The organism is Pseudomonas sp. FA117, assembly GCF_057370475.1.
This window is the reverse complement of sequence record NZ_CM170675.1, coordinates 1,301,018-1,358,469: the sequence shown is the minus strand read 5'-3', so window position 1 is coordinate 1,358,469 and position 57,452 is coordinate 1,301,018. Positions and strand designations below refer to the sequence as shown.

51 protein-coding genes and 1 tRNA gene (2 of these 52 running past the window's edge) are annotated in these 57,452 nt (G+C 63.7%); 25 read left to right on the top strand and 27 right to left on the bottom strand.

Features of this window, described 5'->3' with window-relative positions; genetic code table 11:
• The 21 genes from eno to rpsB form a co-directional block, all read right to left on the bottom strand.
• On the bottom strand, positions 1-92 hold the beginning of the coding sequence (eno, locus tag AC1TXO_RS06330) for a phosphopyruvate hydratase (protein WP_486405525.1). It extends 1,198 nt beyond the left edge of the window; 92 of the gene's 1,290 nt are visible here — the first part of the coding sequence; its start codon is at positions 90-92; its stop codon lies off the left edge, out of view.
• 153 nt (positions 93-245) lie between these two features.
• Positions 246-1,091, bottom strand: a complete 846-nt coding sequence (gene kdsA, locus AC1TXO_RS06325) for a 3-deoxy-8-phosphooctulonate synthase (RefSeq protein ID WP_486405524.1) — start codon at positions 1,089-1,091, stop codon at positions 246-248.
• A 3-nt stretch (positions 1,092-1,094) separates the two neighbouring features.
• Complete coding sequence (pyrG, locus tag AC1TXO_RS06320) at positions 1,095-2,723, bottom strand: CTP synthase (RefSeq protein ID WP_486405523.1); 1,629 nt, start codon at positions 2,721-2,723, stop codon at positions 1,095-1,097.
• A gap of 269 nt (positions 2,724-2,992) precedes the next feature.
• Entirely contained in the window at positions 2,993-4,288 is a 1,296-nt protein-coding gene (tilS, locus tag AC1TXO_RS06315; RefSeq protein WP_486405522.1) for a tRNA lysidine(34) synthetase TilS, read from the bottom strand.
• Between the two features lie 113 nt (positions 4,289-4,401).
• The gene (accA, locus tag AC1TXO_RS06310; protein WP_486405521.1) at positions 4,402-5,349 is read right to left on the bottom strand and encodes an acetyl-CoA carboxylase carboxyl transferase subunit alpha; all 948 of its coding nucleotides are present in this window, start codon (positions 5,347-5,349) and stop codon (positions 4,402-4,404) included.
• 105 nt (positions 5,350-5,454) lie between these two features.
• Positions 5,455-8,979 carry a DNA polymerase III subunit alpha gene (dnaE, locus tag AC1TXO_RS06305; RefSeq protein WP_486405520.1) on the bottom strand — a complete coding sequence of 1,175 codons (3,525 nt, stop codon included), beginning with the start codon at positions 8,977-8,979 and terminating at the stop codon, positions 5,455-5,457.
• 89 nt (positions 8,980-9,068) lie between these two features.
• A complete protein-coding gene (gene rnhB / locus AC1TXO_RS06300) occupies positions 9,069-9,692 on the bottom strand; it encodes a ribonuclease HII (RefSeq protein ID WP_486405519.1) in 624 nt (207 codons plus the stop codon).
• A gap of 1 nt (position 9,693) precedes the next feature.
• The gene (gene lpxB / locus AC1TXO_RS06295) at positions 9,694-10,821 is read right to left on the bottom strand and encodes a lipid-A-disaccharide synthase (protein ID WP_486405518.1); all 1,128 of its coding nucleotides are present in this window, start codon (positions 10,819-10,821) and stop codon (positions 9,694-9,696) included.
• 1 nt (position 10,822) lies between these two features.
• Positions 10,823-11,599: an acyl-ACP--UDP-N-acetylglucosamine O-acyltransferase gene (gene lpxA / locus AC1TXO_RS06290; protein WP_486405517.1), complete on the bottom strand. Its 777-nt coding sequence runs from the start codon at positions 11,597-11,599 to the stop codon at positions 10,823-10,825.
• On the bottom strand, positions 11,596-12,036 hold the full coding sequence (gene fabZ, locus AC1TXO_RS06285; RefSeq protein WP_486405516.1) for a 3-hydroxyacyl-ACP dehydratase FabZ: 441 nt from the start codon (positions 12,034-12,036) through the stop codon (positions 11,596-11,598). Before fabZ ends, lpxA begins: the two co-directional genes overlap by 4 nt.
• A 113-nt stretch (positions 12,037-12,149) precedes the next feature.
• Positions 12,150-13,205, bottom strand: a complete 1,056-nt coding sequence (lpxD, locus tag AC1TXO_RS06280; protein WP_486405515.1) for a UDP-3-O-(3-hydroxymyristoyl)glucosamine N-acyltransferase — start codon at positions 13,203-13,205, stop codon at positions 12,150-12,152.
• A 1-nt stretch (position 13,206) separates the two neighbouring features.
• Positions 13,207-13,710 carry an OmpH family outer membrane protein gene (locus AC1TXO_RS06275; RefSeq protein WP_486405514.1) on the bottom strand — a complete coding sequence of 168 codons (504 nt, stop codon included), beginning with the start codon at positions 13,708-13,710 and terminating at the stop codon, positions 13,207-13,209.
• Positions 13,711-13,753: 43 nt separating this feature from the next.
• Entirely contained in the window at positions 13,754-16,117 is a 2,364-nt protein-coding gene (gene bamA / locus AC1TXO_RS06270) for an outer membrane protein assembly factor BamA (RefSeq protein ID WP_486405513.1), read from the bottom strand.
• A 76-nt stretch (positions 16,118-16,193) separates the two neighbouring features.
• A complete protein-coding gene (gene rseP, locus AC1TXO_RS06265; protein WP_486405512.1) occupies positions 16,194-17,546 on the bottom strand; it encodes a sigma E protease regulator RseP in 1,353 nt (450 codons plus the stop codon).
• A gap of 46 nt (positions 17,547-17,592) precedes the next feature.
• Entirely contained in the window at positions 17,593-18,783 is a 1,191-nt protein-coding gene (gene ispC, locus AC1TXO_RS06260) for a 1-deoxy-D-xylulose-5-phosphate reductoisomerase (RefSeq protein ID WP_486405511.1), read from the bottom strand.
• Positions 18,780-19,595 (bottom strand): phosphatidate cytidylyltransferase, encoded by an 816-nt coding sequence (locus tag AC1TXO_RS06255; RefSeq protein WP_486405510.1) that lies wholly within the window; start codon positions 19,593-19,595, stop codon positions 18,780-18,782. The genes ispC and AC1TXO_RS06255 overlap by 4 nt, the downstream gene beginning before the upstream one ends.
• Positions 19,595-20,350, bottom strand: a complete 756-nt coding sequence (gene uppS, locus AC1TXO_RS06250) for a polyprenyl diphosphate synthase (RefSeq protein WP_486405509.1) — start codon at positions 20,348-20,350, stop codon at positions 19,595-19,597. The genes AC1TXO_RS06255 and uppS overlap by 1 nt, the downstream gene beginning before the upstream one ends.
• Positions 20,351-20,365: 15 nt before the next feature.
• Complete coding sequence (gene frr / locus AC1TXO_RS06245; RefSeq protein WP_486405508.1) at positions 20,366-20,923, bottom strand: ribosome recycling factor; 558 nt, start codon at positions 20,921-20,923, stop codon at positions 20,366-20,368.
• Positions 20,920-21,663 carry a UMP kinase gene (gene pyrH, locus AC1TXO_RS06240; RefSeq protein ID WP_023381972.1) on the bottom strand — a complete coding sequence of 248 codons (744 nt, stop codon included), beginning with the start codon at positions 21,661-21,663 and terminating at the stop codon, positions 20,920-20,922. The genes frr and pyrH overlap by 4 nt, the downstream gene beginning before the upstream one ends.
• Positions 21,664-21,844: 181 nt before the next feature.
• Entirely contained in the window at positions 21,845-22,708 is an 864-nt protein-coding gene (gene tsf / locus AC1TXO_RS06235) for a translation elongation factor Ts (protein WP_054891080.1), read from the bottom strand.
• A gap of 185 nt (positions 22,709-22,893) precedes the next feature.
• Positions 22,894-23,631 (bottom strand): 30S ribosomal protein S2, encoded by a 738-nt coding sequence (gene rpsB, locus AC1TXO_RS06230; RefSeq protein ID WP_054891081.1) that lies wholly within the window; start codon positions 23,629-23,631, stop codon positions 22,894-22,896.
• Between the two features lie 344 nt (positions 23,632-23,975).
• Here rpsB and map point away from each other — a divergent pair, with 344 nt between their 5' ends.
• The 4 genes from map (at position 23,976) to AC1TXO_RS06210 (ending at position 29,612) form a co-directional block, all read left to right on the top strand.
• Positions 23,976-24,758 carry a type I methionyl aminopeptidase gene (gene map, locus AC1TXO_RS06225; protein WP_486405507.1) on the top strand — a complete coding sequence of 261 codons (783 nt, stop codon included), beginning with the start codon at positions 23,976-23,978 and terminating at the stop codon, positions 24,756-24,758.
• Between the two features lie 22 nt (positions 24,759-24,780).
• Positions 24,781-27,480 carry a [protein-PII] uridylyltransferase gene (locus AC1TXO_RS06220; RefSeq protein WP_486405506.1) on the top strand — a complete coding sequence of 900 codons (2,700 nt, stop codon included), beginning with the start codon at positions 24,781-24,783 and terminating at the stop codon, positions 27,478-27,480.
• Between the two features lie 21 nt (positions 27,481-27,501).
• A complete protein-coding gene (gene dapC / locus AC1TXO_RS06215; RefSeq protein WP_486405505.1) occupies positions 27,502-28,698 on the top strand; it encodes a succinyldiaminopimelate transaminase in 1,197 nt (398 codons plus the stop codon).
• A gap of 179 nt (positions 28,699-28,877) precedes the next feature.
• Entirely contained in the window at positions 28,878-29,612 is a 735-nt protein-coding gene (locus AC1TXO_RS06210) for a M12 family metallopeptidase (RefSeq protein ID WP_486405504.1), read from the top strand.
• Between the two features lie 2 nt (positions 29,613-29,614).
• Here the strand turns inward: AC1TXO_RS06210 and AC1TXO_RS06205 are convergent, their stop codons facing one another.
• Positions 29,615-31,261 (bottom strand): Na+/H+ antiporter, encoded by a 1,647-nt coding sequence (locus AC1TXO_RS06205; protein ID WP_486405503.1) that lies wholly within the window; start codon positions 31,259-31,261, stop codon positions 29,615-29,617.
• 180 nt (positions 31,262-31,441) lie between these two features.
• Here AC1TXO_RS06205 and pncA point away from each other — a divergent pair, with 180 nt between their 5' ends.
• The 5 genes from pncA to AC1TXO_RS06180 all read left to right on the top strand — a co-directional run bounded on the left by pncA (position 31,442) and on the right by AC1TXO_RS06180 (position 35,394).
• Complete coding sequence (gene pncA, locus AC1TXO_RS06200) at positions 31,442-32,107, top strand: bifunctional nicotinamidase/pyrazinamidase (RefSeq protein ID WP_486405502.1); 666 nt, start codon at positions 31,442-31,444, stop codon at positions 32,105-32,107.
• 130 nt (positions 32,108-32,237) lie between these two features.
• On the top strand, positions 32,238-32,585 hold the full coding sequence (locus tag AC1TXO_RS06195) for an ArsC family reductase (RefSeq protein ID WP_330076248.1): 348 nt from the start codon (positions 32,238-32,240) through the stop codon (positions 32,583-32,585).
• Between the two features lie 39 nt (positions 32,586-32,624).
• Positions 32,625-33,659 (top strand): 2,3,4,5-tetrahydropyridine-2,6-dicarboxylate N-succinyltransferase, encoded by a 1,035-nt coding sequence (dapD, locus tag AC1TXO_RS06190; protein WP_486405501.1) that lies wholly within the window; start codon positions 32,625-32,627, stop codon positions 33,657-33,659.
• Positions 33,660-33,781: 122 nt separating this feature from the next.
• Positions 33,782-34,987: an aminotransferase class V-fold PLP-dependent enzyme gene (locus AC1TXO_RS06185; protein WP_486405500.1), complete on the top strand. Its 1,206-nt coding sequence runs from the start codon at positions 33,782-33,784 to the stop codon at positions 34,985-34,987.
• Complete coding sequence (locus AC1TXO_RS06180; protein ID WP_486405499.1) at positions 34,984-35,394, top strand: SufE family protein; 411 nt, start codon at positions 34,984-34,986, stop codon at positions 35,392-35,394. The genes AC1TXO_RS06185 and AC1TXO_RS06180 overlap by 4 nt, the downstream gene beginning before the upstream one ends.
• A 73-nt stretch (positions 35,395-35,467) precedes the next feature.
• Here AC1TXO_RS06180 and tcdA read toward each other — a convergent pair whose 3' ends face one another.
• Positions 35,468-36,277: a tRNA cyclic N6-threonylcarbamoyladenosine(37) synthase TcdA gene (gene tcdA / locus AC1TXO_RS06175; protein ID WP_065862293.1), complete on the bottom strand. Its 810-nt coding sequence runs from the start codon at positions 36,275-36,277 to the stop codon at positions 35,468-35,470.
• A 213-nt stretch (positions 36,278-36,490) separates the two neighbouring features.
• On the opposite strand from tcdA, the gene AC1TXO_RS06170 reads away from it, so the two are divergent.
• From AC1TXO_RS06170 to AC1TXO_RS06155, 4 genes are all read left to right on the top strand, one after another.
• Positions 36,491-39,082 carry a glycosyltransferase gene (locus AC1TXO_RS06170; RefSeq protein ID WP_486405498.1) on the top strand — a complete coding sequence of 864 codons (2,592 nt, stop codon included), beginning with the start codon at positions 36,491-36,493 and terminating at the stop codon, positions 39,080-39,082.
• 192 nt (positions 39,083-39,274) lie between these two features.
• A complete protein-coding gene (dapE, locus tag AC1TXO_RS06165; RefSeq protein ID WP_486405497.1) occupies positions 39,275-40,426 on the top strand; it encodes a succinyl-diaminopimelate desuccinylase in 1,152 nt (383 codons plus the stop codon).
• Positions 40,426-41,238 (top strand): putative RNA methyltransferase, encoded by an 813-nt coding sequence (locus AC1TXO_RS06160; RefSeq protein ID WP_486405496.1) that lies wholly within the window; start codon positions 40,426-40,428, stop codon positions 41,236-41,238. Before dapE ends, AC1TXO_RS06160 begins: the two co-directional genes overlap by 1 nt.
• Positions 41,239-41,257: 19 nt before the next feature.
• Entirely contained in the window at positions 41,258-41,635 is a 378-nt protein-coding gene (locus tag AC1TXO_RS06155; protein ID WP_486405495.1) for a hypothetical protein, read from the top strand.
• Between the two features lie 64 nt (positions 41,636-41,699).
• Here the strand turns inward: AC1TXO_RS06155 and AC1TXO_RS06150 are convergent, their stop codons facing one another.
• Positions 41,700-41,909: a cold-shock protein gene (locus tag AC1TXO_RS06150; RefSeq protein ID WP_486405494.1), complete on the bottom strand. Its 210-nt coding sequence runs from the start codon at positions 41,907-41,909 to the stop codon at positions 41,700-41,702.
• Positions 41,910-42,140: 231 nt separating this feature from the next.
• Between AC1TXO_RS06150 and plsB the strand changes: the two genes are divergently transcribed.
• The 5 genes from plsB (at position 42,141) to AC1TXO_RS06125 (ending at position 47,602) form a co-directional block, all read left to right on the top strand.
• A complete protein-coding gene (plsB, locus tag AC1TXO_RS06145) occupies positions 42,141-44,627 on the top strand; it encodes a glycerol-3-phosphate 1-O-acyltransferase PlsB (RefSeq protein WP_486405493.1) in 2,487 nt (828 codons plus the stop codon).
• Positions 44,628-44,822: 195 nt separating this feature from the next.
• Positions 44,823-45,221, top strand: coding sequence for a YbaY family lipoprotein (locus AC1TXO_RS06140; protein ID WP_486405492.1), 399 nt, complete (start codon positions 44,823-44,825; stop codon positions 45,219-45,221).
• Between the two features lie 33 nt (positions 45,222-45,254).
• Positions 45,255-45,941, top strand: coding sequence for a DUF4197 domain-containing protein (locus AC1TXO_RS06135; RefSeq protein ID WP_486405491.1), 687 nt, complete (start codon positions 45,255-45,257; stop codon positions 45,939-45,941).
• Positions 45,942-46,534: 593 nt separating this feature from the next.
• On the top strand, positions 46,535-47,416 hold the full coding sequence (locus AC1TXO_RS06130; protein ID WP_486405490.1) for an alpha/beta fold hydrolase: 882 nt from the start codon (positions 46,535-46,537) through the stop codon (positions 47,414-47,416).
• A gap of 112 nt (positions 47,417-47,528) precedes the next feature.
• A tRNA-Gly gene (locus tag AC1TXO_RS06125) sits at positions 47,529-47,602 on the top strand.
• 171 nt (positions 47,603-47,773) lie between these two features.
• Here the strand turns inward: AC1TXO_RS06125 and AC1TXO_RS06120 are convergent.
• Together AC1TXO_RS06120 and AC1TXO_RS06115 are read right to left on the bottom strand one after the other, a co-directional pair.
• Complete coding sequence (locus tag AC1TXO_RS06120; RefSeq protein WP_486405489.1) at positions 47,774-49,042, bottom strand: type II toxin-antitoxin system HipA family toxin; 1,269 nt, start codon at positions 49,040-49,042, stop codon at positions 47,774-47,776.
• The gene (locus tag AC1TXO_RS06115) at positions 49,039-49,572 is read right to left on the bottom strand and encodes a helix-turn-helix domain-containing protein (protein WP_486405488.1); all 534 of its coding nucleotides are present in this window, start codon (positions 49,570-49,572) and stop codon (positions 49,039-49,041) included. The genes AC1TXO_RS06120 and AC1TXO_RS06115 overlap by 4 nt, the downstream gene beginning before the upstream one ends.
• A gap of 361 nt (positions 49,573-49,933) precedes the next feature.
• Here AC1TXO_RS06115 and AC1TXO_RS06110 point away from each other — a divergent pair, with 361 nt between their 5' ends.
• The 3 genes from AC1TXO_RS06110 (at position 49,934) to nadS (ending at position 52,390) form a co-directional block, all read left to right on the top strand.
• A complete protein-coding gene (locus AC1TXO_RS06110; RefSeq protein ID WP_486405487.1) occupies positions 49,934-51,634 on the top strand; it encodes a SulP family inorganic anion transporter in 1,701 nt (566 codons plus the stop codon).
• Between the two features lie 196 nt (positions 51,635-51,830).
• A complete protein-coding gene (locus AC1TXO_RS06105) occupies positions 51,831-52,106 on the top strand; it encodes a type II toxin-antitoxin system RelE/ParE family toxin (RefSeq protein WP_486406799.1) in 276 nt (91 codons plus the stop codon).
• Complete coding sequence (gene nadS / locus AC1TXO_RS06100; protein ID WP_065862304.1) at positions 52,103-52,390, top strand: NadS family protein; 288 nt, start codon at positions 52,103-52,105, stop codon at positions 52,388-52,390. Before AC1TXO_RS06105 ends, nadS begins: the two co-directional genes overlap by 4 nt.
• Positions 52,391-52,669: 279 nt before the next feature.
• On the opposite strand, the gene AC1TXO_RS06095 is transcribed toward nadS, so the two are convergent.
• A complete protein-coding gene (locus tag AC1TXO_RS06095; RefSeq protein WP_486405486.1) occupies positions 52,670-53,740 on the bottom strand; it encodes a glycerophosphodiester phosphodiesterase family protein in 1,071 nt (356 codons plus the stop codon).
• 128 nt (positions 53,741-53,868) lie between these two features.
• Here AC1TXO_RS06095 and AC1TXO_RS06090 point away from each other — a divergent pair, with 128 nt between their 5' ends.
• From AC1TXO_RS06090 to AC1TXO_RS06075, 4 genes are all read left to right on the top strand, one after another.
• Positions 53,869-54,888 carry a DUF4917 family protein gene (locus tag AC1TXO_RS06090; RefSeq protein ID WP_486405485.1) on the top strand — a complete coding sequence of 340 codons (1,020 nt, stop codon included), beginning with the start codon at positions 53,869-53,871 and terminating at the stop codon, positions 54,886-54,888.
• An 87-nt stretch (positions 54,889-54,975) separates the two neighbouring features.
• Positions 54,976-55,500, top strand: coding sequence for an RNA polymerase sigma factor (locus tag AC1TXO_RS06085; protein WP_486405484.1), 525 nt, complete (start codon positions 54,976-54,978; stop codon positions 55,498-55,500).
• Positions 55,500-56,453, top strand: coding sequence for a FecR family protein (locus AC1TXO_RS06080; protein WP_486405483.1), 954 nt, complete (start codon positions 55,500-55,502; stop codon positions 56,451-56,453). The genes AC1TXO_RS06085 and AC1TXO_RS06080 overlap by 1 nt, the downstream gene beginning before the upstream one ends.
• Before the next feature lie 115 nt (positions 56,454-56,568).
• Positions 56,569-57,452: the 5' end (the start) of a TonB-dependent receptor gene (locus AC1TXO_RS06075; protein WP_486405482.1), read on the top strand. It continues 1,669 nt past the right edge of the window; the window shows 884 of its 2,553 coding nt (coding positions 1-884); the start codon lies at positions 56,569-56,571; its stop codon lies beyond the right edge, outside the window.

Here is a 57,452-nt window from a genome sequence, read left to right as displayed (position 1 = left end):
ATGCCGTTGTCGAGCAGCACATCGGCTTCCACGGTGGGGTTGCCACGCGAGTCGAGAACTTCACGACCCTTGATGTCGACGATCTTTGCCATTGTTGTAAGCACTCCAGAATTGACGAAAACAACGCAGCTTTTGGGAATTCTTGCCGTTCACCAGGCGACATGGCACGGGCAGGCCTGGCGAAGGGAGCCCCTGACCGACAGGTCAGGGGTGGAACGGGCGGTACTTTACCCGAGAAACGAGCTTTACGCGGTTTCTACCGTCGGAAAACTTTTCACCAGGTCGTCCAGTTGCTTGAGTTGCGACAGGAACGGCTCGAGCTTGTCCAGGCGCAGGGCGCACGGACCGTCGCACTTGGCGTTGTCCGGGTCCGGGTGGGCTTCGAGGAACAGGCCGGCCAGGCCCTGGCTCATGCCGGCCTTGGCCAGGTCGGTGACCTGGGCACGACGGCCACCGGCGGAGTCGGCACGACCACCCGGCGTCTGCAGCGAGTGGGTGACGTCGAAGAACACCGGGTACTCGAACTGCTTCATGATGCCGAAGCCGAGCATGTCGACCACCAGGTTGTTGTAGCCGAAGCTCGAACCGCGCTCGCAGAGGATGAGCTGGTCGTTGCCGGCCTCGACGCACTTGGCGAGGATGTGCTTCATCTCGTGCGGCGCGAGGAACTGCGCCTTCTTGATGTTGATCACCGCACCGGTCTTGGCCATGGCCACCACCAGGTCGGTCTGGCGCGAGAGAAACGCTGGCAGCTGGATGATGTCGCAGACCTTGGCCACCGGTTCGCACTGGTAGGGCTCGTGCACATCGGTGATCACCGGCACGTTGAAGGTGCGCTTGATCTCCTCGAAGATCTTCAGCCCCTCCTCCATGCCAGGCCCTCGGTACGAGGCCACCGACGAACGGTTGGCCTTGTCGAAGCTGGCCTTGAACACGTACGGGATGCCGAGCTTCTCGGTCACCCGCACGTACTCTTCGCAGACCTTCAGGGCCAGGTCACGGGACTCCAGGACGTTCATGCCGCCGAACAGGACGAACGGCTTGTCGTTGGCGATCTCGATGTTACCGACGCGAATGATCTTCTGGGTCATGGATCAGGCCTTGTTCTTCTGTGCCAGGGCTGCCTTGACGAAGCCACTGAACAGCGGGTGGCCGTCACGCGGGGTCGAGGTGAACTCGGGGTGGAACTGGCAGGCGACGAACCATGGGTGATCCTTCGACTCGACCACTTCGACCAGCGCGCCGTCTTCGGAACGACCCGAAACCACCAGACCGGCGTCGATCAGTTGCGGCAGCAGGTTGTTGTTCACTTCGTAGCGGTGACGGTGACGCTCGGTGATCACGTCGCTGCCGTAGCAGTCGTGGACCTTGGAGCCGGCAACCAGCTGGCAGTCCTGCGCGCCCAGGCGCATGGTGCCGCCCAGGTCGGATGCTTCGGTGCGGGTCTCGACGGCACCGGTGGCATCGGCCCACTCGGTGATCAGGCCGACCACCGGATGCGCGCCATTGCGATCGAACTCGGTGGAGTTGGCGTCTTTCCAGCCCACCACGTTACGGGCGAACTCGATGACGGCCACCTGCATGCCCAGGCAGATGCCCAGGTACGGAACCTTGTTCTCACGGGCGAACTGCACCGCCTTGATCTTGCCTTCCACGCCGCGCAGACCGAAGCCGCCCGGCACCAGGATGGCGTCGGCGCCCTCGAGCAGGCCGGTGCCCTGGTTCTCGATGTCTTCGGAATCGATGTAGCGCAGGTTGACCTTGGTGCGGTTGGTGATGCCGGCGTGGCTCATCGCCTCGATCAGCGACTTGTACGCATCGAGCAGCTCCATGTACTTGCCGACCATGGCGATGGTGACTTCCTGCTCGGGGTTGAGCTTGGCATCGACGACCTTGTCCCACTCGGACAGGTCGGCGCCATTGCACTGCAGGCCGAAGCGCTCGACGACGAAGTCGTCCAGGCCCTGCGCGTGCAGCACGCCCGGGATCTTGTAGATGGTGTCGACGTCTTCCAGCGAGATGACCGCACGCTCCTCGACGTTGGTGAACAACGCGATCTTGCGACGCGACGAGGCATCGACCGGGTGATCGGAGCGGCAGATCAGCACGTCAGGCTGCAGGCCGATGGAGCGCAGCTCCTTGACCGAGTGCTGAGTGGGCTTGGTCTTGGTCTCGCCGGCGGTGGCGATGTACGGCACCAGCGTCAGGTGCATCAGCATGGCGCGCTTGGAGCCGACTTCGACGCGCAGCTGGCGGATGGCTTCGAGGAACGGCTGCGACTCGATGTCGCCGACGGTGCCGCCGATTTCCACCAGGGCCACGTCGGCATCGCCGGCGCCCTTGATGATGCGACGCTTGATCTCGTCGGTGATGTGCGGAATGACCTGGATGGTCGCGCCCAGGTAGTCACCACGACGCTCCTTGCGCAGCACGTGCTCGTAGATGCGGCCGGTGGTGAAGTTGTTGTTCTGGGTCATCGTGGTGCGGATGAACCGCTCGTAGTGGCCCAGGTCGAGGTCGGTCTCGGCGCCGTCGTGGGTGACGAACACTTCACCGTGCTGGAACGGGCTCATGGTGCCCGGGTCGACGTTGATGTACGGGTCCAGCTTGAGCATGGTGACCTTGAGCCCCCGCGCTTCCAGGATGGCCGCCAGGGAAGCCGAGGCAATGCCTTTCCCCAATGAAGAAACAACACCGCCCGTGACGAATATGTAGCGCGTCATGAAAAACCCTAGAAGTCTGCGTTAAGGCGGTCAGCGCCGCCGGAGAAAGCGAAGGAAGGCCGAAGCCCCCGATCACCTGCGTCAATCACAGTGCATCTCGAACAACTGCCGCGTCTGTACAGACCGGGGGTATCCCCAGTGTGGAGCTCGCTCGTCATTTTAAGAATCAGCCCAGCAAAAAACTGCTTGGTAATCGGCAACTCCTGTGTTTTCGCGGAACCCACAGAAGCTGTATCAAGAAGGGAGGGTAGTCTACCTGAATGTACCCTTCAGCTCAAACCTTGCACGTTGGTCGGTGGCTGCCAGTGCAACTGCCAATCGCCCTGCCCCGGTTCCGCCAGGTTGGCCACCGCCAGCAGGCGCTCGCCCTGCCACAGCAGCGGCAGGCGCTGGCGCACGAAGTGCGGCACGCGGTGCTCGTTGAGCAGGCGCTTGAGGTCACGGTGGCCGCGCGCTGGAATGTCGAGCACTTCGCCGCCCTGGCGATAGGCGATATGCAGGCCAGGCCCGGGAAGGCCACCCGCCAGCCGCACGCGGCCATTGCCAGGCAGCGCGAGGGGCTGGCTTGGGTCTGGCCAAGGTGCTCCACCCTGCGGCGCCTGCAGCCAATCGCCGCTCAACCACCAGAGCCGCCCCTGGCTGCGCTGCAACTGGCCATCGGTCAAACGCCAGAGCGGCTGGGCATCGGCGGCCGCATCGCGCAGGTTTTCCCAGCCGGCCCAATGGCGGCTGTCGGGCAGACGTGTCCTGCTACTGAGCCAGTACTGCAGGGCGTTACGCTGGCGCGCCGGCGAAAGCGCCGCCAGTATCCCCATGTCCAGTGAGTCCAGGCATTGCCAGGGCGCTTGCGCTCCAGGGCTTGCAGCCGCGATGTCGGTGGCGGCGAGCTCGTCCAGAAGTGCCAGTGCCTCGCCCAGGTGGGCTGCACTGCGCGCCAGGTTCTGGCTCGCTTGCGGCCAGCGCTGGCGCAGCAGCGGGAGCACTTCGGCGCGCAGGAAATTGCGGGCGAAGCGGGTGTCGGTGTTGGACGGGTCCTCGATCCACTTCAGCCCCGATGCCTGGGCATACGCCTGCAACTGGTCCCGCGACTGCTCGAGCAACGGCCTGACCAGCCGCCCCTGCCCCAGCGAACGCGAGGCGGGCATCGCTGCCAGGCCGCGCAGACCGGCGCCGCGCAACAGGCGAAACAGCAGGGTCTCTGCCTGGTCTTCGCGATGCTGACCGGTGAACAGCACTTCGCCAGGGCCCAGAAGCGCAGTGAACGCCCGATAGCGGGCCTCGCGGGCGGCTTGCTCGAGGCTGGCGGCAGGATCGACCTGGACGCGGATCACGTGCAGTTCTACACCCAGCGCATCACACACCTGCTGGCAATGTGCGGGCCAGGCGTCGGCGGCCGCTTGCAGACCGTGATGGATATGCACGGCACACAGCGGCGGTGCGTCATGATGGCGCACATGGTCGGCGAGCAGGTGTAGCAGGACGGTGGAATCGAGGCCGCCGGAGAAGGCGACATGCCAGGCGCGGGCTTTGAGCCAGGGGGACAGGGATTGGGTGAGGTCGGGCATGGTTGCCTCACTGAGCGTCGTATCGCGGGGCAAGCCCGCTCCCACAGAAGACGCATGACGACTTTCGTGGGAGCGGGCTTGCCCGCGAATGGGGCGCCAGGCGCCCCCGCCGATCAGAGACCGTAGCTCATCAGGCGGTCGTAGCGACGCTTGAGCAGGGTGTCGTTGTCGAGCTTGCCGAGCATGTCCAACTGCTCGAGCAGGTCGGCACGGATGCCGGCGGCCATCTTGACCGGGTCACGATGGGCGCCGCCCAGTGGCTCGCCAATGACCTTGTCGACGATGTTCAGGCTCTTCAGGCGCTCGGCAGTGATGCCCATGGCTTCGGCCGCATCCGGCGCCTTGTCGGCGGTCTTCCACAGGATCGAGGCGCAGCCTTCCGGCGAGATCACCGAATAGGTGGAGTACTGCAGCATGTTCAGCTGGTCGCACACGCCAATGGCCAGTGCACCGCCCGAACCGCCCTCACCGATAACGGTGGCGATGATCGGGGTTTTCAGGCGCGCCATGACCCGCAGGTTCCAGGCGATGGCTTCGCTCTGGTTGCGCTCTTCGGCGTCGATGCCTGGGTAGGCGCCCGGGGTGTCGATGAAGGTCAGGATCGGCATCTTGAAGCGCTCGGCCATTTCCATCAGGCGGCAGGCCTTGCGGTAGCCTTCAGGACGCGGCATGCCGAAGTTGCGGCGCACCTTCTCGCGCACTTCGCGGCCCTTCTGGTGACCGATGACCATCACCGGCTTGCCGTCCAGACGCGCAGTACCGCCCACGATCGCGGCGTCGTCGGAGAAGTGACGGTCGCCGTGCAGCTCTTCGAACTCGGTGAAGATGTGATCGATGTAGTCCAGGGTGTACGGACGACGCGGGTGACGTGCCAGGCGGGCGATCTGCCAGCTGGTCAGGTTGCCGAAGATGCTTTCGGTCAGGGTGCTGCTCTTGTCTTGCAGACGGGCAATTTCATCGCTGATGTTCAGCGAGTTGTCGTTACCGACCAGGCGCAGCTCTTCGATCTTGGCTTGCAGGTCGGCAATCGGCTGTTCGAAATCGAGAAAATTCGGGTTCATAGGCATCCGTCTTGGGTCTACGGCCAGGCGGCCGGCCGGTTGATCCGTTTGGCGCCATACCTTACGGGATCTGGCGCATTCAGGTCGAGATTAAAATTCGTCGTTTCAACGGTATTGCAGGAAGACGTTCTCACGTCCGAACTGGTCACGCAGCGCCTGAATCAGGCCATCGGCGGGGTCGATGGACCACTCGTCGCCGAACTGCAGCATGGCCTTGGCGTCGCTGCCGGTGTACTCGAGGGTGATCGGGCAGCCGCCGCGATGACGGGTGATCAGCTCGCCCAGCCAGGCCAGGCGATCGCCCTTGAGCGCATCATGGGCGATCTTCAGGCGCAGGCTCTCGGCCAGCTTGGTGCGGGCATCCTCCATGGTCATCACCTGCTTCACACGCAGGCGCAGGCCGCCGGAGAAGTCGTCGTTGCTGACTTCTCCCTCGACCACCACCATCGCATCGGTCTGCAGCAACGCCTGGGCCGCCATGAAGGCATCGGCGAACAGCGAGGCCTCGATGCGACCGGAGCGGTCGTCAAGGGTGACGAAGCCCATCTTGTCACCCTTCTTGTTCTTCATCACCCGCAGGGCAATGATCATCCCGGCGATGGTCTGGGTATCGCGCGCCGGCTTGAGGTCGACGATGCGCTGGCGGGCGAACCGGCGAATTTCGGTTTCGTACTCGTCGATCGGGTGGCCGGTGAGGTACAGCCCGAGGGTATCCTTCTCGCCCTTCAGGCGCTCCTTGAGCGTCAGCTCGCGGACCTTGTGGTGGTTGGCGTAGACGTCGGAGTCTTCCTCGACGAACAGGCCACCGAACAGGTCGATGTGGCCGCTGTCGGCGGTGCGCGCGGTCTGCTCGGCGGACTTGATCGCCTCCTCGAGCGCCGACAGCAGCACTGCACGGTTGCGGTCGATGTTGGCCTGGTAGGCCTTGATCTCGTCGTGGAAGTGCGGACCGAGCCGGTCCAGCGCACCGCTGCGGATCAGCGCGTCGAGGGTGCGCTTGTTGATGCGCTTGAGGTCGACGCGATCGCAGAAGTCGAACAGGTCCTTGAACGGACCACCTTCGGCACGTGCCTCGACGATCGCCTCCACCGGGCCCTCGCCCACGCCCTTGATCGCGCCAAGGCCGTAGACGATGCGGCCATCGTTGTTGACGGTGAACTTGAAGTCGGAGAAGTTCACGTCCGGCGCATCCAGGCGCAGCTTCATGCTGCGGACTTCCTCGACCAGCACCACCACCTTGTCGGTGTTGTGCATGTCCGCCGACAGCACTGCGGCCATGAACGGCGCCGGATGGTGGGTCTTGAGCCAGGCGGTCTGGTACGACACCAGGCCGTAGGCGGCGGAGTGGGATTTGTTGAAGCCGTAACCGGCGAACTTCTCTACCAGGTCGAAGATGTTACCTGCAAGATCCGCATCGATATTGTTGGCCACGCAGCCTTCGATGAAACCGCCGCGCTGCTTGGCCATCTCCTCGGGCTTCTTCTTGCCCATGGCCCGGCGCAGCATGTCGGCGCCGCCGAGGGTGTAGCCGGCCATCACCTGGGCGATCTGCATCACCTGTTCCTGGTACAGGATGATGCCGTAGGTGGGCGCCAGCACCGGCTTGAGGCCTTCGTACTGGTAGTCCGAGTGCGGGTAGGCCAGCTCTGCGCGGCCGTGCTTGCGGTTGATGAAGTCATCCACCATGCCCGATTGCAGCGGACCGGGGCGGAACAACGCCACCAGTGCGATGAGGTCTTCCAGGCAGTCGGGCTTGAGCTTCTTGATCAGCTCCTTCATGCCGCGCGATTCGAGCTGGAACACCGCCGTGGTCTCGGCCTTCTGCAGCAGCTCGTAGGTCTTGCGGTCGTCCAGCGGGATGAAGTCGATGTTGACGTCGGGCAGGTCTTTCTTTTTCTGCTCGCGGTTGATGATCTCCATCGCCCACTTGATGATCGTCAGGGTGCGCAGGCCGAGGAAGTCGAACTTCACCAGGCCCGCCGCCTCGACGTCGTCCTTGTCGAACTGGGTCACCAGGCCGCCGCCCTCTTCGTCACAGGCGATCGGCGAGAAATCGGTGAGCTTGGTGGGCGCGATCACCACGCCACCGGCGTGCTTGCCGGTACCACGCGTGACCCCCTCGAGCTTGAGCGCCATGTCCCAGATCTCGCGAGCGTCTTCGTCGCCCTTGAGGAAGTCGCGCAGGATCTCCTCCTGCTCGTAGGCCTTCTCCAGGGTCATGCCCACTTCGAACGGGATCATCTTCGACAGGCGGTCGGCCAGGCCGTAGGACTTGCCCTGCACCCGCGCCACGTCGCGCACCACCGCCTTGGCAGCCATGGTGCCGAAGGTGATGATCTGGCTGACCGCGTTGCGCCCGTAGGCCTCGGCCACGTAGTCGATCACCCGGTCGCGGCCATCCATGCAGAAGTCGACGTCGAAGTCGGGCATGGAAACACGTTCAGGGTTGAGGAAGCGCTCGAACAGCAGGTCGTAGGCCAGCGGGTCGAGGTCGGTGATCTTCAACACGTAGGCCACCAGCGAACCGGCACCCGAACCCCGACCCGGCCCCACCGGCACGTCGTTGTTCTTGGCCCACTTGATGAAGTCCATGACGATCAGGAAGTAACCGGGGAAGCCCATCTGGATGATGATATCCAGCTCGAACTTCAGGCGGTCCAGGTAGACCTGGCGCTTCTCTTCGTAATCGGGCGTGGTCTCTTTCGGCCAGAGCACGGCCAGACGTTCTTCCAGGCCCTCGTGGGAGACGTGGCGCAGGTAATCGTCGATGCCCATGCCGTTGGGCGTCGGGAAATCGGGAAGGAAGTACTTGCCCAGCTGCACGGTGATGTTGCAGCGCTTGGCGATCTCGACGGTGTTCGCGATCGCATCCGGCAGGTCGCTGAACAGCTCGGCCATCTCCTCGGGCGACTTGAGATACTGCTGGTCGCTGTAGCCGCGTGGACGCCGCGGGTCGTCAAGGGTCCAGCCCTCGCCGATGCAGACGCGGGTCTCGTGGGCGTCGAAATCGGACTGCTTGATGAAGCGCACGTCGTTGGTCGCGACCAGCGGCGCGCCGAGCTTGTCGGCCAGGGCCACGGCGGCGTGCAGGTAGTCTTCGTCACCCGCGCGATTGGTGCGCTGCACCTCGACGTAGAAGCGCTCCGGCAGCATCTGCATCCAGTCGCGCAGCAGGGCCTCGGCCTCCTCGCTGCGCCCGGAAAGCAGCGCCATGCCGATATCGCCCTCGCGCGCCGCCGACAGGCCGATCAGGCCCTCGCTGGCGGGCGCGATCCAGTCGCGCTGGATGATCACCAGGCCGTTGCGCTGGCCGTCGGTCCAGCCCTTGGAGATCAGCTCGGTGAGATTGCGATAACCCTGGGGATTCATGGCCAGGAAGCAGATGCGCGACAGCGGTGCCTCCGGGTCGGCACCGGCCAGCCACAGGTCGGCGCCGCAGATCGGCTTGATGCCTGCGCCCATGGCGGTTTTGTAGAACTTCACCAGCGAGCACATGTTGCTCTGGTCGGTGATCGCCACCGCCGGCATGTTCATCCCCGCCAATGCCTTGGCCAGCGGCTTGATCCGCACCAGGCCATCGACCAGGGAGAATTCGGAATGCACGCGAAGGTGAACGAAGGAAACCGACATGGAAGATCCTGTAGCAGCGCTGAACGACAAGGGCGGGATTGTAGCGTAATTAGCCGGAAGGTTTGGGGCCGCATAGCGGCCCCAGGAGATCAGATCAAGGTGCTGGCAAGCCCTTCACGGGCGTCCCAGGCCGCCCGCACCGGGGCGAAGGAGCGCCGGTGGATGGGCGTCGGCCCCAGGCGCACCAGGGCTTCGAGGTGGACCGGCGTCGGATAGCCCTTGTGCCCGCCGATACCGTAGCCCGGGTAGATCAGCTCGAACGCGCTCATTTCCCGGTCACGGGTCACTTTCGCCAGGATCGATGCGGCGGCAATGGCCGGCACCTGGGAATCACCCTTGACCACCGGCGCCGCCGGCACCGACAGTTTCGGACAGCGGTTGCCGTCGATCAGGGCCAGCTTCGGCAGGACGCTCAAGCCTTCCACCGCACGCTGCATCGCCAGCATCGTCGCCTGGAGGATGTTCAGGCGGTCGATCTCCTCGACCGAAGCGCGGGCGATGCAAAAGGCCAGCGCCTTTTCGCAGATCTCGTCGAACAACGCCTCGCGACGCGCCTCGGTGAGCTTCTTCGAGTCGTTCAGGCCAAGGATCGGCCGTTGCGGATCAAGGATCACTGCCGCGGTGACCACATCACCGCACAGCGGGCCACGCCCCACTTCGTCGACACCGGCGACCAGCTCCTCAACCAGGGTGAAATCCAGTCCCATCTGCATGTCATCGATCCTTCAGCAAGGCCAGTACCGCCTCGGCGGCCTGGTTGGAGGCGTCGCGGCGCAAGGTGCGGTGAATCTGGTCGAAGTTGCGGGTCTGCTCGTCGCCACCTGCCAGCAAGGGAGCCAGCGTGCCCGCCAGTGCTTCGGGTGTTGCGTCGTCCTGCAGCAACTCCGGAACCAGCAGGCGCTGGGCCAGCAGGTTCGGCAGCGACACGTAGGGGCTTTTGACCATGCGCTTGAGGATCCAGAAGGTCAGCGGCGCCAGGCGATAGGCAACCACCATCGGACGCTTGTACAGCAAGGCTTCCAGCGTGGCAGTGCCGGAGGCGATGAGTACCGCGTCGCAGGCTGCAAGCGCCTGGTGCGACTGGCCGTCGAGCAAGGTCAGCGGCAGATCGCGCCCCTGCAGCATCTGCTCGAGCTGGGCGCGCCGCGCCGCATTGGCGCAAGGCGACACGAAGCGCACCCCCGGCACCAGCGCCTGCAGGCGCTTGGCGGTATCGAGGAACAGCTCGCCGAGCCGTCCCACTTCGCCACCACGGCTACCGGGCATCAAGGCCACCAGAGGACCGTCAGGCAGCCCCAACGCGGCGCGTGCAGCACTGCGATCAGCTTCCAGCGGGATGGTATCGGCCAGCGGGTGCCCGACGAAACGCACCGGCACGCCCTTCTCTTCGTAGAACTTCGCCTCGAAGGGCAACAGCGTCAGCATCAGGTCGCAGCCTTCGCGGATCTTCAACACCCGCTTCTGCCGCCAGGCCCAGACCGACGGGCTGACGTAATGCACGGTCTTGATCCCGGCCTGACGCAGCTTCAATTCGATGTTGAGGGTGAAGTCCGGGGCGTCGATGCCGATGAACACATCTGGCTTTTCGCCGATCAACGTCTGGATCAGGTCCTTGCGGCGCTTGAGCAGCTCACGCAGGCGCCCCAGCACCTCGACCAGCCCCATGACCGCAAGCCGCTCCATGGGGAAGTACGACTGCATGCCCTCGGCCTCCATCAGCGGGCCACCGACACCGATGAAGCGGATATCGGGGTGCCGCGCCTTGAGCGCACGCATCAGGCCGGAGCCGAGAATATCGCCGCTGGCCTCACCTGCGACCAGCGCCACGCAAAGCGACGCCATGTCAGCGGGTGATGCCGCGGGCGGAGTCGATGATCGACTTGCGGAACAGCTCGACTTCCGGATGCTGTCCGGCCAGCTCGCCCAGCTCGTTGATCGCTTCTTCGACGGTCAATCCCTGGCGGTAGACGATCTTGTAGGCGCGGCGCAGGTCGTGAATGACTTCATCGCTGAAACCGCGACGGCGCATGCCTTCGAAGTTCATGCTGCGCGCTTCGGCCGGGCTGCCGAACACCGTGACGAACGCCGGCACGTCCTTGCCGATGGCAGTACCCATGCCGGAAAACGCGTGGGCACCGATATGGCAGTACTGATGCACCAAGGTATAGCCGGACAGGATCGCCCAGTCCCCCACATGCACATGTCCGGCCAGCGCGGTGTTGTTGACCAGGATGCAATGGTTGCCGATCACGCTGTCATGGCCGATATGGGCATAGGCCATGATCAGGTTGTGATCGCCAAGCGTGGTTTCCGAGCGGTCCTGGATGGTGCCGCGATGAATGGTGACACCTTCGCGGATCACGTTGTGATCGCCGATCACCAGGCGCGTCGGCTCACCCTTGTACTTCAGGTCAGGGGTGTCTTCGCCGATCGAGCTGAACTGGTAGATGCGATTGTGCCTGCCGATCCGGGTCGGCCCCTTGAGCACCACGTGCGGACCGATGACGGTGCCCTCCCCGATTTCGACATCGGGGCCTACGATCGACCATGGGCCAACCTCGACGCCCTCGGCCAACCTGGCCGAAGGGTCGATGATCGCCCGTGGATCAATCGAACTCATAGGGAGCGTTCCGCGCAGGTGATCTCGGCCGAGCAGACCGGCTTGCCGTCGACCAGGGCACGGCACTCGAACTTCCAGATCATACTCTTGCGGCTGAGGAACCTGGCTTCAAGCACGAGTTGATCGCCCGGCAGCACCGGCTGGCGGAAGCGCAGTTTGTCGGAACCTACGAAGTAGTACAGGGTGCCATCGGCAGGCTTCGCATCGAGCATCTTGAAGCCGAGAATCCCGGCCGCCTGGGCCATCGCCTCGATGATCAGCACGCCCGGCATGATCGGATGCGCCGGGAAATGGCCATTGAAGAATGGCTCGTTGATGCTGACATTCTTGTAGGCACGAATGCTCTGGGCCTCGAAGTCCAGCTCCGTGACCCGGTCGACCAGCAGGAACGGGTAACGGTGAGGCAGGTATTCGCGAATCTCGTTGATGTCCATCATTTCGGGGGGAAGCCTGTAATAAGAATAGGGAGCGCAGGTGCTGACCACACGCTCCTTTTGCAGTCCAAAGAGGAGCCAGCTAGCGACTGTTCACTCTTGCTCAGGAAATGGTATCAGCCTTCTGATGCCGGCTGGCCACCTGAGGTCACGGTATCGACACGTTTTTCCAGTTGCTGCAGACGCTTGGACATCTCGTCGAGCTGGCGGATACGCGCTGCGCTCTTGCGCCACTCGGCCAACGGCTGCATGGCAGTACCGGAAGAATAGCCGCCCGGCTCGGTAATCGAGCGGGTAACCATGGTCATGCCGGAAACGAATACGTTGTCGCAGACGTCGATGTGACCGACCATCCCGACGCCGCCCGCGATCATGCAATGCTTGCCGATTCGCGTGCTGCCGGAGATACCGACACAGGCCGCCATGGCGGTGTGGTCACCGACCTGAACGTTGTGGGCAATCTGGATCTGGTTGTCGAGCTTCACGCCATTGCCGATACAGGTATCGGACAGGGCGCCACGGTCCACGGCGGTATTGACGCCGATTTCCACGTCGTCACCCAGCGTCACGCCGCCGATCTGGGCGATCTTCTGCCAGATACCCTTCTCGTTGGCGAAACCGAAGCCTTCGCCGCCAATCACTGCGCCAGACTGGATTACCACACGCTTGCCGATCGTCACGTCGTGGTACAGCGTCACGCGTGGCGCAAGCCAGCCGCCCTCACCGATGACGCAGCGGGCACCGACGAAGCAGTGCGCACCGACGGTCACGTTGGCATCGATGCGTGCGCCACTTTCGACGACCGCAAATGGCCCGATACTGGCACTGGCATCCACCTGGGCGTCATCAGCCACCACGGCGCTGGGATGGATTCCCGCTACAGCCTTGGGCTTTGGATCGAACAGGTGGGAAATGCGCGCGTAGGCCAGGTAAGGATCAGGAACGATCAGTGCGTTGCCGGTGAAGCCTTCTGCGTCCTCGGCCTTGAGCAGCACCGCCGACGCCTGGCTTTCGTCCAGGAACTTGCGGTACTGGCGATTGGCCAGGAAGCTCAACTGCCCCGGGCCGGCTTCCTGCAAGGTAGCCAGCCCGGTGATTTCAAGCGACTCCGGGCCACTGAGCGTGGCCCCGAGGGTCTCGGCCAGCTGGCCGAGGGTCATGGTCACGGTCATATCAACGCGCTTGATTCATGCGCTCGATGACCTGGCGGGTGATGTCGTACTGAGGCTTGACATCGATTACCGCACCACGCTCGAGGACCAGGTCGAAACCGCCCTTCTTGATCACTTCCTCGACGGCACCATCGAGCTTGGGCTTGAGCTGCTTGAGCATGTCGCGGTCAGCAACGGCCTTGGCTTCGTTCAGTTCCTTGGACTGGAACTGGAAGTCACGGGCCTTTTGCTTGAACTCGAGCTCCAGGCGCTCACGCTCCTGCTGCTGCATCTTGTCGCCGCCCTTGATCAGGCGATCCTGGATGCCCTTGGCGCTGCTTTCGAGGGTCTTGAGCTGAGTGAGCTGCGGACCGAATTTCTTTTCGGCGTCGACGGCGTACTTCTTCGCGGCGTCGGATTCGAGCAGCGCCATCTGGTAGTTCAGAACGGCAATCTTCATTTCGGCGAAAGCCGGGGTGGCGACCAGCGCCGCGGCCACTACGGCCAGTTGAGTCAACTTACGCACGATGCACTCCTGGATAAACCGTTGTCGTTATGCGAGGGCCGACTCAGAAAGTCTGGCCCAGAGAGAATTGGAACACCTGGGTGTCGGCGTCGTCCGGCTTCTTGATCGGCATCGCGAGGCTGAAGCTCAGCGGGCCCAGCGCGGTGATCCAGGTCACACCCAGACCGACGGAGCTGGCCATGTCGGAGAAACCGACCTTCGCGCAATCGGGCTTGCTGCCGCAATTGGTGTCGAACACGTTACCCACGTCCCAGAAGACCGAGGTGCGCAGCGAGCGCTGGTCCTTGACGAACGGCAGCGGGAACAACAGCTCGACGCCACCCTGCACGAGGACGTTACCACCGAACGGCAGCGGGTCCTGGTCCGGGTCACGAATGGTGCCCGGCTTGCCACCCAGGTTACCTTCACCGCGGCTTGGAGTACTGCGTGGGCCCAGGCTGCTGTCCTTGAAGCCACGAACGGAGTTGAAACCACCCGCGTAGTAGTTCTCGTAGAACGGCAGGCCCGAAGTACCGCCGAAGCCATCACCATAGCCCAACTCGGTATGCAGGCGCAGGGTGTAGTCGTTGCTCAGTGGCTTGAACAGCTGGCCACGGTAATCGAGCTTGTAGAACGACAGGTCGCTGCCCGGCACGGTGGTTTCCAGGGTCAGGCTTTGCGAGTGACCACGGGTTGCCAGCACACCCTTGTTCAGGGTCGACTCGGACCAGCCGATCGACGCCTTGAAGTTCAGGAAGTTGTCGCCTTCCTTGTCAAGGAAATCGAAGATCTCGTCGACGGTGTAGCGGCCGGTCTTGATCTTGTCCTGCTGTACGGTCAGGCCGTAGGTCAGGCGCGAAGTCTCGCTGATCGGGTAGCCGAGGCTGACGCCGGCGCCGAGGCTGTCTACCGCATAGCTCGCCACGTCGACGTCGAGGTCGTCGTAGTTGGTGCTGCGGTAGAAGGCGTTGTAGCCCAGGCTCACGCCATCGGCAGTGAAGTAGGGGTCGACGAAGCCGAAGTTGTAGCGGGTCTGGTATTCGCTTCGGGTCAGGCCGATGGATACCTTGTTGCCGCTACCGAGGAAGTTGCTCTGGCTGATCGAGCCACCGAGGATCAGGCCCGCGCTCTGGGCGAAGCCGACGCTGGCGGTGATCGAGCCGGACGCCTGCTCCTCGACCGCGTAGTTGACGTCGACCTGGTCGTCGGTACCCGGTACCGGCGGCGTTTCGACGTTGACTTCCTTGAAGAAGCCCAGGCGCTCCAGACGGGTCTTGGACTGGTCGATCAGGTAGGTGGAAGCCCAACCGCCTTCCATCTGGCGCATCTCGCGACGCAGCACTTCGTCTTCGGTCTTGGTGTTGCCGCGGTAGTTGATGCGGTTGACGTAGGCACGCTTGCCCGGATCGACGACGAACATGATGTCGACGGTGTGATCCTGGTCGTTCGGCTGCGGTACGCCGTTGACGTTGGCGAAGGTGTAGCCTTCGTTACCCAGGCGACGGGTGATCAGGTCGGAAGTGGTGGTCATCACCTTGCGCGAGAACACCTGGCCCGGTTGTACCAGCAGCAGCGACTTGACCTGGTCTTCCGGCACCTTGAGGTCGCCGGACAGCTTCACGTCACGAACGGTGTACTTCTCGCCTTCGTTGACGTTGACGGTGATGTAGACGTGCTTCTTGTCCGGCGTGATCGACACCTGGGTGGAGGCGATGTCCATGTTGATGTAGCCGCGGTCCAGGTAGTAGGAACGCAGGCGCTCCAGGTCACCGGAGAGTTTTTCACGGGCGTACTTGTCGTCGTTCTTGAAGAACGACAGCCAGTTGGTGGTCTTCAGCTCGAAGAGTTGCGAAAGGTCTTCGTCGCTGAACACGGTGTTGCCCACCACGTTGATGTGCTGGATGGCGGCGACGGTGCCTTCGTTGATCTTGATCTTCAGGCCGACACGGTTGCGCGGCTGCGGCACGACTTCGGCGTCGACCTCGGCCGAGTAGCGGCCCTGGGCCACGTACTGGCGCTGCAGCTCGTTGCGCACGCCTTCGAGCGTGGCGCGCTGGAAGATCTCGCCCTCGGCCAGGCCGGACTGCTTGAGGCCCTTCATCAGGTCTTCGGTACTGATCGCCTTGTTGCCCTCGATCTCGATGCTCGAGACCGACGGACGCTCGACCACGTTGATGATCAGGACATTGCCGTCGCGATCCAGCTGGATGTCCTGGAAGAAACCGGTCTTGAACAGCGAGCGGGTCGAATCCACCAGGCGACGGTCATCGACCTGGTCGCCCACGTTCAACGGCAACGCGCCGAACACGCTGCCGGCGGAAACCCGCTGCAGGCCGTTGACACGAATATCGGAGATGGTGAAGGACTCGGCGTGAACTTCAGCGATCATCAGTGCGGAGAGGACCGCAGTTAGCAGCAGACGTTTCATGAAGTCCTTTTATTCCAACTGGCAATAAACAACCCGCCACCGCAACGCGGCGGCAGGTTCGCAATAGAGCGAAGCGTTAAAGTCGACCCAGATCGTTGATCAGGGCGAGCAACATCACCCCTATGACCAAACTGATACCGATCTGGACCCCCCAACCTTGCACCCGATCCGAGAGCGGACGACCGCGCGCCCACTCGATCAGGTAAAACAGCAAATGCCCCCCATCCAGTACCGGGATGGGCAGCAGGTTCAGAACCCCCAGGCTTATGCTCAGGTAGGCCAGGAAATTCAGGAAATCCCCAACGCCCGACTGGGCTGAAGCGCCCGCCACTTTAGCAATGGTTATCGGTCCGCTCAAGTTTTTTACCGAGAGCTCCCCGAACAGCATTTTCTTCAGCGATTCAAGGGTCAGGACACTCATGTTCCAGGTGCGGGAGAGCCCCTCGCCGACCGCTTCCAGCGGGCCGTAGCTGACCTCGCGGAGCATGTTCGCCGGCCATTCGGTCGCCTTGACTCCGGCGCCCAGGTAGCCTCCGGAGGCCTGGCCCTCACCTTTGCGGCCCAGTGTCACCGGCAGCTCGACCTGCGCGCCGTCACGTTCGATACGCAACTGCACCTTGGCCTCGGGCCGGGCGCGCACGGTGTCGACCACCTGCTGCCAGTCGCCCAGGGCGATGCCGTCGAGGGACAGCAGCTTGTCACCGGCCTTGAGCCCGGCAGCGGCGGCCGGGCCTTTCGGATCGATCTCGGCCAGCACCGGCGTCACGGCCGGGCGCCACGGGCGCAGCCCCAGGGACTGGATCGGATCGGGCTCGTCGGCCCCTTTGAGCCACTGGTCCAGGCGGATTTCATGCTGGCGCTCCAGCGTGCCGCCCTCATCGCGCACCCCCACCCGCAGATTGCCGCTCTCGCCCAGGCGACGCACCAGCTGCAGGTTGACCGCCGACCAGCCGCTGGTCGGCTTGCCATCAATGGAAACAATTTCCTGACCGGCCGCCAGGCCGGCCGACGCTGCCAGGCTGCCCGACTCGACGGCGCCGATCACTGGGCGCACCTGCTGGCTGCCGAGCATGGCGACGACCCAGAAGAACAGGATGGCAAGCAGGAAGTTGGCGACAGGGCCAGCGGCGACAATGGCGATACGCTGCCCCACCGACTTGCGGTTGAAGGATTGATCCACCAGCGCCGGCGGTACGTCGCCCTCGCGCTCGTCGAGCATCTTCACGTAGCCGCCCAGCGGAATGGCGGCTACGACGAACTCGGTGCCGTGGCGGTCGTGCCAGCGCACCAGCGGCGTGCCGAAGCCCACCGAGAAGCGCAGGACCTTGACGCCGCACTTGCGCGCCACCCAGAAGTGGCCGAACTCGTGGAAGGTGACCAGTACACCCAGGGCCACCAGGGTGCCGATAATCATGTAGAGCGCAGTCATGTTCATCTCCGAATGATGTTCAGCCGGGCCTGGGGCCGACAGGGGGTCAACGGCCGTGGCGGCTCAACCATTCCCGGGACAGCTCCCGGGCCCGCTGGTCGGCGGCGAATACCGCATCCAGCGAAGGCAACGGCACTACCGGCTCCTGCTCGAGCACCTGCTCGATCATACCCGCGATTTCCGGGAAGCGGATACGCCGCTGGAGAAATGCCTCGACCGCCACTTCGTTGGCGGCGTTGAGCACTGCCGGGGCACTGTTGCCCGCCTCCGCAGCTTCGCGTGCCAGGCGCAGGCAAGGGAACCGCTGCTCGTCGGGCGCCTGGAAATCCAGACGGGCGACCGCGAACAGGTCCAGCGGCGCCACCCCCGAATCGATCCGCTCGGGCCAGGCCAGGGCATTGGCGATCGGCGTGCGCATGTCGGGGTTGCCCAACTGCGCCAGCACCGACCCATCGACATAATCGACCAGCGAATGAATCACGCTTTGCGGGTGCACCACCACTTCGACCTTCGACGGCACGGCATCGAACAGCCAGCAGGCTTCGATCAGCTCGAGGCCCTTGTTCATCATGCTCGCCGAATCGACGGAGATCTTGCGCCCCATCGACCAGTTGGGGTGGGCACAGGCCTGTTCCGGCGTCACCTCCATCAGCGCCGCCGCGGAGGTTTCGCGGAACGGCCCGCCCGAGGCGGTCAGCAGGATGCGTCGCACCCCGACCTGGCCCAGGCCACGGGCATAGTCGCCCGGCAGGCACTGGAAGATCGCGTTGTGCTCGCTGTCGATCGGCAGCAGCACCGCGCCGCTGTTGCGCACCGCCTCCATGAACAGCGCGCCGGACATCACCAGCGCTTCCTTGTTGGCCAGCAGCACCTTCTTGCCCGCCTGCACCGCAGCCAGGGTCGGGCGAAGACCGGCAGCGCCGACGATGGCGGCCATCACTGCATCCACCTCGCCCGCGGAGGCGACCTGGCACAGCCCCGCCTCACCTTCGAGCACTTCGGTAGAGCAGCCCGCAGCCGCCAGGCCATCACGCAGGCGCGTGGCCGAGTCGGCATCCGGAACCACGGCATAGGCCGGGCGATGCCGCAGGCAGAGCGCCAGCAATTCATCCAGGCGCGAGTAGCCGCTCAGGGCGAACACCTGGTAGCGCTCGGGGTGACGGGCAATCACGTCCAGCGTGCTCAGGCCGATCGAACCGGTCGCCCCGAGCACGGTAATCCGCTGCACGCCACTCACATCACACCCCACTCGGCGGCCCACAGCAGCACGGCGAACATCGGAATGGCCGCCGTCAGGCTGTCGATGCGGTCAAGCACGCCGCCGTGGCCAGGCAGCAGGTTACTGCTGTCCTTGATGCCCTCGCGACGCTTGAACATGCTTTCGGTCAGGTCACCGATCACCGACGACATGACCACGATCACTGCACCGACCAGGCCGAGCAGCAACTGCCCCAGCCCCCAGTCGCGCACCAGGCCCACCACCAGGGTGATCAGCAGGCTGACAGCCATGCCGCCGTACACGCCTTCCCAGCTCTTGCCGGGGCTGACCTGCGGCGCCAGCTTGCGCTTGCCGAAGGCACGCCCGGAGAAGTAGGCGCCGATATCGGCGGCCCAGACCAGCACCATCACTGCAAGGATCAGCCCGTTGCCGAGCGGCCAGTGCTTGAGCAGCAGCAAGCCTTGCCAGGCCGGCAACAACACCAGCAGGCCGATCAGCAGGCGACAGGCGGCACTGTTCCACAGCTCGCTGCTACGCGGATAAGTGAGCACCAGCCAGGTCGCCAGCCCCCACCAGATCACCGCCGCGCCCAGCACCCAGGGTGCCAGTTCGGGCAGGATGTACAGCAGCATCAGCGCTCCGGCGACCACTGCGGCGTAGGCGATGCGCATCGACTGGGCCACCAGCCCGGCCAGACGCGCCCATTCCCAGGCACCCAGGGTCACGACGAAACCGATGAACAGCGCGAAATCGGCGCCATTGAGCAGGAAGAAGCCGCCCAGCGCGACCGGCAGCAGGATCAGCGCGGTAATGATGCGTTGTTTAAGCATTAAGCACGGGCTCCAGCCTCGACCTGCTCGCTGGTCTTACCGAAGCGGCGCTGGCGCGAGGCGAAATCGGCCAGTGCGTTACGCATGGCCTCGTGTTTGAAGTCCGGCCAGTACAGGTCGGAGAAATACAGCTCGGCATAGGCCAGCTGCCACAGCAGGAAATTGCTGATGCGGTGCTCGCCACCGGTACGGATGCACAAGTCGGGCAGCGGCAACTCGCCCGTGGAGAGGCAGGTCTGCAGCAGGCCCGGGGTGATGTCGTCCGGGCGCAGGTGCCCGGCCTGGACTTCACGCGCCAGGCGCTGGGCAGCCTGGGCGATGTCCCACTGGCCACCATAATTGGCGGCGATCTGCAGGATGAAGCGGTCGTTGCCGGCGGTCAGCGCCTCGGCTTCGCGCATCGCCGCCTGCAGCTCCGGGTGAAACCGCGAACGGTCACCGATGATGCGCAGGGCGATGTTGTTGTCGTTCAGGCGCTTGGCCTCGCGGCGCAAGGCCGAGAAGAACAGCTCCATCAGCGCACCCACCTCATCGGCCGGACGCTGCCAGTTTTCGCTGGAGAAGGCGAAAAGCGTGAGCACCTCGACCTTGGCTTCGGCGCAGACCTCGATCACCGCGCGTACGGCGTCGACACCTGCCTTGTGCCCGGCCACGCCAGGCAGCAGGCGTTTCTTCGCCCAGCGGTTGTTGCCATCCATGATGATGGCCACGTGACGCGGCACCGAGCTCGGTGCCGCTGGCTTGGTCTTTTCCATGAAAAAGTCCTGGCCTCAGACGGCCATCAGGTCCTTTTCCTTGGCTTTGTACGCAGCGTCGGCTTCGGCTACGAACTTGTCGGTCAGCTTCTGGATCTCGTCAGCTGCACGACGCTCTTCGTCTTCGCTGATTTCCTTGTCCTTGGTCAGCTTCTTCAAGTCGGCCAGGGCGTCACGGCGCACGTTGCGCACGGCGACCTTGGCGTCTTCGGCAACGCCGCTGGCCTGCTTGGTGTAGCCCTTGCGGGTTTCCTCGGTCAGGGCAGGCATCGGCACACGAATGGTGGTACCGGCGCTCGACGGGTTCAGGCCCAGGTCGGAGGTCAGGATGGCCTTCTCGATGGCGGCGCTGAGGTTCTTGTCGTGGGCGACGATCTTCAGGGTGCGGGCGTCCTCGACGGTGATCGCGGCCACCTGGTTCAGCGGCATGTCGCTGCCCCAGGCAGAGACCTTGACGCTGTCCAGGATGCTTGGGTGCGCGCGACCGGTGCGGATTGCAGCCAGGTGACGGCCCAGGGCCTCGATGGACTTGCCCATGCGCTCCTGCGCGTCTTTCTTGATGTCGTTGATCATGCTTCGCCTTCCTCGATCAAAGTACCTTCAGCGCCACCCACCACGATGTTCAGCAGGGCGCCAGGCTTGTTCATGTTGAATACCCGCAATGGCATCTTGTGGTCGCGGCACAGGCAGATTGCGGTCAGGTCCATGACACCGAGCTTGCGATCCAGCACCTCGTCGTAGGTGAGGTGGTCGAACTTCTCGGCGTGTGGATCCTTGAATGGATCGGCAGTGTACACGCCATCCACCTTGGTCGCCTTCAGCACCACGTCGGCATCGATCTCGATGGCGCGCAGGCAGGCTGCGGAGTCGGTGGTGAAGAACGGGTTGCCGGTACCGGCGGAGAAAATTACCACATCCCCGGAGTTGAGGTGGCGAATAGCTTTGCGACGATCGTAATGATCGGTGACGCCAACCATGGAGATGGCGGACATGACCAGGGCCGGGATGTTCGAGCGCTCCAGCGCATCGCGCATGGCCAGTGCGTTCATCACGGTGGCCAGCATGCCCATGTGATCGCCGGTGACGCGGTCCATGCCGGCTGCGCTGAGCGCGGCTCCGCGGAACAGGTTGCCACCACCGATCACCAGGCCGACCTGGACGCCGATACCGACCAGCTGGCCGACTTCCAGGGCCATGCGGTCCAGCACCTTCGGGTCGATCCCGAAGTCTTCGGAGCCCATCAGGGCCTCGCCGCTAAGTTTGAGCAAAATGCGTTTATAGCGAGGTTGGCGACCACTCACCTGCTGAGCCATTGCGAGTCTCTCCTGCGGCGTACTTTTAGAAAATTCCGTGCGGGCTGTGTGCAGCCTGCTAACTGTAGCGTGGCACTGCTTCAGTGCCAGCACGCGGGGGCCAGATAAACCCTTGCGCGCTTTGACAAAGAGGCTGCGCGCGTGAGCGGGCAGCCTCTTCGGGGCGACAGACGAGTCCGTCTTACTGCTTGGCGGCAGCGACCTGGGCGGCCACTTCGGCAGCGAAGTCGTCAACCGGCTTCTCGATGCCTTCGCCGACCTTGAAGTAGGTGAAGGAAACGATTTCAGCACCGGCTTTCTTCGCCAGATCGCCGACCTTGACTTCCGGGTTCATGACGAAGGCCTGCTCTTTGAGCGAAGCTTCTGCCTTGAACTTGGTGATACGGCCGTTGATCATGTTCTCGACGATGTTTTCCGGCTTGCCGGCGATCTTGTCGGCGTTCAGCTGCAGGAAGACGCCCTTCTCGCGCTCGATGGCCTCGGCGGAGATTTCCGACGAATCCAGGAACTCGGGGTTCGACGCTGCAACGTGCATGGCGATGTTCTTCGCCAGCTCGACGTCACCGCCTTTCAGAACGACGGCAGCGCCGATCTTGTTGCCGTGCAGGTAGGCACCGACCACGTCGCCTTCAACACGCACCAGACGGCGGATGTTGACGTTTTCGCCGCACTTGGCGACCAGGGCTTCACGGGCAGCTTCACGCGAGGCGATCAGCGGAGCGGCGTCGGTCAGCTTCTGGGCAAAGGCTTCTTCCAGGCTTTCGGCGACGAAGTTCTTGAAGTCGTCTTGCAGGGCCAGGAAGTCGGTCTGCGAGTTCACTTCCAGCAGAACGGCGACCTTACCGTCGGTCTTGACGGCGATAGCGCCTTCAGCAGCGACGTTGCCAGCCTTCTTGGCGGCCTTGATGGCGCCGGAGGCACGCATGTCGTCAATGGCTTTCTCGATGTCGCCGCCGGCCTTTTCCAGGGCCTTCTTGCAATCCATCATGCCTTCGCCGGTACGCTCGCGCAGTTCTTTGACCAGCGCTGCAGTAATTGCTGCCATTTCAAAATCCTCTTGGAAAGTTTTTCAACCATTCCACCCGCTCATCACGGGCGTTCAATTCTGGAAATCCGCTGTCTTCACATCAGCGTCACGCATGATGCGGCGCGCTTCTGACAGGAGGATTTCAGGTGGCAAAAAGGGGGCCAAGCCCCCTTTTCGCGTGCCAAGTAGACGCCGGGCGTCAATTACTCGGCAGCAGGTGCCGCCGCTTCTTCAGCGTAGACTTCGGTACCGCCGGCAACGTTGTTGCGGCCGCGGATGACGGCGTCAGCCATCGAAGTCATGTACAGCTCGATGGCGCGGATTGCGTCGTCGTTGCCTGGGATCACGAAGTCAACGCCTTCCGGGCTGCTGTTGGTATCGACAACGCCGATGACCGGGATGCCCAGCTTGTTGGCTTCGGTGATTGCAATGCGCTCGTGATCGACGTCGATGACGAACAGTGCGTCAGGCAGACCGCCCATGTCCTTGATGCCGCCCAGGCTGCGATCCAGTTTTTCCAGGTCGCGCGAGCGCATCAGGGCTTCTTTCTTGGTCAGCTTGGCGAAGGTGCCATCTTCGGCCTGGGTTTCCAGGTCGCGCAGACGCTTGATCGAAGCACGGATGGTCTTGTAGTTGGTCAGCATGCCGCCCAACCAGCGGTGATCAACGTATGGCGAACCGCAACGAGCAGCTTGCTCGGCGACCAGTTTGCCAGCGGAACGCTTGGTGCCGACGAACAGGATCTTGTTCTTGCCCTGGGCCAGGCGCTCTACGAACGACAGAGCGTCGTTGAACATCGGCAGGGTTTTTTCCAGGTTGATGATGTGGATCTTGTTGCGCGCGCCGAAAATGTACTTGCCCATTTTCGGGTTCCAGTAACGGGTCTGGTGGCCGAAGTGCACACCGGCCTTCAGCATATCGCGCATGTTGACTTGGGACATGATAGTTCCTTGATAAGTCGGGTTGGGCCTCCACGTATCCCAATGACCAACCCATGGATCCGAGGATCCCGGGCACCCAGGCCATCGTGTCGACACGTGTGTGGGTTTGAGCTGACGGGGACCTCCCCGAAAGCGGCGCATTTTATACCACAGACAGAAGACGAACGGAACCCGCAAGGTGCTTCATCCGTCAGTGGCTTTTGCAGCAGCCCGGCAATCGCGCCAGAATGCCTCCCATAGACCACCGGATCCACGGTTTTCTCCCCACAGAACGCCGCCCTGCTCTGTTAGAATCCGGCCTTTCCCGTTTGTTGCGCGCCGCCCGGCGCCGTAGAGAGCCTGTAATGACCGTCACCATCAAGACCGCAGAAGACATCGAGAAGATGCGCATCGCCGGCCGCCTGGCCGCCGAAGTCCTCGAAATGATCGAAGAGCACGTCAAGCCTGGCGTGACCACCGAGGAACTCGACCGCCTGTGCCACGACTACATCGTCAACGTCCAGCAGGCGATCCCGGCACCGCTCAACTACAAGGGCTTCCCCAAGTCGATCTGCACCTCGATCAACCATGTGGTCTGCCACGGCATCCCCAACGAGAAGCCGCTCAAGGATGGCGACACCATCAACATCGACGTGACCGTGATCAAGGACGGCTACCACGGCGACACCAGCCGCATGTTCCATGTCGGCAGCGTCGCACCCTGGGCCGAGCGCCTGTCCAAGGTCACCCAGGAATGCCTGTACAAGGCCATCGAGCTGGTCAAGCCGGGCTGCCGCCTGGGCGACATCGGCGAGGTGATCCAGAAGCACGCCGAAAAGAACGGTTTCTCGGTGGTGCGCGAGTTCTGCGGCCACGGCATCGGCAAGGTCTTCCATGAAGAGCCGCAGATCCTCCACTACGGCAAGGCCGGTACCGGCATGGAACTGAAAGAAGGCATGACCTTCACCATCGAGCCGATGATCAACCAGGGCAAGGCCGACACCAAGGTGCTGGGCGACGGCTGGACCGCCATCACCAAGGACCGCAAGCTCTCGGCCCAGTGGGAGCACACCCTGGTGGTCACCGCCGGCGGCTACGAGATCTTCACCCTGCGCAAAGACGACACCATCCCCCGTACCTCGGCCTAACTCGATTCAGGAAGGCGACCCGATGCCCCAGGTGGATCCAGAGCTGTTCGATCGCGGCCAGTTCCAGGCGGAGCTGGCGCTCAAGGCGAGTCCCATCCCCGCCTTCAAGAAGGCCCTGCGCCAGGCCGGCGAGGTGTTCGACAGGCGCTTTCGCGAAGGCGCCGAGATCCGCAGCCTGATCGGCGACCGCGCCTGGTTCGTCGACAACATCCTGCAGCAGGCCTGGAATCAGTTCGACTGGGGCGTGCAGGACGGCATCGCCCTGGTGGCGGTTGGCGGCTACGGGCGCGGCGAGCTTCACCCTTGGTCGGACATCGACCTGCTGATCCTGCTCGACCACGCCGAGCACGAGCAGTACCGCGAGGCCATCGAGCGTTTCCTGACGCTGCTGTGGGACATCGGCCTGGAGGTCGGCCAGAGCGTGCGCACGGTCGAGGAATGCGCCGAGCAGGCGCGCGCCGACCTGACGGTGATCACCAACCTGATGGAAAGCCGCACCATCGCCGGGCCCGAAGCCCTGCGCGAGCGCATGCTGGAGGTCACCAGCACCGCGCACATGTGGCCGAGCAAGGAGTTTTTCCTCGCCAAACGCGCCGAGCTCAAGGCACGCCACCACAAGTACAACGACACCGAATACAACCTCGAGCCCAACGTCAAGGGCTCGCCCGGCGGCCTGCGCGATATCCAGACGGTGCTCTGGGTCGCCCGCCGCCAGTACGGCACCCTCAACCTGCACGCCCTGGCCGGTGAAGGCTTCCTGCTGGAAAGCGAGAACGAGCTGCTGGCCTCCTCGCAGGCCTTCCTCTGGCGTGTGCGCTACGCCCTGCACATGCTCGCCGGCCGCGCCGAGGATCGCCTGCTGTTCGACCACCAGCGCAGCATCGCCGACCTGCTCGGCTACAGCGACGAGAACCCCAAGCGCGCCATCGAGCAGTTCATGCAGCAGTACTACCGGGTGGTGATGAGCATCAGCCAGTTGTGCGACCTGATCATCCAGCACTTCGAGGAAGTGATCCTGGCCGACGACAGCGGCAGCACCCAGCCGCTCAACGCGCGCTTCCGCCTGCACGACGGCTATATAGAAGCGGTCAACCCGAACGTCTTCAAGCGCACCCCGTTCGCCATGCTGGAAATCTTCGTGCTGATGGCCCAGCACCCCGAGATCAAGGGCGTGCGCGCCGACACTGTGCGCCAGCTGCGCGAACACCGCCACCTGATCGACGACAAGTTCCGCAACGATATCCGCAACACCAGCCTGTTCATCGAGCTGTTCAAGTGCGAGATCGGTATCCATCGCAACCTGCGGCGCATGAACCGCTACGGCATCCTCGGCCGCTACCTGCCCGAGTTCGGCCTGATCGTCGGGCAGATGCAGCACGACCTGTTCCACATCTATACGGTCGATGCGCACACGCTCAACCTGATCAAGCACCTGCGCAAGCTGCAATACACGCCGGTATCGGAAAAATTCCCGCTGGCCAGCAAGCTCATGGGGCGCCTGCCCAAGCCCGAGCTGATCTACCTGGCAGGCCTTTATCACGACATCGGCAAGGGTCGCCAGGGCGATCATTCCGAGCTCGGCGCAGTGGATGCGCAAGCCTTCTGCGAACGCCACCAGTTGCCGGCCTGGGACTCGCGGCTGATCGTCTGGCTGGTGCAGAACCACCTGGTGATGTCCACCACCGCCCAGCGCAAGGACCTCTCCGACCCGCAGGTCATCAACGATTTCGCCCTGCACATGGGTGACGAGACGCGCCTGGACTACCTCTACGTGCTGACCGTGGCCGACATCAACGCCACCAACCCCAGCCTGTGGAACTCCTGGCGTGCCAGCCTGCTACGCCAGCTCTACACCGAGACCAAGCGCGCCCTGCGCCGTGGCCTGGAAAACCCGCTGGACCGCGAGGAGCAGATCCGCCAGACACAAAGTGCCGCCCTGGACATCCTGGTGCGCGAAGGCACCGACCCGGACGACGTGGAACAGCTGTGGTCGCAGCTGGGCGACGACTACTTCCTCAAGCACACCGCCGCCGACGTGGCCTGGCACAGCGATGCGATCCTCCAGCAACCGGCCGACGGCGGCCCGCTGGTGCTGATCAAGGAAACCACCCAGCGCGAGTTCGAAGGCGGCACGCAGATCTTCATCTACGCCCCTGACCAGCACGACTTCTTCGCCGTGACCGTGGCGGCGATGTCGCAGCTCAACCTGAACATCCACGACGCCCGCATCATCACCTCCAGCAGCCAGTTCACCCTCGACACCTATATCGTGCTCGACAACGACGGCGGCTCGATCGGCGACAATCCGCAGCGGGTCAGGCAGATCCGCGAAGGCCTGACCGAAGCGCTGCGCAATCCCGAGGACTACCCGACCATCATCCAGCGCCGGGTGCCGCGCCAGCTCAAGCACTTCAACTTCGCGCCGCAGGTGACCATCCTCAACGATGCCCAGCGCCCAGTGACCATCCTCGAAATCACCGCCCCCGACCGGCCCGGCCTGCTGGCGCGCCTGGGGCGGATCTTCCTGGAGTTCGACCTGTCGCTGCAGAACGCCAAGATCGCCACCCTCGGCGAGCGCGTGGAAGACGTGTTCTTCATCACCGATGCCGATAACCAGCCGCTGTCCGATCCGCAACTGTGCAGCCGCCTGCAGGAAGCCATCATCGAGCAGTTGCAGGCCGGCCAGGCCAACGACACCAGCCCCACCCGCGTGACCTTCTGACGATTACGAGACCTTGCGCCGATGAACCATGCCTTGACCCAGCTTCAGCCCTACCCCTTCGAAAAGCTCCGCGCCCTGCTCGGCAGCGTGAAGCCTGCGGCGGACAAACGCGCCATCGCCCTGTCGATCGGTGAGCCGAAGCACGAATCCCCGGCGTTCGTCGCCAAGGCCCTGGCCGACAACCTCGACAAGCTGGCGGTCTACCCCAGTACCCTAGGCCTGCCAGTACTGCGCCAGGCCATCGGCCAGTGGTGCGAGCGCCGCTTCGCAGTGCCGGCCGGCTGGCTCGATGCCGAGCGCCATATCCTGCCGGTCAACGGCACCCGTGAGGCGCTGTTCGCCTTCACTCAAACAGTGGTCAACCGCGCCGACGACGGCCTGGTGGTCAGCCCCAACCCGTTCTACCAGATCTACGAAGGTGCAGCGCTGCTGGCTGGCGCCACCCCGCATTACCTGCCCTGCCTGGAAAGCAACGGATTCAACCCGGACTTCGACGCGGTGCCGGCCGAGATCTGGAAGCGCTGCCAGATCCTGTTCCTGTGCTCGCCAGGCAACCCGACCGGCGCACTGGTGCCGATGGATACGCTGAAGAAGCTGATCGCCCTGGCCGACGAGCACGACTTCGTGATCGCTGCCGACGAGTGCTACAGCGAGCTGTACTTCGACGAAGACGCACCACCGCCCGGCCTGCTGAGCGCCTGCGCCGAACTTGGCCGCAGCGACTTCAAGCGCTGCGTGGTATTCCACAGCCTGTCCAAGCGCTCCAACCTGCCGGGCCTGCGTTCGGGCTTCGTCGCCGGCGACGCCGAGATCATCAAGCCGTTCCTGCTGTACCGCACCTACCACGGTTGCGCCATGCCGGTGCAGACGCAACTGGCCAGCGTCGCCGCCTGGCAGGACGAAGCCCATGTACGGGCGAACCGCGACCAGTACCGCGCCAAGTACGATGCCGTGCTCGAGATCCTGCAGCCGGTGATGGACGTGCAGCGCCCGGACGGCAGCTTCTACCTGTGGGCCAAGGTGCCGGGCAGCGACGCCGATTTTACCCGCGACCTGTTCGAGGCCGAGCACGTGACCGTGGTCCCGGGCTCGTACCTGTCGCGCGACGTGGATGGCGTCAACCCCGGTGCCGGACGCGTGCGCATGGCGCTGGTGGCGCCATTGGCCGAGTGCATCGAAGCCGCCGAGCGGATTCGCGACTTCCTCGCACGACGCTGAAATGCCCATTCATCCTCGGACCCGGCATCGATGCCAGGCCCGAGGTGTCTGTTTACCATCACCCTGCCCCTGGGCGTGAGGATGCTTCAGCGGATATAGCCTCATTGACTTATGTAATACCGAGCAATTCGGTTTACAGCGCAAGATCCTGGCCTCCTTAACCCGCCAGGAACCTGCCAATGCATACCCTCCTCCAACCCCGCTCCCGTCACCGCACGGACCCGCAGCTTTCCCATGATCTGGCCGTTGCCGAAAGCCCTCGCAACAGAGGCCTGAGCAGCGGCGGACGGAGAAAACGCGGACTGATCCAGACCGGCCGATTGTGGGCGCCCGGTCGCACATTGTGGATTTCGTTTCTCGGTGCGCCGGACAGAAAGCTCAAGATGTCGATATTCGAACTGGCTTGCCAGTGGGTAGATCTTTCCGATGCCAACCTGGAGCTTGATCTGTCGGAGGATGATAACAAGCATGCGCAGATCAGAATCCTCACGGGCAAGCATGTGCTTCACAACGAATCAGACATCGGCACCGACGCACTGGGTTATGACGATGACACGATGTCACTCAATGTCACGCCAGGCGATACGTTGTTCGAATCCACCGTACTGCACGAGTTCGGTCATGCGCTGGGGTTCGAACATGAGCACACCCACCCCGACGCCAATATCCCCTGGAACGAGACGGCGCTGTTCGAAGCGCACAAGCGTGCTGGCTGGTCAGAGCAGGACGTCAGAGCCCAATATCTGGTCAAGCGGCACGACAACGACCTGATCAAGTCCGAGTACGATCCGCTCTCCATAATGCATTACTCGATCGAGGCCTGGATGACCGTGGACGGTTCCGAGATAGAGCAGAACACGGAGATCAGCGCGAAAGATATCGAACTGATGCGCCTGGCCTATCCACACGACTGACGTCAACGGACCTGCCCCAGGTTCGCCTCGCTCATATCCAGCTCCCCCAGCACCTGGCGCACCACCTCATCGCCCACCAGGTGCTGGCGGTGCAGGCTGTACAGCTCCAGGCGCTGGGCCCGCAGCGCACGCAGGCGCAAGCGCCGTTCCAGCAGATCCATCTGCTCGGCCAGTGCGCGCGCCTCGGCGCTGTCGTCGTAACTGTCCAGCTCGTCCCGATATTCCGCCATCAGCCGGGCCTTCAGCTCGGTTGCAAGCGTCGCCTGGGCGGCGTCCTGAGGGGCGTTGGCATCGATGACTTCCTCGGCCTCGAGCGCGTGAATGGCCGCTTCGGCCGTGCGCCGCCAGGCCTCCTGGACCTCCTGGCGCAGGCGCTCGTCCGGGCTCTTGGTCACCCCGCGCAGGAGAACGGGCAAGGCGATGCAGGCACTGACCAGCGACAGCAGGATCACCCCGGCAGCGATGAAGATCAGCAGGTCGCGCTCGGGGAAAGCCTGGCCTGGGCCTATCAGCAAGGGGACCGACATCACACCCGCCAGCGTCACTGCACCGCGCACGCCGCCTAGGGTCAGCAGCCAGCATGAACGGGCGCTGGGCATCATCACCAGGGCCTGCTTGCCACGCCAGCGCCGTATCGCCCCCATGGCGCGCCACACGCTCTGCACCCAGACGAAACGCAGCAGCACCAATGCGACGAAGATCGCCACAACGTCCAGGCAACGCCAGGCCAGGGTTGGCCACAGCGAGGTTTCATGGCTGACCACCGCCTTGATGATGTCGGGCAATTGCAAGCCCAGCAGCAGGAAGATCAGGCCATTGAAGGCGAACTCCAGCAGCGACCAGACGCTGCGGTTGAGCAGCCGCGTGCTGGTCTGGCGCGGCAGCAGGTCGAGCCAGCTCTGCATCATGCCCGCCGCCACCGCCGAGAGGATGCCCGACACCCCCAGCCGCTCGGCGAGCACATAGGCGGCGAACGGCAGCAGCAACATGAACACCACATGGGTGGCCGGATCGTCCCAGCCCCGGGCGATCATCCAGGCCCGCAGGCGCCCGACCAGCCAGCTCAGCCCTACCCCGACGGCCAGGCCACCGATGGCCACCAGCACAAAGGTCAGGCTGGCGTCGGTCAGCGAGAACACTCCGGTGATGGCTGCCGCCAGGGCGAACTTGAAGGTCACCAGGCCTGAGGCGTCGTTCATCAGCGCCTCGCCCTGGAGCATGTGCATCAAGGGCGTTGGCAGGCGATCCTGGGTGATTGCCGACACCGCCACGGCATCGGTGGGCGACAGTACCGCAGCCAGGGCGAAGGCCACCGGCAGCGGGATGCTTGGCAGAATCCAGTGAATGAAATATCCCGCCCCCACCACGGTGAACAGCACCAGCCCCACCGCCAGCCCGACCACCGGCCCGCGCAGGCGCCACAGTTCGCGCTTGGGCATGCGCCAGCCATCGGCGAACAACAGCGGTGGCAAAAACAGGAACAGGAACAGCTCAGGGTCGAGGGCGACATGCAGGCCCAGAGTCGGCCAGGCCAGCAGGGCACCGGCAGCGATCTGCACCAGTGGCAGTGGCAGCGGCACCACGCGCCCGACCAGTTTGGACAGGCTCACCAGCATCAGCAGGATAAGAACGGTATAAGCTGACTGCATGTGGCGTGTTTTCCTTTTCGATTCAGAGCCATTGGACACATATAGTAACGATCCGTGCGTCCAACCGACCGCTGCACCTAAGTCGCAGGCCGCCGGAGATTATGTAACACCATGCTACACAAGCGGTTTGTACCAGAAGGCTGTCATCACCCATACCATGACAACAAGGAAGGTCCTTCGATGAGCACAGCACCGAACCACAACACACTCAGCAAACCTGGCCCCGATTGCGCCCTGCTCGTGATCGATATACAGAACGACTTCACCGCCGGCGGCGCCCTGGCAGTGCCCGACGGCGACCAGATCGTGCCGCTGGTCAACCAGATCGCCGCGAATTTTCGCACTGTGGTCCAGGCCCAGGACTGGCATCCTGCCGGCCATGCCTCCTTCGCCTCCAGCCATCCCGGCAGAAAGCCCTACGACGTCATCGAGTTGCCCTACGGCCCACAGGTGCTATGGCCGGACCACTGCGTGCAAGGCAGCCACGGCGCCGAATTCCATCCCGGGTTAGACCTGCCCCATGCACAGTTGATCGTGCGCAAGGGCGGCAACCCGCAGGTGGACAGCTACTCGGCCTTCTACGAAGCCGACCAGCAGACCACCACCGGCCTGGCCGGCTACCTGCGTGAAAAAGCCATCACCAACGTCTACGTGGTGGGCCTGGCCCTGGATTTCTGCGTAGCCTGGACCGCCCTGCACGCTCGACGTAAAGGCTTCAACACCTATGTGGTGCTGGACGCCTGCCGCGCCATCGACAGCAACGATTCGCTAAAGAATGCAATGGACGAGATGCGACTCGCCGGGGTGGTTTTCCTCGAGTCCGGACGATTGCTCGACAAAGCCTGAAAACACGTCGGTCAGAAGCCGGCGCCACAGCCGTGGCGCCGTACCGATAGTTACCGCATAATCCTGCCCACCCCAATTTTCGAGGAGTTGCGGGGTCGCTCCGGAAAGGTCCGGCGACCCTTGACGTTCAATGGCTTACATTCTCTACGGCATCAAGGCCTGCGACACCATGAAAAAAGCGCGTACCTGGCTCGAGGAAAAAGCCATCGGCTACGACTTCCACGATTACAAGACCCAGGGTATCGATCGCGACAGCCTGAACCGCTGGTGCGATGAACACGGTTGGGAAAAGATCCTCAACCGCGCCGGCACCACATTCCGCAAGCTCGACGACGCGCAGAAGGCCGACCTTGACCAGGCCAGGGCCGTCGAACTGATGCTCGCCCAACCGTCGATGATCAAGCGCCCGGTCCTCGACCTCGGCGGCAAGACCCTGGTGGGCTTCAAACCGGATCTGTACGCGGCCGCGCTGCAGTGAGCCGCCCGCTTTCACTCTATTTCTGTACGAGGTAACCGCATGTCCACCACTCTGTTCAGCCTGGCCTTCGGTGTCGGCACCCAGAACCGCCAGGGCACCTGGCTGGAAGTCTTCTACGCGCAACCCCTGCTCAACCCGTCCGCCGAGCTGGTCGCGGCCGTCGCCCCGATCCTCGGCTACGAAGGCGGCAACCAGGCGATCGCCTTCAGCCCGGCCCAGGCCGCCCAGCTGGCCGACGCGGTCAAGGGCGTGGATGCCATCCAGCACGCCCTGCTGACGCGCCTGGCCGAAAGCCACAAGCCGCTGGTCGCCACCCTGCTGGCCGAAGACGGCGCACTGGCCTCCACTCCAGAGGCCTACCTCAAGCTGCACCTGCTTTCGCACCGTCTGGTCAAGCCGCATGGCGTTTCCCTGGCCGGCATCTTCCCGCTGCTGCCGAACGTGGCCTGGACCAACCAGGGCGCCATCGACCTGTCGGAGCTCGCCGAACAGCAACTGGAAGCACGCCTGAAGGGCGAGCTGCTGGAAGTGTTCTCGGTGGACAAGTTCCCGAAGATGACCGACTACGTGGTGCCGAGCGGCGTGCGCATCGCCGACACCGCCCGCGTGCGCCTGGGCGCCTACATCGGCGAAGGCACCACCATCATGCACGAAGGCTTCGTCAACTTTAACGCCGGCACCGAAGGCCCGGGCATGATCGAAGGCCGCGTCTCGGCCGGCGTGTTCGTCGGCAAGGGGTCGGACCTGGGCGGCGGCTGCTCGACCATGGGCACCCTGTCCGGTGGCGGCAACATCGTCATCAAGGTCGGCGAAGGCTGCCTGATCGGTGCCAACGCCGGTATCGGCATCCCGCTGGGCGACCGCAACACCGTGGAAGCCGGGCTGTACATCACTGCCGGCACCAAGGTGAACCTGCTCGACGAGCACAACGAGCTGGTCAAGGTGGTCAAGGCCCGCGACCTGGCTGGCCAGACCGACCTGCTGTTCCGCCGCAACTCGCTCAACGGCGCAGTCGAGTGCAAGACCCACAAGTCTGCCATCGAGCTGAACGAAGCGCTGCACGCGCACAACTGAGCCCCTGGCAAGCCCCCTTTCGCAGTGGGCTTGCCCGCGATCAGCGGACGCTCGGTGCGTGAAATGTTAAGATCGGGTCTGGCACCACGCCAGACCCGATTTTCATTCCAGGCCCCGCGACCATGTTCCTGCCCTCCCCCTGGCGTGCCGACTTTCCCGCCATCGCCACCCTGCAACGCCAGCACCAGACCTACCTGGACAGCGCTGCCACGACGCAAAAACCCCAGGCGTTGCTCGATGCCCTGAGCCATTACTATGGCCATGGCGCGGCCAATGTGCACCGCGCCCAGCACCTGCCCGGAGCCCTGGCAACCCAGGCGTTCGAGGCCAGCCGCGACAAGGTTGCCACCTGGCTCAACGCTGGCGACTCCCGGCAGATCGTCTTCACCCATGGCGCAACCTCGGCGCTCAACCTCCTGGCCTATGGTCTGGAGCATGGCTTCGAAGCCGGAGACGAAATCGTCGTCAGCGCCCTGGAACACCACGCCAACCTGCTGCCCTGGCAGCAATTGGCACAGCGCCGCAAGCTGCGCCTGGTCGTGCTGCCGCTGGACGGGCATGGCCGGATCGACCTCGACCAGGCCCTGCAACTGATCGGTCCGCGCACCCGCCTGGTAGCCCTCAGCCAGTTGTCCAACGTGCTCGGGACCTGGCAGCCCTTGCCAGCGCTGCTCGCCCATGCCCGCGCCCAGGGCGCGCTGAGCGTGATCGACGGTGCCCAGGGCGTGGTTCATGGCCGTCATGACCTGCAGCAACTGGGCTGCGACTTCTACGTGTTCTCCAGCCACAAGCTGTATGGCCCCGAAGGCGTCGGCGTGCTCTATGGCCGCAGCGCAGCGCTCGCGCGGCTGCGGCACTGGCAGTTCGGCGGCGAGATGGTGCAGTTGGCCGATTACCACCAAGCGAGCTTCCGCCCTGCCCCGCTCGGCTTCGAGGCCGGCACGCCACCGATTGCCGCGGTGATCGGCCTGGGCGCAACACTGGACTACCTCGCCAGCCTCGACCCCGCCGCCGTGCTTGCCCACGAGAGCAGCCTGCACCAGCACCTGCTGCGTGGCCTGGCCGACCGTGAAGGCGTACGCATCCTCGGCACGCCGCAGAGCGCATTGGCCAGCTTCGTGATCGAGGGCGTGCACAACGCCGACATCGCCCATCTGCTCACCGAACAGGGAGTCGCGGTGCGCGCCGGACATCACTGCGCCATGCCCCTGCTCAAAGGGTTGGGGCTGGAGGGGGCGATTCGCGTTTCACTGGCGCTGTACAACGACAGCGACGACCTGCAGCGCTTCTTCGATGCGCTGGATCAGGGCCTGGAGCTGCTGCGATGAGCCTGCCCGAAGCGGCCCGACAGGCACTGGACAGCTTCGCCCAGGCCCAGGGCTGGGAACAGCGTGCGCGCCTGTTGATGCAGATGGGCGACCGGCTGGCGCCGCTGGAGCCATCCGACAAGAGTGAGGCCAACCGTGTACACGGCTGCGAAAGCCTGGTCTGGCTGGTTGCAGAGCAGGTCGAGGGGCAGTGGCAGTTCAAGGCGAGCAGCGATGCACGTTTGCTGCGTGGGTTGCTTGCGCTGCTGCTGCTGCGGGTGCAGGGCCTGACCCACACCGAACTGGCTGGACTGGACCTGCGTGAATGGTTCTCGCAGCTTGGGCTGGAGCGGCAACTGTCGCCCTCGCGCAGCAACGGGCTGCATGCGGTGTTGCTGCGGATGGCGGAGCTCGCCGCCCGCCCCTGACCCGGCGGCGTCTGTTTCGCGGGTGAACCCGCTCCCGCAAGGAGTGTGTTCATCCGCGAGGAAGCCCGGGCGGTTATTGCGCCTTGACCCGCTCCGAAGGCCGCCGCGCCCCCGCCACCAGCTTCTCCACTGCCTTGCTCACGGCCACCATGCCGAAGGTGGCGGTCACCATCATCACCGCGCCAAAGCCACCCGAGCAGTCCAGGCGCACGCCCTCGCCGACGAAACTCTTCTGCAGGCACACGCTGCCATCGCCCTTGGGGTAGCGCAGCTGCTCGCTGGAGAACACGCACGGCACGCCGTAGTTGCGGCTGACATTGCGCGAGAAGTTGTAGTCCCGGCGCAGGGTCGAACGCACCCGCGAAGCCAGCGGATCGTTGAAGGTCTTGTTGAGGTCGCCGATCTGGATCTGGGTCGGATCGATCTGCCCGCCCGCGCCACCGGTGGTGACGATGGCGATCTTGCGGCGCCGGCACCAGGCGATCAGGGCCGCCTTGGCCTGCACGCTGTCGATGCAGTCGATGACACAATCCAGCGACTCGGTGATGTACTCGAGCATGGTGTCACGGGTCACGAAGTCGGCCACCGCATGCACGGTACAGGCCGGGTTGATCGCCCGCAGGCGCTCGGCCATGACCTCGACCTTCGATCGCCCGACCTGCCCTTCAAGTGCATGCGCCTGGCGGTTGGTGTTGCTGACGCAGACGTCGTCCAGGTCGAACAGGCTGATTTCACCCACGCCGCTGCGCGCCAGGGCCTCGGCAGCCCATGAGCCCACGCCGCCGATACCGACCACCGCCACATGGGCCTGGCGCAGGCGTTGCAGACCATCGTCACCGTACAGCCGGGCGACACCGGCAAAGCGTGGATCTTCTGTGCTCATGTTGCTACCCCGAAAAAGCCGGCGCGCATTATAGGCCAAGCGAACAGCGTCGCGGGGGCTTGTCGACGCGAGGAGATCCTTCGTCCAGAGCGCGTTCATTAGGAAACAGCCTACCAATACTGCTTTAATGTCCTATCAAACAACTAGATCTGGACGACAATCAGAGCGGCCCCCTGGTGGCTGTCCGCTCCCCTCTCGGAACCTGAAGCACCTATGTCATCACGCAAATTCGGCCTCAACCTGGTGGTGGTCCTGGCCATTGCCGCGCTGTTCACCGGCTTCTGGGCGCTGATCAACCGCCCGGTGTCGGCGCCCGCCTGGCCAGAGCAGATCTCCGGTTTTTCCTACTCACCGTTCCGCCTTGGTGAAAGCCCGCAAAAGGGCCAGTACCCCAGCGAAGACGAGATGCGCCAGGACCTGGAGCAACTGAGCAAGCTGACCGACAACATCCGCATCTACACCGTCGAAGGCACCCAGGCGGAAATCCCCCACCTGGCCGAAGAGCTGGGCCTGCGCGTCACCTTGGGTATCTGGATCAGCACGGACCTGGAGCGCAACGAGCGCGAGATCGAAAAAGCCATCGGCCTGGCCAACAACTCGCGCAGTGTCGTGCGTGTGGTGGTGGGCAACGAGGCGCTGTTCCGAGAAGAAATCACACCAGAGGCCCTGATCAAATACCTGGACCGGGTACGGGCCGCAGTCAAAGTACCTGTGACCACCAGCGAGCAATGGCACATCTGGAAAGAGCACCCGGAGCTGGCCAAGCACGTCGACCTGATCGCCGCGCACATCCTGCCTTACTGGGAGTTCGTGCCGGTGGGCGACTCGATTCAGTTCGTGCTCGACCGCGCCCGCGACCTCAAGCGCCAGTTCCCGCGCAAACCCTTGCTGCTGTCGGAAGTGGGCTGGCCGAGCAATGGCCGCATGCGCGGCGGCGCCGACGCGACCCAGGCCGACCAGGCGATCTACCTGCGTACCCTGGTCAACACCTTGAACCGGCGTGGCTTCAACTACTTCGTCATCGAAGCCTATGACCAGCCCTGGAAAGCCAGCGACGAAGGTTCGGTGGGCGCCTACTGGGGCGTGTTCAACGCCGAGCGCCAGCAGAAATTCAACTTCGAAGGACCGGTGGTGGCCATTCCACAATGGCGCGCCCTGGCAGTCGCTTCAGTGGTGCTGGCGATGATCGCCCTGACCGTGCTGCTGATCGACGGCTCGGCGCTGCGCCAACGCGGGCGCACCTTCCTGACCTTCATCACCTTCCTCTGCGGGTCGGTGCTGGTGTGGATCGCCTACGACTACAGCCAGCAGTACAGCACCTGGTTCAGCCTCACCGTCGGCCTGCTGCTGGCGCTCGGCGCCATCGGTGTGTTCATCGTCTTGCTCACCGAAGCCCACGAGCTGGCCGAGGCGGTATGGATCCACAAGCGACGACGCGAATTCCTGCCGGTGCAGGGCGACACGGCCTATCGGCCGAAAGTCTCGGTGCACGTGCCGTGCTACAACGAGCCGCCGGAGATGGTCAAGCAGACCCTCGATGCCCTCGCCGCCCTGGACTATCCGGACTACGAAGTGCTGGTGATCGACAACAACACCAAGGATCCGGCCGTGTGGGAGCCGCTCAAGGCCCACTGCGAAAAGCTCGGCGAGCGCTTCCGCTTCTTCCATGTCGCGCCACTGGCCGGCTTCAAGGGCGGCGCGCTGAACTACCTGATCCCGCACACCGCCAAGGATGCCGAAGTGATCGCGGTGATCGACTCGGACTACTGCGTCGACCGCAACTGGCTCAAGCACATGGTGCCGCACTTCGCCGACCCGAAGATCGCTGTGGTGCAGTCGCCGCAGGACTACCGCGACCAGCATGAGAGCGCCTTCAAGAAGCTGTGCTACAGCGAATACAAGGGCTTCTTCCACATCGGCATGGTCACCCGCAACGACCGTGACGCAATCATCCAGCACGGCACCATGACCATGACCCGGCGCAGCGTGCTCCAGGAGCTGGGCTGGGCCGAATGGTGCATCTGCGAGGACGCCGAGCTGGGCCTGCGGGTGTTCGAGAAGGGGCTGTCGGCCGCCTATGCCCACAACAGCTACGGCAAGGGCCTGATGCCCGACACCTTCATCGACTTCAAGAAACAGCGCTTCCGCTGGGCCTATGGTGCGATCCAGATCATCAAGCACCACGCCGGCGCCCTGCTGCGCGGCAGGAACAGCGAGCTGACCCGAGGCCAGCGCTACCACTTCCTGGCCGGCTGGCTGCCGTGGATCGCCGACGGCATGAACATCTTCTTCACCGTCGGTGCACTGTTGTGGTCGGCGGCGATGATCATCGTGCCGCATCGCGTCGATCCACCGCTGATGATCTTTGCCATCCCGCCGCTGGCGCTGTTCTTCTTCAAGGTCGGCAAGATCGTGTTCCTCTACCGCCGTGCGGTGGGGGTCAACATGAAGGACGCCTTTGCTGCTGCCCTGGCGGGCCTGGCGCTGTCGCACACCATCGCCAAGGCGGTGCTGTACGGTTTCTTCACCAGCAGCATGCCGTTCTTCCGCACGCCGAAGAATGCCGACAGCCATGGCGTGCTGGTGGCGATTTCCGAGGCCCGTGAGGAATTGTTCATCATGCTGTTGTTGTGGAGTGCGGCAGCCGGGATCTACCTGGTGCAGGGGTTGCCCAGCTCCGACATGCGCTTCTGGGTGGCGATGCTGCTGGTGCAGTCGCTGCCGTACCTGGCGGCGTTGGTGATGGCGTTGCTGTCGTCGCTGCCCAAGCCAGGGGAAAAGGCCGCTGAACCGCAACAGGCCTGATGGAGCCGGGCTGCTTCGCAGCCCATTCGCGGGCAAGTCACAGCGCCGAACCGCCGCCCCCACAAGGCCGAGCAGTTCTTGCAGGGCGGTTCGGCACTGCGACTTGCCCGCGAATGGCCGTGAACCCTGAAATCATTTGATATAAGATAACGCCCCTCAGATTTCCCGCCTTGCCTTGCCCCGGAGTCCCCCATGACGGCCCCTGCCGAGCTCTCGCCTACCCTTCAACTGGCCTGCGACCTGATCCGTCGCCCCTCGGTGACGCCGGTCGATGCCGACTGCCAGGCACAAATGATGAACCGTCTGGGCGCCGTCGGCTTCCAGCTCGAGCCGATGCGCTTCGAGGATGTCGACAACTTCTGGGCCACCCACGGCACCCAGGACGGCCCGGTGCTGTGCTTCGCCGGCCATACCGACGTAGTGCCCACCGGCCCGGTGCAGCAATGGCAGCATGAGCCCTTCGACGCCCTGATCGACGCCGACGGCATGCTCTGCGGTCGCGGTGCTGCCGACATGAAAGGCAGCCTGGCATCGATGGTGATCGCCAGTGAACGCTTCGTCAGCGACTACCCCGACCACCGCGGCAAGGTCGCCTTCCTCATCACCAGCGACGAGGAAGGCCCGGCGCACCACGGCACCAAGGCCGTGGTCGAACTGCTCAAGGCGCGTAACGAGCGCCTGGACTGGTGCATCGTCGGCGAGCCATCGAGCACCACGCTGCTCGGAGACGTGGTCAAGAACGGCCGCCGCGGCTCGCTCGGCGCCAAGCTGACCGTGCGCGGCAAACAGGGCCATGTGGCCTACCCGCACCTGGCGCGCAACCCGATCCACCTGGCCGCGCCGGCGCTGGCCGAACTGGCCGCCGAGCACTGGGACGAGGGCAACGCTTTCTTCCCGCCGACCAGCTTCCAGATCTCCAACCTCAACTCCGGTACCGGCGCCACCAACGTGGTCCCAGGCGACCTGGTCGCGCTGTTCAACTTCCGCTTCTCCACCGAGTCGACCGTCGAAGGTCTGCAACAGCGGGTGGCAGCGATCCTCGACAAGCACCAGCTGGAGTGGTCGATCGACTGGGCGCTGTCGGGCTTGCCGTTCCTCACCGAACCGGGCGAACTGCTCGATGCGGTGTCGTCGAGCATCAAGGCCGTCACCGGGCGCGACACCCAGCCATCCACCAGCGGTGGCACCTCCGATGGTCGCTTCATCGCCACCATGGGCACCCAGGTGGTCGAGCTCGGCCCGGTCAACGCCACCATCCACCAGGTGGACGAACGCATCCTGGCCAGCGACCTCGACCTGCTGAGCGAAATCTACTACCAGACCCTGGTCCGGTTGCTCGCCTGATGCTCGCCTGCCCCCTCTGCCAGGCGCCCCTGGCGCAGCTCGACAGCGGCGTGGCCTGCCCTGCCGGCCACCGCTTCGACCGCGCCCGCCAGGGCTACCTGAACCTGTTGCCGGTGCAGCACAAGAACAGCCGCGACCCAGGCGACAACCAGGCCATGGTCGAGGCCCGCCGCGACTTCCTCGACGCCGGCCACTACGCCCCGGTGGCCGCGCGCCTGGCGCAGCTGGCCGCCGAGCGCCAGCCAGCGGCCTGGCTCGACATCGGCTGCGGCGAGGGCTACTACACCGCGCAGATCGCCCGGTCGCTGCCAGCGGCAGACGGCTATGCCCTGGACATCTCCCGCGAGGCGGTCAAGCGAGCCTGTCGCCGCGCGCCGCAGTTGACCTGGATGGTCGCCAGCATGGCCCGCGTACCGATGGCCGACGCCAGTTGCAACTTCATCGCCAGCGTCTTCAGCCCGCTGGACTGGGCCGAAGCCAAGCGCCTGCTCGCCCCTGGTGGCGGCCTGATGCGGGTCGGACCGACCAGCGGCCACCTGATGGAGCTGCGCCAGATGCTCTACGATGAAGTGCGCCCCTACGCCGACGACAAGCACCTGGCCCTGATCCCGGACGGCATGCAGCACGCCCACGGCGAGGTGCTCGAGTTCACCCTGACACTGAGCGAAGCCAAGGCCCGCGCAGACCTGCTGGCCATGACCCCGCACGGCTGGCGCGCCAGCGCCGAGAAACGCGCCAGGGTGATCGAGCAGCCCGAGCCGTTCGACGTCACGGTTTCAATGCGTTATGACTATTTCGTGCGCCAAGACTGAGCACACCCGGAGCCCTGAAATGCGCCAACCCGATATCGAGATCTACCTCAAGGACGCCGACGTCGATCACAAGCAGATCGCCGACTGGCTGACCCAGGCCCTGGGCCCATGCAGCGAGTGGAAACAGAAAGGCCAGACCTTCAAGTGCACAGCCGGTAACATTCCGGTCACATGGTTACCCAAGGCTGTAGGGAAATGGAACAGCCTGTACCTGGAAAGCGATCAGACGCCGTGGGCCGATGACGTGGCATGCGCGCGTGCCGCCTTCGCGGCGCTGAATGTCGAAGTGCGCTGCGCGCCGGGCAGCTGGGCCGAGGAAGATGGGGAAGAGGATGCCGATCGCTGGATCCGCATCAGCGCCGACGGAGAAGAGGAAATCACCTGGCGCACCAACTGAAAAAGCTCGCATCAGGCTGCAAGTTCCACGGACAACCTGCAGCTTGAAGCGTGCCGACTACCTGTCAGAGACCGACCACGTCCTCTGCCTGCAGGCCTTTCTGGCCCTGCACCAGGTTGTACTCCACCTGCTGTCCTTCGACCAGGGTACGATGCCCCTCACCGCGGATCGCACGATAGTGGACGAACACGTCCGCTCCCCCGTCGCGCTGAATGAAGCCAAAACCCTTGGCATCGTTGAACCACTTCACATTCCCAGTCTCACGAGACGACATCTGAAACACTCCGGATTTTTATTTTGAAGATCGCCTTGCAGGCACAGGGCTCCGCCCTTTGCCGACACAGCTTGAGGAAATTTCCTGCAAGGTGCGGACCGAGTATATGACACGCAACAAAAAAATTTGATGACCGGCCCGTAGAGCGACGTTTTTTGCTGAACTTATGCCGATACAGCAGCCTAACTTGCTGGTATATCACCTGATACATTTTTCCAGGGCCGACACCCCATGACCCGTTCCCCCCTGCGCCGCCTGATCTTCGGCGCCCTGCGTCGCGTCCTGTACCTGTGGGTGCGCTCCGAAACCATCAACCAGTCGTCGCTGACGCTCAACCTCGACCGCAGCCGCCCGGTGTTCTACGCCCTGCCCTCGCCATCGCTCACCGATCTGGCCGTGATCGACCGCGAATGCACCAATGCGGGGCTGCCACGCCCGGTGCTGCCGGTCAGTGTCGGCCCGCTGCAGGAACCCGCCGCATTCTTCTACCTGACGCCGGACCCGGACTGGCTCGGCCGGCATGACAAGCGCGGTGCACCGCCCACCCTCGAGCGCCTGGTCACCGCCCTCGGCGAACATGCCGAAGAAGATGCGCAGATCATTCCGGTGAGCGTGTTCTGGGGCCAGACCCCAGCCAGCGAAAGCAGCCCCTGGAAGCTGCTGTTCGCCGACAGCTGGGCGGTCACCGGGCGCCTGCGCCGCCTGCTGACCGTGCTGATCCTGGGGCGCAAGACCCGCGTGCAGTTCTCGGCGCCGATCCACCTGCGCGAGCTGGTGCAGCACAACAAGGGCCACGAGCGCACCGTGCGCATGGCCCAGCGCCTGATGCGCGTACACTTTCGCAATCTCAAGACGGCGGTGATCGGCCCGGACATCTCGCACCGGCGCAACCTGGTCAAGGGGCTGGTGCATGCGCCCCTGGTCCGTCAGGCCATTGCCGAGGAGGCGCAACGCGAGAACATCCCCCAGGCCAAGGCCGAAGCCAAGGCCCTGCACTATGGCAACGAGATCGCCTCCGACTACACCTACACCGCCATCCGCTTCCTGGAAGTGGTGCTGAGCTGGTTCTGGAACAAGATCTACGACGGCATCAAGGTCAACCACATCGAACAGGTGCAAGGCATCGCACCTGGCCACGAAGTGATCTACGTGCCGTGCCATCGCAGCCACATCGACTACCTGCTGCTGTCGTACCTGTTGTTCCGCAATGGCCTGACACCGCCGCACATCGCCGCCGGCATCAACCTCAACATGCCGGTGATCGGCGGCCTGCTGCGCCGCGGCGGCGCCTTCTTCATGCGCCGCACCTTCAAGGGCAACCCGCTGTATACGGCGGTGTTCAACGAGTACCTGCACACCCTGTTCACCAAGGGCTTCCCGGTGGAGTACTTCGTCGAGGGCGGGCGCTCGCGCACCGGGCGCATGCTGCAACCCCGCCCAGGCATGCTGGCGATCACCCTGCGCAGCTTCCTGCGTTCCTCGCGTACCCCGATCGTCTTCGTGCCGGTGTACATCGGCTACGAGCGCGTGCTCGAAGGCCGCACCTACCTGGGCGAACTGCGCGGGGCGAGCAAGAAGAAGGAGTCGATCTTCGACATCTTCAAGGTCATCGGGGCGCTCAAGCAGCGCTTCGGCCAGGTCTACGTCAACTTCGGCGAACCGATCCGCCTGGGCGCCTTCCTCGACCAGCAACAGCCCGGCTGGCGCGAACAGGAACTCGGTCCGCAGTTCCGCCCGGCCTGGCTCAACGACACCACCACGCGCCTGGGCGAAACGGTGGCCCGGCACCTGAACGGCGCAGCGGCGATCAACCCGGTCAACCTGGTGGCGCTGGCCCTGCTGTCGACCAGCCGCCTGGCCCTGGACGAACGTGCACTGGTACGGGTGCTGGACCTGTACCTGGGCCTGTTGCGCCAGGTCCCCTACTCGCCGCACATCACCCTGCCCGAGGGTGACGGCAAGGCACTGATCGAGCACGTCAGGGGCATGGAACTGCTGGCCGAACAGAAGGACGCCCTGGGGCGCATCCTTTACCTGGACGAAGCCAATGCGGTGCTGATGACGTACTACCGCAACAACATCCTGCACATCTTCGCCCTGCCGGCGCTGCTGGCAAGCTTCTTCCTGAGCAGCGCGCGAATGAGCCGCGAACTGCTCGGCCAGTACGTGCAGGCGCTGTACCCCTACCTGCAGGCAGAGCTGTTCCTGCACTGGAGCCCGGAGCAGCTCGACGAGGTCATCGACCAGTGGCTGGCGGCATTGGTGGAGCAAGGCTTGCTGCGTTTCGAGAATGGCGTGTACCTGCGCCCGGCGCCCAGTTCGCGTCAGTTCGTGCTGCTCACTCTGCTGGCCAGGGCCATCACCCAGACCCTGCAACGCTTCTACATGGCCACCTCGCTGCTGCTCAACAGCGGCCAGCACAGCCTGAATGCCGAGGAGCTGGAAGGCCTGTGCGTGATGATGGCCCAGCGCCTGTCGATCCTGCATGGGCTCAATGCCCCGGAGTTCTTCGACAAGACGCTGTTCCGCCACTTCATCCAGACCCTGGTGCGCGAAGGTGTGCTGCAACCTGATGCCGAAGGCAAGCTGGGCTACCACGACAAGCTCGCCGAACTGGCCGAGGGCGTCGCCAAGCGGGTGCTGTCGGTGGAGCTGCGCTTGTCGATCCGCCAGGTTGCGCTGCACCGGGACGAAACCGGGGAACAGGCTATCGTCTGATGCAGGGTCGGCCTTTTCGCGGGCAGGCCCGCTCCTGCAAATGTCTGTGGGAGCGGGCTTGCCCGCGAAAAAGGTCACCATGGCAGATGCACCGAACATGGCGCTGAGCACCGGACAGATTTCCTTCCCCGCCCGCCATTGCGCTAAAGTCCCAGTGGTCGGCCACAAGCCCCCGCCAAGGATTGCCCAGAGCCCATGAAAAAACTCGTCACGCTGTGCTGCGCCACCCTGCTGGCAGCCTGCTCAAGCCATACCCCGTCCAACCAGGCCAGCCTGGAGGGCGAAGTCTTCTACCTGCAGCGTATTGCCCTGCCTCCTGCCGCCACACTCAGCGTGAGCCTGCAGGACGTGTCGCTGATGGACGCCCCGGCCGTGACCCTGGCCAGCCAGTCCGGCCCGGTCAAGGGCAACGTGCCGCTGCCCTTCCAGCTCAGCTACGACAAGGCCAAGGTCCAGCCAGGCCACCGCTACGCGATCAGCGCGCGCATCGAACTCGATGGCGAGCTGCTGTTCATCAACACCGAGCACCACGGCGTCAGGCTCGACGGCAGCGATCCGCAACCGCTGCGGGTCAAGGTCGATCCGGTACGCTGACCCTGCCTCATTTCTGCCCATAAGGAAGTCTTCATGATTCGTTCCTCCCTGCGCTTCACCACCCTGTGCGCCGGCCTGCTGCTGTCGGCCAGCGCCCTGGCCCTGTCGCTCGGCGACCTGTCCCAGAACGATGCCGCCGGCGGCCTCAAGGATGCCCTGACCCAAGGCGCGCAGATTGCCGTCAAGCAACTGAGCACCCCGGGCGGTTTCAGCAACAACCCCGACGTGCGCATCGAACTGCCCGGCAACCTGGGCAAGGCGGCCAAGGCCATGAAGATGTTCGGCAAGGGTGACCAGGTCGATGCCCTGGAAACCGGCATGAACAAGGCCGCCGAGGCCGCCGTGCCGCAAGCCCAGGCCATTCTGGTGGATGCGGTGAAGAAGATGACCGTCACCGATGCCAAGGGCATTCTCAGCGGTGGCGAGGATTCGGCCACCCAGTACCTGAACAAGAGCAGCCGCGAGCAGATCCGCGCCAAGTTCCTGCCAATCGTCAAGCAGGCCACCGACAAGGTCGGCCTGGCCCAGCAGTACAACAGTTTCGCCGGCCAGGCCAAGGGGCTGGGCCTGATCAAGGATGACGCCAATATCGAGAACTACGTGACCGAAAAAGCCCTGGACGGGCTGTTCGAGATGATCGCCAAGCAGGAGCAGAGCATCCGCCAGAACCCGGCGCAGGCAGCCACCAGCCTGGCCAAGAAAGTCTTCGGCGCACTCTGATTCGACCACCCCCACGGCCTGAAAGCGCATTGCGGGCAGACGCCCGCGATGCCACCCCAGCCCATGCTCATGGGCGCCGCCAGAACGACCACCCGGCGGTTTTACGCAAAAGATCCCCAGAGCGGCACTTGCACGATCTGCGCACGGCTGCTTGAATCCAATTCGTCAGTCTTCATGTGACCCGCCGGTCACACATGGAGTCCAAGACGCCTTTTGCTGGCCACCCAGGGTCTCGATGCCCTGGGGCACGGCAGATAGCCCGCCAACAACAATACCCGTCGACCCACGCAACAGGGATCGGCACTGGGCCCCGGTTTCACTTCCAGGCGAATGCCTACCTGTCATATGAAACGTGCACCCTAGGGTTCTGCGCAGCCATCCCGAGCGATCGTTACGGCTGGGCAGGCCACTAGGGTCTGTGTGAAAAGTCTTGAGACGAAGGTCAGGCAAGGCGAAAACAGCCGAGGAAGCGGAGTTTACGGGTTGTAAATGAGCATTCCGAGGCTGTTTTCAACGCAGCATGAACGAGTATCAAGGCTTTTCACACAGAACCTAGAGACGCGAGTGCCCTTTTTGCGCCAGGAGTCGATGACATGAGGCCAGAAATCGCTGTACTTGATATCCAAGGTCAGTACCGGGTTTACACGGAGTTCTATCGCGCGGAAACGGCAGAGAAGACGATCGTCCTGATCAACGGCTCGCTGGCCACCACGGCGTCGTTTGCCCAGACGGTGCGCAACCTGTATCCGCAATTCAACGTGGTGTTGTACGACCAGCCCTATGCCGGCAAGTCCAAGCCACACAACCGCCAGGAGCGTCTGCTCAGCAAAGAGACCGAGGCGCATATCCTGCTGGAGCTGGTCGAGCACTTTCGCGCCGATCACGTGATGTCCTTCTCCTGGGGCGGTGCCTGCACCCTGCTGGCGCTGGCGCACCAGCCACGGCGGGTGAAGAAGGCGATCGTCAGCTCGTTCTCGCCGGTGATCAACGCGCCGATGCGCGACTACCTCGAGCGCGGTTGCCAGTACCTGTCGGCCTGCGATCGCTGCCGGGTCGGCAACCTGGTCAACGACACCATCGGCAAGCACCTGCCGTCACTGTTCAAGCGCTTCAACTACCGCCACGTGAGCAACCTGGACAGCCACGAGTACTCGCAGATGCATTTCCACATCAACCAGGTGCTGGATCACGATCTGGAGCGGGCATTGAAAGGCGCGCGCAACATCGACATTCCGGTGCTGTTCATCAACGGTGAACGTGACGAGTACACCACGGTGGAGGACGCGCGGCAGTTCAGCCGCCATGTGGGCAAGAGCCAGTTCAGCGTGATTCGCGATGCCGGCCACTTCCTCGACATGGAACACAAGACCGCCTGCGAGGATACCCGCAGCGCCATGCTCGGCTTCCTCGAGCCCGCGCGCGAGGCCCGCCAGCGCTACACCTACGTGCAGGGGCAGCATGCGCTGGCCATCTGAGGGGTTCGGCAACCTGTAACCGTCACCCGCCGGTTGCAGGTGGTCGAGAGGCTTTTTTACAACCCCGGGCTTCTCATATGAGCCGGGTTCTGGTAAAAAGTCGCGCTGCGAAGCGGGTATAGTTTAGTGGCAAAACGAAAGCTTCCCAAGCTTTAGTTGAGGGTTCGATTCCCTCTACCCGCTCCACTTCCAATCAGTTTTTCCGCTACTCCCTGGTGGACAAGCCAGATCCTCAACACCACCTTGCCTCTGATCCGAATGTTGTGGCGCTGCCATTACCGCTGGTCGACCCCAACACCGTCTGAAGGCTCTCTCCCGCATCAATGCAACCAGCCGCGCAAGCCGCGTACGAGCAGTTCATCCAGCAAGCCGGAACGCCTCTGCCATTCGGTCCTGCTCACGTGCCGCCAAGCCTAGACCCTGAGCCAGGGTTCGCCATTGACCAACGATGTCTCGGAAGTCGTTGATGATCTCGTCTGCTTCTTGAAGCTGCAGGCGGAAGTAAACGGCAACCTCCCGAGCCAACTCAAGATCGAGCGCGTTATCCGCATCGGTAATATTCAGCTTCAGGCCGTCGGCATGGGAGACAGGATTCATGTCGTAGGCCTGGGAAAGCTTCCAGCCGCGCCTTGGCACCAGGATGAAACCGTGGTTACGAAGATGGTCGTCCGTGTTGGAGACCAGGATGTTGAAGACGATTCGCGACCATAGCTCTCGCAGGTCTTCGTCAGGTTGCGAACCCTGACTCATGAGTACCTCTGCGAGCTCCAGGTAGCTCACTCCTGTCGATGCGTCGTCACCGTCACTGTGTCCAGTCAAGGTCATCGCTGAGGCAAAATGCAGGCGGCGACCTGAATCGGTCCGATCGAAGCGGCGCACCATGAAACAATGATGCTCGCTGGCGAACCTGCGAGCCTGCGCCGAAGCCACGTCAAGGCCGCAACCGTTGGCCAGGGCATTGACTACCATTTCCCATCCGCCGACATCATAGGTATCCCGCGTGCTTGGGAATTTCGCGATGTACAAACGCCCCGCTTCGTCTGCGACGCTCGCCTTTGGCCTCGCACCGCCGAGCGAACCGCCTGGAGCGATGAGCATACGTAGCCAGTCATGTCCTTGGATAGCGACATTGTCTGGGTCCTGTTCAAGGGCATGACTGGCCTGTTCCAGCGCGCGAATTTCAGTGAAAGGTGGAGCCGCGACGTTGATGCGGTTGTCGAGAAAATCCCCGGCATCCCCGAGTCGGTACCGTAGCGCACCCACTCGATACATATCGTGTACCCCAAGCAGATAGTCCGACTCGTAGAGTCGTGCATCCGCGTGCACCAGACCCGCTCGCCTGTCACGCTCAAATCTCCTGTCCATCAGCAGGCGCCCCCAACGGTCAGGACTTGAGTCATCGAAGACCCCGAACTTGTCTCTCGGTGGCGTGGGGTACTGCGGGCCGCCAAAGGATTGAATGCTCGGGTCCAGTTGCAGTCCGGCCAGATAAGGCTCTGCCAGCGCAGCAGTGTCGTACTCGAACTCGAATCGCTCCGTGGCTCTGGTCCTGCGGCTGTGCAGGAAGCCAAGCCGTTGTGGGGCTGGCAGGCCATCCCAGTCTGCATACACGGCGATCATGCTCATGAGGGCACATTCCCTTTGCGTTTTGGCTTGCGAAGCATCGCGGTCAGACTATCCGTGCTCACCGCATCGGGGAACAACTCCGGTTTTTCGTCGAGGACTTGCCTCGGTGCGCCCTCAGCCGTCGGCCGGTTGCACTTGGCTTGCGCTTTTTCTGCCTTGGACGAAGGGGCGCTGAGCGGCGCGCGAGCTACCGGCGCAGGATTGTGAACGACAGCTCTTGGGCGGCTGGGTACAGCATCGCTGCTCATCAACCGAGCGTCCTGCAACTGTCGACCCAGCTCATCTGCGGCAGCAAGCTTTGCGAGGTCGCCGGCCAATCCAAGAACCTGCATCACGGACAGGTAAGCCCCCATCGTGACACCCGATCCCCCAGCCTCCAGTGAGCGTAGCGTCATGGGAGACATGCCCGCCCGTTCGGCGACTTGTTTGGCAGTCAACTTTCGGCGCAGGCGCGCAAGCTTGAGCCGCTCACCGAATTCGACGAGAAGGTTGTTTGTCGCCGGCAAGAGTGGGGCTGTCTTCTTGGCCATGGCTAATATTTCATCTCTTTTCACTTAAAACAGCCAAAATATTAGCACTTTACTCATAAAATCACGAGCCCGTGCGTTTTTGACCACCTCAAGCACAGTTGACGAGGCTAATATTCCCTCCTTCCCGGCGAAAAAGAGCCAGAATATTTACATCGGTCATATTTTCCGAGCCAATTCTTGGTAACGTGTCTGGTAGATCGCAGACCGCGTTCAGCGCCTTCCCTCGCACCGTCCACTGATCCGGCCCATGGCCCCTCCGGTGCCGATCCAGTTGAATGCCCGCCCGGATTTCGCTTGCAAGCGAGACGGCTTCGGGTGCATATCGCCTACTCTACCCAGAGACATTTCCAAGGGACTGCCCATGTTTCTCTCCCGCTGGTTGCCCGGCCTGGCCAACCTCCTGCACTACCGCCGCGAATGGTTCCACGCCGACCTGCAGGCGGGCCTGTCGGTGGCCGCGATCCAGATCCCGATCGCCATCGCCTACGCGCAGATCGTCGGCCTGCCGCCGCAATACGGTCTGTATGCCTGCGTGCTGCCAATGATGGTCTACGCCCTGATCGGCAGCTCGCGGCAGTTGATGGTCGGCCCCGATGCCGCCACCTGCGCGATGATCGCAGGCGCCGTGGCCCCCCTGGCGATGGGCGATCCACAGCGTATCGCCGAACTGTCGGTGATCGTCACGGTATTGGTCGGCGTGATGCTGATCGCAGCGGGGCTGGCCCGTGCCGGATTCATCGCCAGCTTCTTCTCGCGGCCGATCCTGATCGGCTACCTCAACGGTATCGGCCTGAGCCTGATCGCCGGACAGATGTCGAAGGTGGTGGGATTCAAGATCGAGGGTGACGGCTTTGTGCTCAGCCTGGTCAACTTCCTCGAACGCCTCGGCGAGATCCACTGGCTGACCCTGGCCATCGGCCTCGGCGGCCTGGCCTTGCTGATCTGGCTGCCCAGGCGTTATCCGCGGCTGCCGGCGGCACTGGTGACCGTGGCGGTGTTCACCGTGCTGGCAGGTTTGTTCGGCCTGGACCGCTTCGGGGTAGCGATCCTCGGCCCGGTGCCAGCGGGCATGCCGGAACTGGCCTGGCCGCAGAGCAACCTGGCCGAGACCAAGAGCCTGCTGCGCGACGCCCTGGGTATCGCCACGGTGAGCTTCTGCAGCGCCATGCTCACGGCACGCAGCTTTGCCGCACGGCATGGTTATGCGATCAATGCCAACCACGAGTTCGTCGCCCTGGGCGTGAGCAACCTGGCCGCCGGCATCTCCCAGGGCTTCGCCATCAGCGGCGCCGACTCGCGTACCGCAGTCAACGACATGGTCGGGGGCAAGAGCCAGCTGGTGGGCATCATCGCCGCGCTGGTGATCGCGCTGATCCTGCTGTTCTTCACCGCTCCCATGGCCTGGATCCCCCAGGCCGCGCTCGGCGCCGTGCTGCTGATGGCCGGCTGGGGGCTGATCGATGTGAAATCGCTGGGCAGGATCCGCCGCCTGAGCCGCTTCGAATTCTGGCTGTGCCTGCTGACCACCCTCGGCGTGCTGGGTCTCGGCGTGCTGCCCGGCATCGTCTTCGCGGTGACCCTGGCCATCCTGCGTTTGCTCTACAGCATCTACCAACCTACCGACGCCGTGCTGGGCTGGGTACCCGGCATCGAGGGCCAGGTCGACGTGCGTCAGCACCCGCAGGCCCGCACCGTGCGGGGCCTGGTGGTGTACCGCTTCGACGATGCGATCCTGTTCTTCAACGCCGACTACTTCAAGATGCGCCTGCTCGAAGCGCTGCAACGCGAGCCCGAACCCAAGGCCGTGCTGTTCGACGCCGAGGCCGTGACCAGCATCGACGTCAGCGGCATCGCCGCCCTGCGCGAAGTGCGCGACACCTTGCAGGCACAAGGCGTGCACTTCGCCATCGCCCGCGCCCGCGGCACCTTCCTGCGAATGCTGGTGCGCTCGGGCATGGCACGCGAGATGGAAGACAAGCTGCTGTTCGGCTCGGTCCGCGCGGGTATCCGCGCCTATCGGGTGTGGCGTAACAGGGAGCGGCGTGGGCAGGTGGCGGAATGACAGAATCGGATTACATGAGAATCAGAACTCGGCACAGTGCGTAAATTTCTTTCAGTCATTAGCGTGGGCTACACCGCACCCGCAACGTGCGAGACACCCGTCCTCCATGACGCTGCCCTGCCAGCACCTACGCCACTGACGTACTCCATGCTATGCCTTCATCGAAACACCACTTTTCACCAAACGAGTCAAAGAACTGCTCGATGATGAGCGCTATCAACTTCTGCAACTCGCTCTTGCCACCTCCCCTACTGATGGTGACCTGATCGAGGGAACTGGTGGTTTACGCAAGATTCGAGTGGCAGCTAAAGGGCATGGAAAGCGCAGCGGTGCGAGGGTCATTTATTACCACTTCGTCTCTTCGTCCCAAATCGCCATGCTCTATATCTATCCGAAAAACGTGCAAGTGGACCTTTGCGCAGAGCAACGCAAGGCACTGATGAAATTGATCAGGCATTGGAGCCCGATATGAACCGTTTCTTCGACGAATTGATGGAAAGTGTCCAACAGATGGATGAGATCATTCACGGCAAGCGCCAAGCTTCGCGCCAGTTCGAGGTGAACGCAGTGCAAGTGAAGAGCATTCGTGAGGCAACAGGCCTGTCACAGGCCCGGTTCGCCGAAATGATCGATGTGCAGGTCGCCACCTTGCGTAACTGGGAGCAAGGCCGCAGAGAACCCACAGGCCCGGCAAAAGCCCTGTTACGCGCGATTTACAATGATCCTGATCATGTACTAAAGGCGCTTTCTCACTGACACCCATACACGTTCAAGTAGCACTACCCAATGGCGCGCCGCCCCGCCTACGGGACACATGCCCGCGCCACGGTCGCCATCCCCTCACCGATCAGACTCATCAATCCGCACAGCAAGCAGCCGGGTACTTCAGCTGCTCCACCTCATGCCCCTTGGCCAGCAACAAATCGCGCGGTATGAGTGCGGGCTTGTACCGCGATCACCGGCCAACCCTGTTTCCTCCGTCGCGGTTCTTTCCACCGACAAGCCCGCGCCCCCAGAGGCTTCATGCTGCTGCGATCAGTAACCCAGCGTCTTCAGCAACTGCGCTTCGACCTGCACCTGCGCACGCCCATAGAAACGCAGCAGTTCTCCGGCCCGGTTGGTGAAGATGCCATCCACCCCCGCCTTCATCGCCTTGTCGAAGTCCACTCGGTCATCGAGGGTATACACATGCACCAGCAAGCCGCGCTCGTGACTGGCCTGGTTCATCCAGGGCTGGATCAGGTCGGCATAGCTCTGCTCGCCCAGCTTGCTGCGCACCGCCGACGGCCCCGTACCGATGGCGCCACCGGCCTTGGCCGCATCCAGCCAGCGCAGGAATTCGTCACGGTCCCTGGGCTCCTGTCGGGCATAGAAGGCAGCCTTGTCCTTCTCACCGGAGCCGGCAAAGTCCTGGCCCGACTTCGGCTCGATGCTGCCCTTGCCGATCCATAGCAGCAGGATCTTCGGCACCTGTGGCATTTCCTGGTGCAGCAGGGCCAGGCTGTTGCGGTCGAAGGTCTGCAGGATCACCCGACCCGGCTTGTCGAGCCAGCCGCGCGCCTGCAGCTTGTCCTTGAGCTGCTTCTCGATTCCCGGGAACTGCCTGGGCACCTTGGTTTCGATGTACAGACCCGGATGACGCTGGGGATTACCTTCAGCGATATCGATCACCTCGTCGAGGGTCAGGATCTGCAACTTGCCGAACGCTTCGCGGGCGCGGTCCGGGTAGGCCTTGTTGAACCAGCTGCCGGCGTCGAGCGACTTGAGTTCGGCCAGGGTGAAATCACTCACCGGGCTTTTCGCCCGCTCAGGGAAACGCTCGGCCACATCGCTGGTACGCGCCAGCACGTCGTCGTGCACCACCACCAGCACGTTGTCACGGGTGCGCTGCAGGTCGAGCTCAAGGTAGTCGGCACCCAGTTCACGGGCCAGGAGATAGGCTGCAGTGGTCGACTCGGGGGCATCGAAGGAGGCGCCGCGGTGGGCGATCACTGCCGGGTGAGGTACATGCTGGGCCTTGGCCAGCGAAGGCCCGTCAGCGGCACCGGCGTTCATCGCCGACAACAGCAGGGCCAGGCCCAGCGTGGGAAGAGCAGGTATGCGCATTCATCGATCCTCTTGGGCTGCGCGGCGCCATGAGAGGCTGCGCAACCGGTTCCTTGGAGGTGCAAGCCTCTCACAGCTTCGATGACATGCTAAAGTCCCCCGGCTTTCCCCTGCCCTACGGATGCGCGATGCCCCCTCTCGATACCCAGCTGGCCGCATGGCCCGACCTCAACGCCCGCCACCCCTGCACCGCCCTGCTGCTGGGCAACGGGGCAAGCCGCGTGCTGTGGAAGCCGTTCGGCTATTTCTCGCTGTTCGAGCAGGCCCAGCGCGCAGGACGCAAGAGCGGCCTGGCGATCAGCGACCAGGCGTTGTTCAAGGCGCTGGGTACCGAACTGTTCGAACCGGTGCTGAGCACCCTGAATACCACGGTGCGGGCCAACGCCGCCCTGGCGATCAACTCCACGGCGCCGCTGAACCGCTATTACTCGATCAAGGAAGCGCTGATCCACGCCATTCGCTCGCTGCATCCGCCGCACGCACTGCTGTCGAGCGTCACCCTGGCGACGATCGCTGCCGCACTGCGTCAGTACCGCAGCGTCTACACCAGCAACTACGACCTGATCCTGCCCTGGGCCATGGAACAGGCACCCGAGGGTTTCGCCACGCTGTTCGACGACGAAGGCTTCTTCGACGTGCGGCGCACCGCCTGCAAAGGTACCCGTGTGCTGCACCTGCACGGCGGCCTGCACCTGCTCAAGCTGCCCGATGGCAGCACCCGCCAGCGCAGCGCCGTGGCCAGCGAACTGCTCGACGGCTTCGCCGTGAACATCCCCGGCGAGGTGCCGTTGTTCATCAACGAAGACCGCAGCGAACTGAAACTCAAGGCGATCCGCCATTCGGACTACCTGTCCTGGAGCCTCGGGCAACTGGCCGCTGAACACGACGGCCTGTGCCTGTTCGGCCAGCACCTGGACAGCAGCGACGAACACCTGCTGCACGCCCTGCGCCAGGCAAGCCCCAAGCACATCTGCATCGCCATCCGGCCGTTGAGCGAGGCGTCAATACTCAACCAGAAGCAGCACTTTAGCGATCGTTTCGCAGACCTTGCCGGCACGAACCTGCACTTCTTCGACGCCACCAGCCATCCGCTCGGAGCGCCCGAACTGGCCTTGCCGGTCCCGCTGGCGCAGGCCCGCCGTCACTGAGAATTCATCATCGACGATCTGGTAAATGTAAATAATTCTCGATAAGATCCGCACCCTTTCCTTCCCAGGCCAGCCCGGAAAGCGTGCATGCAGCGCCTCAAGCCCGACCCTGCCACCCAGGACACCTGCCGCGGTTTCTACGCCGAGATCCTGCATTTCCTGCGCAAGCGCATGGACAACGCCAGCGATGCCGCCGACATCACCCAGGACGTGTTCGCCCAGTGGCTGGGCTACCGCGACCGGGCCAAGGTCGAGCAACCCCGGGCGTTTCTGTTCCAGATGGCGCGCAACCTGCTGAGCGATCACTGGCGTCGGCAGAAGGTGCGTCACGCGGTGCTAGACGACGATACCGGCGATGAGCCGGGCGTGGACAACGACCCGCTCGACCACGCCCAGCGCGCACAGCGCCTGGAACAATTGCGCGAGGTCCTCGCCGAACTCTCGCCGCGGCGACGAGAAGCCCTTATGCTGCACCGCTTCGAAGGCCTGACCCAGGCGCAGATCGCCGAACGCATGGACATTTCCGTAAGCATGGTCGAGAAGCATATCGCCGCCGCCCTGCTGCAATGCAAGCAACGGCTGGACAGTGACAATGGCAGGGAGCAGCCGTAATGAGCCGTATCGACGACATCGACCAACGCCCGATCGACGCCCAGGCGGCCAGCTGGTTCACACGCAACCGCAACACACCCTCACGGGAGGAGCGCAAGGCATTCGCCCGGTGGCTCCAGCACCCGGAGCACGCCCGCGCCTACCGCCAGTTCGAACAGCTCTGGGAAGACCTGGCATCGCTCAAGCAGGCACGCCAGCCCGCCGCCGTGCCGATACGCCGTGCGCCGCGCTGGCGTCCGGCCCTGGCTGCGGCGGCGGCGCTGTTGTGTGCGGTGTTGGCCAGCAACCTCGGCAGCACCACAGCGCCAACCCGCCAGACACTCGCCGCCAGCGACACCCAGCGCAGCCTGCGCCTGCCCGATGGCAGCCAACTGTTCGTCAATGCCCAGACCCGCCTGCGCCTGGATTTCAACGCCGAGCGCCGCCTGATCACCCTCGAGCACGGGCAGCTGTACATCGAAGTGGCGGCGGACAAGGAACGGCCGCTGTTCGTCGATGCCGGCAACGCACGGGTGCGTGTGGTCGGTACCGGCTTCGACCTGCGCCGGGGCGAGCGCGAGCTGATGCTCAGCGTTGCCCACGGCCAGGTCGCCTTCGAGACCTCGGGCGAGCACCAGGCACCGCTGCTGCTCGGCGCCGGGCAACGGGTCACCTACGAACCGGTGCGAGGCACCCTGACACGCGAAGCGTTGGGCGACCAGCCGGTGGCCGACTGGCGCGACGGCCACGTGAGCTTTCGCAACCGCGAGCTGGCAAGCCTGATCGACGAACTGAGCCTGTACCGCCAGCAGCCGGTGCTGCTGGCCGATCCGGGCCTGGGTCGCTACAAGGTCTCCGGCAACCTCGACGTGCACGACCCCGATGCCCTGCTCAGTGCCCTGCCAGCGCTGCTGCCGGTGAAAACCACGCTGCTCGGTGACGGACGCCTGCGCATCGAGCACCGGGCAAAATAAATTTGAGAATTTTTATCATTCGCAGGTGAGGGTTTTTCCCAACGCCGCGTCTTCCTCCCCGCCTGCCGCGTGAACGGCGGGCTTTTTTCCGGCCATTTGCCGTTTGGGGGAATCCATGTTGTCCGCGCTGCGTCCACTGAAAGCCTTGCCTGCCCGTCCCACCCTGCTTGCCCTGTGCCTGGCCATGAGCCTGGCCGCCGAAGCCGCGCCGTTGCAGTTCGACCTGCCAGCCCAGCCCCTGGCCCGTTCCCTGAGCCAGCTGGCGCAACAGGCCAAGGTCCAGTTGCTGTTCGACGAAGCGGTGCTGCGCGATGCCCAGGCCCCGGCCCTGCACGGCGCCTTCGAGGCCCAGGACGCCATTGCCCGTCTGCTCGCCGGCAGCCGCTTCAGCGTGGTACGCATGGGCAGCACCTACGTGGTCCGGCTCAACGACGAACAGCCGCAGGCCGACAACAGCATCCAGCTCGGTGCCATGAGCATCGTCGGCGATGGCCAGCAGATCGGACCGCAGAACGTCGGACGCTCGACCCTGAACCAGGACCAGATCGACCGCTACCAGCCCAGCAACATCCCCAGCGTGCTCGCCACCTTGCCGGGCGTGAACATGGGGGGCTCGGCCAAGCCGGGCGGGCAAACCATCAACATCTGGGGCCTGGGCGACGCCGAAGACGTGCCGATGACCGTCGACGGCGCCACCAAGAGCGGCTTCGAGCGCTACCAGCAAGGCACGGTGTTCATCGAACCCGAGCTGATCAAGCACATCGAGGTGGAGAAGGGTCCGCACTCGGTCAAGACCGGCAACGGCGGCTTTGGCGGCAGCGTCAACATGACCACCAAGGACGCCGGCGACCTGCTGCAGGAAGGTCGCAACAGCGGCGCGATGGTCAAGTACGGCTACGCCAGCAACGACCACCAGCAGGTGTACAGCTCGGCGCTGTTCGGCCGCAGCGAAGATGGCCGCTTCGATGGCCTGGCCTACCTGACCAAGCGCGACGGCGG

Bases quoted from the DNA above. Each gene is read 5' to 3' on its own strand.
- rpsB (WP_054891081.1), bottom strand. From the start codon at position 23,631: ATGTCCCAAGTCAACATGCGCGATATGCTGAAGGCCGGTGTGCACTTC.
- kdsA (WP_486405524.1), bottom strand. From the start codon at position 1,091: ATGACCCAGAAGATCATTCGCGTCGGTAACATCGAGATCGCCAACGAC.
- dapE (WP_486405497.1), top strand. From the start codon at position 39,275: ATGACGGCCCCTGCCGAGCTCTCGCCTACCCTTCAACTGGCCTGCGAC.
- AC1TXO_RS06115 (WP_486405488.1), bottom strand. From the start codon at position 49,572: ATGGCCAAGAAGACAGCCCCACTCTTGCCGGCGACAAACAACCTTCTC.
- nadS (WP_065862304.1), top strand. From the start codon at position 52,103: ATGAACCGTTTCTTCGACGAATTGATGGAAAGTGTCCAACAGATGGAT.
- dapD (WP_486405501.1), top strand. From the start codon at position 32,625: ATGTCCACCACTCTGTTCAGCCTGGCCTTCGGTGTCGGCACCCAGAAC.
- AC1TXO_RS06205 (WP_486405503.1), bottom strand. From the start codon at position 31,261: ATGCAGTCAGCTTATACCGTTCTTATCCTGCTGATGCTGGTGAGCCTG.
- frr (WP_486405508.1), bottom strand. From the start codon at position 20,923: ATGATCAACGACATCAAGAAAGACGCGCAGGAGCGCATGGGCAAGTCC.
- AC1TXO_RS06120 (WP_486405489.1), bottom strand. From the start codon at position 49,042: ATGAGCATGATCGCCGTGTATGCAGACTGGGATGGCCTGCCAGCCCCA.
- AC1TXO_RS06150 (WP_486405494.1), bottom strand. From the start codon at position 41,909: ATGTCGTCTCGTGAGACTGGGAATGTGAAGTGGTTCAACGATGCCAAG.
- pyrG (WP_486405523.1), bottom strand. From the start codon at position 2,723: ATGACGCGCTACATATTCGTCACGGGCGGTGTTGTTTCTTCATTGGGG.
- rseP (WP_486405512.1), bottom strand. From the start codon at position 17,546: ATGACTGCGCTCTACATGATTATCGGCACCCTGGTGGCCCTGGGTGTA.
- AC1TXO_RS06155 (WP_486405495.1), top strand. From the start codon at position 41,258: ATGCGCCAACCCGATATCGAGATCTACCTCAAGGACGCCGACGTCGAT.
- tcdA (WP_065862293.1), bottom strand. From the start codon at position 36,277: ATGAGCACAGAAGATCCACGCTTTGCCGGTGTCGCCCGGCTGTACGGT.
- bamA (WP_486405513.1), bottom strand. From the start codon at position 16,117: ATGAAACGTCTGCTGCTAACTGCGGTCCTCTCCGCACTGATGATCGCT.
- tilS (WP_486405522.1), bottom strand. From the start codon at position 4,288: ATGCCCGACCTCACCCAATCCCTGTCCCCCTGGCTCAAAGCCCGCGCC.
- AC1TXO_RS06095 (WP_486405486.1), bottom strand. From the start codon at position 53,740: ATGCGCATACCTGCTCTTCCCACGCTGGGCCTGGCCCTGCTGTTGTCG.
- uppS (WP_486405509.1), bottom strand. From the start codon at position 20,350: ATGGAAAAGACCAAGCCAGCGGCACCGAGCTCGGTGCCGCGTCACGTG.
- AC1TXO_RS06170 (WP_486405498.1), top strand. From the start codon at position 36,491: ATGTCATCACGCAAATTCGGCCTCAACCTGGTGGTGGTCCTGGCCATT.
- tsf (WP_054891080.1), bottom strand. From the start codon at position 22,708: ATGGCAGCAATTACTGCAGCGCTGGTCAAAGAACTGCGCGAGCGTACC.
- dnaE (WP_486405520.1), bottom strand. From the start codon at position 8,979: ATGTCGGTTTCCTTCGTTCACCTTCGCGTGCATTCCGAATTCTCCCTG.
- accA (WP_486405521.1), bottom strand. From the start codon at position 5,349: ATGAACCCGAATTTTCTCGATTTCGAACAGCCGATTGCCGACCTGCAA.
- pyrH (WP_023381972.1), bottom strand. From the start codon at position 21,663: ATGGCTCAGCAGGTGAGTGGTCGCCAACCTCGCTATAAACGCATTTTG.
- fabZ (WP_486405516.1), bottom strand. From the start codon at position 12,036: ATGATGGACATCAACGAGATTCGCGAATACCTGCCTCACCGTTACCCG.
- AC1TXO_RS06135 (WP_486405491.1), top strand. From the start codon at position 45,255: ATGATTCGTTCCTCCCTGCGCTTCACCACCCTGTGCGCCGGCCTGCTG.
- AC1TXO_RS06160 (WP_486405496.1), top strand. From the start codon at position 40,426: ATGCTCGCCTGCCCCCTCTGCCAGGCGCCCCTGGCGCAGCTCGACAGC.
- pncA (WP_486405502.1), top strand. From the start codon at position 31,442: ATGAGCACAGCACCGAACCACAACACACTCAGCAAACCTGGCCCCGAT.
- plsB (WP_486405493.1), top strand. From the start codon at position 42,141: ATGACCCGTTCCCCCCTGCGCCGCCTGATCTTCGGCGCCCTGCGTCGC.
- AC1TXO_RS06130 (WP_486405490.1), top strand. From the start codon at position 46,535: ATGAGGCCAGAAATCGCTGTACTTGATATCCAAGGTCAGTACCGGGTT.
- AC1TXO_RS06195 (WP_330076248.1), top strand. From the start codon at position 32,238: ATGGCTTACATTCTCTACGGCATCAAGGCCTGCGACACCATGAAAAAA.
- lpxD (WP_486405515.1), bottom strand. From the start codon at position 13,205: ATGACCGTGACCATGACCCTCGGCCAGCTGGCCGAGACCCTCGGGGCC.
- lpxA (WP_486405517.1), bottom strand. From the start codon at position 11,599: ATGAGTTCGATTGATCCACGGGCGATCATCGACCCTTCGGCCAGGTTG.
- AC1TXO_RS06255 (WP_486405510.1), bottom strand. From the start codon at position 19,595: ATGCTTAAACAACGCATCATTACCGCGCTGATCCTGCTGCCGGTCGCG.
- AC1TXO_RS06110 (WP_486405487.1), top strand. From the start codon at position 49,934: ATGTTTCTCTCCCGCTGGTTGCCCGGCCTGGCCAACCTCCTGCACTAC.
- AC1TXO_RS06180 (WP_486405499.1), top strand. From the start codon at position 34,984: ATGAGCCTGCCCGAAGCGGCCCGACAGGCACTGGACAGCTTCGCCCAG.
- map (WP_486405507.1), top strand. From the start codon at position 23,976: ATGACCGTCACCATCAAGACCGCAGAAGACATCGAGAAGATGCGCATC.
- rnhB (WP_486405519.1), bottom strand. From the start codon at position 9,692: ATGCAGATGGGACTGGATTTCACCCTGGTTGAGGAGCTGGTCGCCGGT.
- AC1TXO_RS06210 (WP_486405504.1), top strand. From the start codon at position 28,878: ATGCATACCCTCCTCCAACCCCGCTCCCGTCACCGCACGGACCCGCAG.
- AC1TXO_RS06090 (WP_486405485.1), top strand. From the start codon at position 53,869: ATGCCCCCTCTCGATACCCAGCTGGCCGCATGGCCCGACCTCAACGCC.
- AC1TXO_RS06185 (WP_486405500.1), top strand. From the start codon at position 33,782: ATGTTCCTGCCCTCCCCCTGGCGTGCCGACTTTCCCGCCATCGCCACC.
- lpxB (WP_486405518.1), bottom strand. From the start codon at position 10,821: ATGGCGTCGCTTTGCGTGGCGCTGGTCGCAGGTGAGGCCAGCGGCGAT.
- AC1TXO_RS06140 (WP_486405492.1), top strand. From the start codon at position 44,823: ATGAAAAAACTCGTCACGCTGTGCTGCGCCACCCTGCTGGCAGCCTGC.
- AC1TXO_RS06085 (WP_486405484.1), top strand. From the start codon at position 54,976: ATGCAGCGCCTCAAGCCCGACCCTGCCACCCAGGACACCTGCCGCGGT.
- AC1TXO_RS06080 (WP_486405483.1), top strand. From the start codon at position 55,500: ATGAGCCGTATCGACGACATCGACCAACGCCCGATCGACGCCCAGGCG.
- dapC (WP_486405505.1), top strand. From the start codon at position 27,502: ATGAACCATGCCTTGACCCAGCTTCAGCCCTACCCCTTCGAAAAGCTC.
- AC1TXO_RS06220 (WP_486405506.1), top strand. From the start codon at position 24,781: ATGCCCCAGGTGGATCCAGAGCTGTTCGATCGCGGCCAGTTCCAGGCG.